Annotated in this window: 48 protein-coding genes, 1 tRNA gene and 1 pseudogene (1 of these 50 only partly in view); 28 read left to right on the top strand and 22 right to left on the bottom strand. The window is 71.6% G+C overall.

The genetic code is table 11. From position 1 onward, the window contains the following. Positions 1 to 351, bottom strand: the 5' portion of a protein-coding gene (locus E1295_RS03855) for an adenylate kinase family protein (protein ID WP_132628254.1). 318 nt of this gene lie to the left of the window's left edge; 351 of the gene's 669 nt are visible here — the first part of the coding sequence; it begins with the start codon at positions 349 to 351; its stop codon lies beyond the left edge, outside the window. Positions 352 to 429: 78 nt separating this feature from the next. Here E1295_RS03855 and E1295_RS03850 point away from each other — a divergent pair, with 78 nt between their 5' ends. The 6 genes from E1295_RS03850 (at position 430) to E1295_RS03825 (ending at position 9717) form a co-directional block, all read left to right on the top strand. Further along, a complete protein-coding gene (locus E1295_RS03850; RefSeq protein WP_246079823.1) occupies positions 430 to 1689 on the top strand; it encodes a peptidase C39 family protein in 1260 nt (419 codons plus the stop codon). A 179-nt stretch (positions 1690 to 1868) separates the two neighbouring features. Beyond that, a complete protein-coding gene (locus E1295_RS03845; protein WP_132628253.1) occupies positions 1869 to 6425 on the top strand; it encodes a caspase, EACC1-associated type in 4557 nt (1518 codons plus the stop codon). An 87-nt stretch (positions 6426 to 6512) separates the two neighbouring features. Next, complete coding sequence (locus tag E1295_RS03840; RefSeq protein WP_132628252.1) at positions 6513 to 7388, top strand: helix-turn-helix transcriptional regulator; 876 nt, start codon at positions 6513 to 6515, stop codon at positions 7386 to 7388. 101 nt (positions 7389 to 7489) lie between these two features. Next, positions 7490 to 8335 carry an oxidoreductase gene (locus E1295_RS03835; protein WP_132628251.1) on the top strand — a complete coding sequence of 282 codons (846 nt, stop codon included), beginning with the start codon at positions 7490 to 7492 and terminating at the stop codon, positions 8333 to 8335. 33 nt (positions 8336 to 8368) lie between these two features. Next, positions 8369 to 9100, top strand: coding sequence for an SDR family oxidoreductase (locus tag E1295_RS03830; protein ID WP_132628250.1), 732 nt, complete (start codon positions 8369 to 8371; stop codon positions 9098 to 9100). Positions 9101 to 9141: 41 nt separating this feature from the next. Beyond that, positions 9142 to 9717 (top strand): hypothetical protein, encoded by a 576-nt coding sequence (locus E1295_RS03825; protein WP_132628249.1) that lies wholly within the window; start codon positions 9142 to 9144, stop codon positions 9715 to 9717. A gap of 159 nt (positions 9718 to 9876) precedes the next feature. On the opposite strand, the pseudogene tnpA reads toward E1295_RS03825, so the two are convergent. Further along, positions 9877 to 10074: pseudogene (gene tnpA, locus E1295_RS03820) on the bottom strand (IS200/IS605 family transposase); the annotation flags it as partial. Positions 10075 to 10202: 128 nt separating this feature from the next. Between tnpA and E1295_RS50640 the strand changes: the two are divergent. Beyond that, positions 10203 to 10850: a zinc ribbon domain-containing protein gene (locus E1295_RS50640; protein WP_342775828.1), complete on the top strand. Its 648-nt coding sequence runs from the start codon at positions 10203 to 10205 to the stop codon at positions 10848 to 10850. Between the two features lie 211 nt (positions 10851 to 11061). Beyond that, positions 11062 to 11808 (top strand): intradiol ring-cleavage dioxygenase, encoded by a 747-nt coding sequence (locus E1295_RS03810; protein ID WP_132628248.1) that lies wholly within the window; start codon positions 11062 to 11064, stop codon positions 11806 to 11808. Here E1295_RS03810 and E1295_RS03805 read toward each other — a convergent pair. The 5 genes from E1295_RS03805 to E1295_RS03790 all read right to left on the bottom strand — a co-directional run bounded on the left by E1295_RS03805 (position 11805) and on the right by E1295_RS03790 (position 22543). Next, a complete protein-coding gene (locus tag E1295_RS03805) occupies positions 11805 to 13787 on the bottom strand; it encodes an elongation factor G (RefSeq protein ID WP_220448524.1) in 1983 nt (660 codons plus the stop codon). The two genes, E1295_RS03810 and E1295_RS03805, sit on opposite strands and share 4 nt — an antisense overlap. A gap of 284 nt (positions 13788 to 14071) precedes the next feature. Then, a complete protein-coding gene (locus E1295_RS48460; RefSeq protein ID WP_166427061.1) occupies positions 14072 to 14215 on the bottom strand; it encodes a hypothetical protein in 144 nt (47 codons plus the stop codon). Positions 14216 to 14229: 14 nt separating this feature from the next. Next, complete coding sequence (locus E1295_RS03800) at positions 14230 to 16761, bottom strand: PEP/pyruvate-binding domain-containing protein (protein WP_132628246.1); 2532 nt, start codon at positions 16759 to 16761, stop codon at positions 14230 to 14232. Beyond that, positions 16758 to 17474, bottom strand: coding sequence for a TetR/AcrR family transcriptional regulator (locus E1295_RS50635; protein WP_246079822.1), 717 nt, complete (start codon positions 17472 to 17474; stop codon positions 16758 to 16760). Before E1295_RS50635 ends, E1295_RS03800 begins: the two co-directional genes overlap by 4 nt. Before the next feature lie 71 nt (positions 17475 to 17545). Beyond that, positions 17546 to 22543, bottom strand: a complete 4998-nt coding sequence (locus E1295_RS03790) for a tetratricopeptide repeat protein (protein ID WP_166427060.1) — start codon at positions 22541 to 22543, stop codon at positions 17546 to 17548. 119 nt (positions 22544 to 22662) lie between these two features. Between E1295_RS03790 and E1295_RS03785 the strand changes: the two genes are divergently transcribed. The 3 genes from E1295_RS03785 (at position 22663) to E1295_RS03775 (ending at position 24401) form a co-directional block, all read left to right on the top strand. Further along, the gene (locus tag E1295_RS03785) at positions 22663 to 23208 is read left to right on the top strand and encodes a hypothetical protein (protein ID WP_246079821.1); all 546 of its coding nucleotides are present in this window, start codon (positions 22663 to 22665) and stop codon (positions 23206 to 23208) included. A gap of 64 nt (positions 23209 to 23272) precedes the next feature. Then, positions 23273 to 23650 carry a hypothetical protein gene (locus tag E1295_RS03780; RefSeq protein ID WP_132628244.1) on the top strand — a complete coding sequence of 126 codons (378 nt, stop codon included), beginning with the start codon at positions 23273 to 23275 and terminating at the stop codon, positions 23648 to 23650. A gap of 79 nt (positions 23651 to 23729) precedes the next feature. Then, complete coding sequence (locus E1295_RS03775; protein ID WP_220448521.1) at positions 23730 to 24401, top strand: DUF6766 family protein; 672 nt, start codon at positions 23730 to 23732, stop codon at positions 24399 to 24401. Here the strand turns inward: E1295_RS03775 and E1295_RS03770 are convergent. Then, on the bottom strand, positions 24326 to 25174 hold the full coding sequence (locus tag E1295_RS03770; protein WP_132628242.1) for a 1-aminocyclopropane-1-carboxylate deaminase/D-cysteine desulfhydrase: 849 nt from the start codon (positions 25172 to 25174) through the stop codon (positions 24326 to 24328). The genes E1295_RS03775 and E1295_RS03770 overlap by 76 nt on opposite strands. Positions 25175 to 25217: 43 nt before the next feature. On the opposite strand from E1295_RS03770, the gene galK reads away from it, so the two are divergent. Continuing rightward, positions 25218 to 26339: a galactokinase gene (gene galK, locus E1295_RS03765; protein WP_132628241.1), complete on the top strand. Its 1122-nt coding sequence runs from the start codon at positions 25218 to 25220 to the stop codon at positions 26337 to 26339. 39 nt (positions 26340 to 26378) lie between these two features. Here the strand turns inward: galK and E1295_RS03760 are convergent, their stop codons facing one another. After that, positions 26379 to 27152 carry an enoyl-CoA hydratase-related protein gene (locus E1295_RS03760; protein ID WP_132628240.1) on the bottom strand — a complete coding sequence of 258 codons (774 nt, stop codon included), beginning with the start codon at positions 27150 to 27152 and terminating at the stop codon, positions 26379 to 26381. A gap of 39 nt (positions 27153 to 27191) precedes the next feature. After that, positions 27192 to 28331, bottom strand: a complete 1140-nt coding sequence (locus tag E1295_RS03755) for a nitric oxide synthase oxygenase (RefSeq protein WP_246079820.1) — start codon at positions 28329 to 28331, stop codon at positions 27192 to 27194. Positions 28332 to 28648: 317 nt separating this feature from the next. Here E1295_RS03755 and E1295_RS03750 point away from each other — a divergent pair, with 317 nt between their 5' ends. From E1295_RS03750 to E1295_RS03740, 3 genes are read left to right on the top strand one after another with little or no spacing between them, the layout of a single operon-like run. Then, the gene (locus tag E1295_RS03750) at positions 28649 to 28957 is read left to right on the top strand and encodes a hypothetical protein (protein WP_132628239.1); all 309 of its coding nucleotides are present in this window, start codon (positions 28649 to 28651) and stop codon (positions 28955 to 28957) included. Further along, the gene (locus E1295_RS03745) at positions 28954 to 30216 is read left to right on the top strand and encodes a YwqJ-related putative deaminase (RefSeq protein WP_132628238.1); all 1263 of its coding nucleotides are present in this window, start codon (positions 28954 to 28956) and stop codon (positions 30214 to 30216) included. Before E1295_RS03750 ends, E1295_RS03745 begins: the two co-directional genes overlap by 4 nt. A 14-nt stretch (positions 30217 to 30230) precedes the next feature. After that, positions 30231 to 30563 carry a toxin-antitoxin system YwqK family antitoxin gene (locus tag E1295_RS03740; RefSeq protein WP_132628237.1) on the top strand — a complete coding sequence of 111 codons (333 nt, stop codon included), beginning with the start codon at positions 30231 to 30233 and terminating at the stop codon, positions 30561 to 30563. A gap of 49 nt (positions 30564 to 30612) precedes the next feature. Here the strand turns inward: E1295_RS03740 and E1295_RS03735 are convergent, their stop codons facing one another. Continuing rightward, positions 30613 to 31836, bottom strand: a complete 1224-nt coding sequence (locus E1295_RS03735) for a serine hydrolase domain-containing protein (protein ID WP_132628236.1) — start codon at positions 31834 to 31836, stop codon at positions 30613 to 30615. Positions 31837 to 31948: 112 nt separating this feature from the next. Between E1295_RS03735 and E1295_RS03730 the strand changes: the two genes are divergently transcribed. Beyond that, positions 31949 to 33103: a sensor histidine kinase gene (locus E1295_RS03730; protein WP_132628312.1), complete on the top strand. Its 1155-nt coding sequence runs from the start codon at positions 31949 to 31951 to the stop codon at positions 33101 to 33103. Continuing rightward, complete coding sequence (locus E1295_RS03725) at positions 33091 to 33735, top strand: LuxR C-terminal-related transcriptional regulator (RefSeq protein ID WP_132628235.1); 645 nt, start codon at positions 33091 to 33093, stop codon at positions 33733 to 33735. The genes E1295_RS03730 and E1295_RS03725 overlap by 13 nt, the downstream gene beginning before the upstream one ends. Here the strand turns inward: E1295_RS03725 and E1295_RS03720 are convergent. The 3 genes from E1295_RS03720 to E1295_RS03710 all read right to left on the bottom strand — a co-directional run bounded on the left by E1295_RS03720 (position 33717) and on the right by E1295_RS03710 (position 35934). Beyond that, complete coding sequence (locus E1295_RS03720) at positions 33717 to 34148, bottom strand: alpha/beta fold hydrolase (RefSeq protein ID WP_132628234.1); 432 nt, start codon at positions 34146 to 34148, stop codon at positions 33717 to 33719. The genes E1295_RS03725 and E1295_RS03720 overlap by 19 nt on opposite strands. Positions 34149 to 34237: 89 nt before the next feature. Then, a complete protein-coding gene (locus E1295_RS03715) occupies positions 34238 to 34738 on the bottom strand; it encodes a DUF3224 domain-containing protein (protein ID WP_246079829.1) in 501 nt (166 codons plus the stop codon). A gap of 581 nt (positions 34739 to 35319) precedes the next feature. Further along, positions 35320 to 35934, bottom strand: a complete 615-nt coding sequence (locus E1295_RS03710) for a TetR/AcrR family transcriptional regulator (RefSeq protein ID WP_132628232.1) — start codon at positions 35932 to 35934, stop codon at positions 35320 to 35322. Between the two features lie 57 nt (positions 35935 to 35991). Between E1295_RS03710 and E1295_RS03705 the strand changes: the two genes are divergently transcribed. After that, entirely contained in the window at positions 35992 to 37005 is a 1014-nt protein-coding gene (locus E1295_RS03705) for a hypothetical protein (protein ID WP_132628231.1), read from the top strand. A 241-nt stretch (positions 37006 to 37246) separates the two neighbouring features. On the opposite strand, the gene E1295_RS03700 is transcribed toward E1295_RS03705, so the two are convergent. Beyond that, positions 37247 to 37318 (bottom strand) — tRNA-Asn (locus tag E1295_RS03700). Positions 37319 to 37444: 126 nt separating this feature from the next. Between E1295_RS03700 and E1295_RS03695 the strand changes: the two genes are divergently transcribed. Next, positions 37445 to 37759, top strand: a complete 315-nt coding sequence (locus tag E1295_RS03695) for a YtxH domain-containing protein (protein WP_132628230.1) — start codon at positions 37445 to 37447, stop codon at positions 37757 to 37759. A gap of 41 nt (positions 37760 to 37800) precedes the next feature. Here the strand turns inward: E1295_RS03695 and E1295_RS03690 are convergent, their stop codons facing one another. From E1295_RS03690 to E1295_RS48455, 3 genes are read right to left on the bottom strand one after another with little or no spacing between them, the layout of a single operon-like run. Next, entirely contained in the window at positions 37801 to 38274 is a 474-nt protein-coding gene (locus E1295_RS03690; RefSeq protein ID WP_132628229.1) for a hypothetical protein, read from the bottom strand. Next, positions 38271 to 39545, bottom strand: a complete 1275-nt coding sequence (locus E1295_RS03685) for an amylo-alpha-1,6-glucosidase (protein ID WP_166427059.1) — start codon at positions 39543 to 39545, stop codon at positions 38271 to 38273. The genes E1295_RS03690 and E1295_RS03685 overlap by 4 nt, the downstream gene beginning before the upstream one ends. 57 nt (positions 39546 to 39602) lie before the next feature. Further along, positions 39603 to 39761, bottom strand: coding sequence for a hypothetical protein (locus E1295_RS48455; RefSeq protein ID WP_166427058.1), 159 nt, complete (start codon positions 39759 to 39761; stop codon positions 39603 to 39605). Positions 39762 to 39941: 180 nt separating this feature from the next. Between E1295_RS48455 and E1295_RS03680 the strand changes: the two genes are divergently transcribed. Genes E1295_RS03680 through E1295_RS03650 form a run of 7 tightly spaced genes read left to right on the top strand, consistent with a single transcriptional unit; the run spans position 39942 to position 48211 of the window. Next, positions 39942 to 41108 carry a hypothetical protein gene (locus tag E1295_RS03680; protein ID WP_132628227.1) on the top strand — a complete coding sequence of 389 codons (1167 nt, stop codon included), beginning with the start codon at positions 39942 to 39944 and terminating at the stop codon, positions 41106 to 41108. Beyond that, entirely contained in the window at positions 41105 to 43279 is a 2175-nt protein-coding gene (locus tag E1295_RS03675) for a serine/threonine-protein kinase (RefSeq protein ID WP_132628226.1), read from the top strand. The genes E1295_RS03680 and E1295_RS03675 overlap by 4 nt, the downstream gene beginning before the upstream one ends. Further along, complete coding sequence (locus tag E1295_RS03670; RefSeq protein WP_246079819.1) at positions 43276 to 44130, top strand: PP2C family protein-serine/threonine phosphatase; 855 nt, start codon at positions 43276 to 43278, stop codon at positions 44128 to 44130. The genes E1295_RS03675 and E1295_RS03670 overlap by 4 nt, the downstream gene beginning before the upstream one ends. After that, entirely contained in the window at positions 44123 to 45412 is a 1290-nt protein-coding gene (locus E1295_RS03665; RefSeq protein WP_132628225.1) for a vWA domain-containing protein, read from the top strand. The genes E1295_RS03670 and E1295_RS03665 overlap by 8 nt, the downstream gene beginning before the upstream one ends. After that, on the top strand, positions 45412 to 46050 hold the full coding sequence (locus E1295_RS03660) for an FHA domain-containing protein (protein WP_132628224.1): 639 nt from the start codon (positions 45412 to 45414) through the stop codon (positions 46048 to 46050). The genes E1295_RS03665 and E1295_RS03660 overlap by 1 nt, the downstream gene beginning before the upstream one ends. Next, complete coding sequence (locus tag E1295_RS03655; RefSeq protein ID WP_132628223.1) at positions 46047 to 47408, top strand: hypothetical protein; 1362 nt, start codon at positions 46047 to 46049, stop codon at positions 47406 to 47408. Before E1295_RS03660 ends, E1295_RS03655 begins: the two co-directional genes overlap by 4 nt. Continuing rightward, positions 47405 to 48211, top strand: a complete 807-nt coding sequence (locus E1295_RS03650; protein WP_132628222.1) for a glutamate ABC transporter substrate-binding protein — start codon at positions 47405 to 47407, stop codon at positions 48209 to 48211. Before E1295_RS03655 ends, E1295_RS03650 begins: the two co-directional genes overlap by 4 nt. 83 nt (positions 48212 to 48294) lie before the next feature. On the opposite strand, the gene rpoD is transcribed toward E1295_RS03650, so the two are convergent. Together rpoD and dnaG are read right to left on the bottom strand one after the other, a co-directional pair. After that, complete coding sequence (gene rpoD, locus E1295_RS03645) at positions 48295 to 49398, bottom strand: RNA polymerase sigma factor RpoD (RefSeq protein ID WP_425465331.1); 1104 nt, start codon at positions 49396 to 49398, stop codon at positions 48295 to 48297. A gap of 412 nt (positions 49399 to 49810) precedes the next feature. Then, positions 49811 to 52180 carry a DNA primase gene (dnaG, locus tag E1295_RS03640; RefSeq protein WP_132628220.1) on the bottom strand — a complete coding sequence of 790 codons (2370 nt, stop codon included), beginning with the start codon at positions 52178 to 52180 and terminating at the stop codon, positions 49811 to 49813. A gap of 181 nt (positions 52181 to 52361) precedes the next feature. Between dnaG and E1295_RS03635 the strand changes: the two genes are divergently transcribed. Further along, complete coding sequence (locus E1295_RS03635) at positions 52362 to 53276, top strand: M23 family metallopeptidase (RefSeq protein ID WP_166427057.1); 915 nt, start codon at positions 52362 to 52364, stop codon at positions 53274 to 53276. Here the strand turns inward: E1295_RS03635 and E1295_RS03630 are convergent. Both E1295_RS03630 and E1295_RS03625 read right to left on the bottom strand, forming a co-directional pair. Continuing rightward, on the bottom strand, positions 53266 to 54423 hold the full coding sequence (locus E1295_RS03630; RefSeq protein WP_132628218.1) for an NAD(P)/FAD-dependent oxidoreductase: 1158 nt from the start codon (positions 54421 to 54423) through the stop codon (positions 53266 to 53268). The two genes, E1295_RS03635 and E1295_RS03630, sit on opposite strands and share 11 nt — an antisense overlap. 60 nt (positions 54424 to 54483) lie before the next feature. Further along, complete coding sequence (locus E1295_RS03625) at positions 54484 to 55704, bottom strand: deoxyguanosinetriphosphate triphosphohydrolase (protein WP_132628217.1); 1221 nt, start codon at positions 55702 to 55704, stop codon at positions 54484 to 54486. An 80-nt stretch (positions 55705 to 55784) separates the two neighbouring features. Here E1295_RS03625 and E1295_RS03620 point away from each other — a divergent pair. Then, positions 55785 to 57306 (top strand): M48 family metallopeptidase (locus E1295_RS03620; protein ID WP_132628216.1); only part of this gene is annotated, 1522 nt, incomplete at its 3' end.

Here is a 57306-nt window from a genome sequence, read left to right as displayed (position 1 = left end):
GCGTACCTCGTCGTCGGGCAGGTCGAGGTGGATCACCCCGTCGAGGTCGTAGCTCTCCAGGAAGAACTCCGCCTGGCGGCGGTTGCGGGGGAAGCCGTCGATGATGAACCCGTAGTTCCAGTCGTGCAGCTGGAGCCGGTCGCTGACGACGTCCTCCACCAGGTCGTCGCCCACCAGCTCGCCCGCCGCGACGAGGCGGCGCACCTGGGCGCCGAGCTTGGTGTGGTTCTTGACGTGCCAGCGGAAGATGTCGCCGACGCTGATGTGCACGAGATCGAGGTCGGCGGCGAGCAGCGCGCTCTGGGTGCCCTTGCCGCTCCCCTGCACGCCCATGATCACATATTTCCGCATACGTAGATTTCCCGATGCTTGACGGACCGGTTGCATCTATTGTCAGCCGGATCGAGCGCCTTCGGAGAAGGTGGGTCCATGCGTACGCTACCCAGGTTCCTGTCGCTGTTGTCAGGATTGCTCATGGCCACGACGTCCGCCGTTCCGGCGGGCGCGGCGGCGAGGCCGGCGGAGGTCACCCCCGACGTCGTCTTCCAGCGGGCCGACTTCGCCACCGGCACGCCCGAGGGCACGACGGCGGGGGACGGACTGGTGTTCGGCACGGCCGCCGGCACCGTCCCCTACACCGACGCGCTCGGCACCAAGACCTGGGAGTACGCCCGCTGGACGGGCCCCGAGCGGGCCGTCGGCTTCCCCGCCACCGAACTGATCACCTCCTGGACTGCGGACGTCCCGCCGGGCTCGTGGATGCAGGTCGAGACCCGCGCCAGGAACGCCGAGGGCCTCACGAAGTGGTATTCGCTGGGCAGGTGGGCGTACGCGGAGGGCGACATCCGCCGCACGTCGGTGCCCGGCCAGGGCGACGGCGACGCGTCGGTGGCGGTGGACACCCTGGTCGCGGCGTCCGGCAGACCCATCACCGCCTACCAGCTGCGGCTGACCCTCTACCGTGCGCCCGGCTCCTCGGTGACGCCTCGGGTGCGCACGTCCGGCGTCATGGCCTCCAACGTGCCGAGGCGCGCGACCGTCCCGGTCAGCCCCGGCGGCGCCGCGTGGGGCACCGACCTGGACGTGCCGCGCCGCTCCCAGAACGTGCACCAGGGCCACTACCCCGAGTGGAACGGCGGCGGCGAGGCCTGGTGCAGCCCGACCTCGACCACCATGGTCCTCGGCTACTGGGACAGATGGCCGAGCGCCCAGGACACGTCCTGGGTCGCCCCCTCCGATCCCGATCCTGAGGTCGACTACGCCGCCCGCTACACCTACGACCACGCGTACGGGGGCGCGGGCAACTGGCCGTTCAACACCGCCTACGCGGGGCGGTTCGGGATGGACGGGTTCGTCACCCGGCTGCGCTCGCTGACCGAGCTCGAACTGCTGATCAGGGCGGGCATCCCGGTCGTCACCTCGCAGTCGTTCAAGGCGAGCGAGCTGCCCGGCGCCGGATACGGCACCGACGGGCACCTCATGGTGGTCGTCGGCTTCACCTCCGCCGGCGACGTGATCGCCAACGACCCGGCCTCCTCCGGCAACTCCGCCGTACGCAGGGTCTATCCGCGGGCGAACTTCGAGAACGTGTGGCTGCGCAGTTCGAGCAGCGGCGGTGTGGCGTACGTCATCCACCCGCCCGGCCACGCGCTGCCCGCCACGACTCCCGGGCTGCCCGCCAACTGGTGACGGCCGACTCGACGACGGGCGGAGACCTGCGTACCCTAACCACCGGGACCGGCGGGCCAGCCCGTCCGTTTCCCCGCGTTACAACGCCGATCGGGGGTCGTCCGGTGAGCTGATGTCGCTGCGCACGGCGCCCTTCGCGACCGTGCCCGACCCATCTCCCCAATGCCGTGGAGCGCCGGATGACCGAGGACAATGCTGCGACGCTCGAGAAGCTCCGGCTGGTGTGGCCTCCACGGCGAAGCGGTCCGTCCCTGCTGCTGTCGGACGAAGGCGCCCGCGTGCTGGTCGCGGGCACGGGCGCGCACCACGCGCCGTCGCGGCTGCCGCAGGCGCCCGCCGTGCCGCCGACCGTCAACGACGTCGCCCAGTGCCTCGTGGAGCGGGCGGGGCTGGCGTCCTCCGGCCTGAACGTCCTGCTGGACCCGGCCAACCCGGCCACCCTGGGCGAGGCGCTGGAGCGGGCGGCGCGCGAGGCCACGTCCGTGCTGATGTTCCACTTCGTCGGGCACGCCGTCCTCGGGCCCGACGACGAACTGCACCTGGCGACCCGCGCCACCGTCGACCTCGGCGAGGGGGTGCCCGGCTACCAGGCGCTGCCCTTCTCCGCGGTGCGCGACATCCTGTCGTCCTCGCGGGCCGGGCTCACCGTCGTGGTCCTCGACTGCTGCTTCACCGGCGCGGGCCGGCCGGTGCCGGCGAAGGCGCTGGAGGGGGCGCTGGAGGGGGCGCTGGAGAAGGCCGTCGACGGGGCCTGGCCGGGCGCCTACGTGCTCGCGTCGTCCGCCGTGGACGAGCATTCGTGGGCGCTGCCCGGCGTCCGGCACACGGCGCTCAGCGGCGCGCTGCTGCGGCTGCTGAACGAAGGCGATCCCACGGGGCCGCACGACTTAACCCTCGACCACGCCCACCACTACCTGGCCCGCGTGCTGCCCGAGGGCGGGTTCCCCCGGCCGCGCTGCCAGACCGCCCCGCTGGGCGAACGTCCGCCGTTCGCGCGCAACCCCGCCGAGACGGCCCACCGCCCCTCTTCCGGCCCGCCGATCGCCTCGCCCGGCGACCTGTCCAGCCCCTACCGCGGCCTGGTCCCCTACGCGGCCGAGCAGGCCGAGCTGTTCTTCGGCCGGGAGAGCGCGACGAGGTCGCTGGCCACGCGGGTGCGGCAGGCCCTGAAGGAGGACCCTCCGCCCGTCGTCGTCGGCTCGCAGGCGTTCGAGGCCGGCGGGCCGCTCATCGTCACCGGCGCGTCGGGCTGCGGGAAGTCGTCGTTGTTGCGGGCCGGGCTGATCCCGGCCATGCGGGGCGACCTCGGCGACGAGCTGTCGTGCGTCGTGCTGACGCCCGGCGCGCAGCCGATCGCGGCGCTGGCGCGCGAGCTGGCGGCGTTCGGCGGCGGCCCGCCCGAGCGGCTGCGCGAGATCGTCGAGTCCGATCCCAGCGCGGCGCGGCGGGCGCTCACCGGCGCCAAGGGGCGCACGCTGGTGGTGGTCGACCAGTTCGAGGAGCTGTTCATCGCCTGCGCCGATGAGCGGACCCGGCGCCGGTTCGTCGCGGCGCTCGCCGAGATGGCCAGGAACGCGGCCGTCGTCATCGCCGTGCGCGCCGACTTCTTCGGGCGTTGCTCGGCCTATCCGGGCCTGCTGGAGGCCATGAAGCGGCCCGAGGTCGTGGCGCCCATGACGGGGGCGGAGCTGCGCGTGGTGATCGAGGAGCCCGCCCTGAGCTCCGGCCTCTCGCTGGAGTCCGGGCTCACCGACCTCATCCTGGAGGACCTCCAGGCGAACGCCGACGCGCTCGAACGGTCGGGCGGCCCTCTGCCGCTGCTCTCCCACGCCCTGCTGGCCACCTGGCAGCGGCGTTCCGGCGGCGTGCTGACCGTCTCCGGCTACCGCTCGGCCGGCGGCATCACCGGGGCGCTGGCGATGAGTGCCGAGAACACCCTGCGCGGGCTGGGTTCGGAGTTCGAGCCGATGGCGCGCGACCTGCTGATCCGGCTCGTCCAGGTGGACGACCGGATCGGCAGTACGAAACGGCGGGTCGCCCTCGCCGAGTTGCTGCCGGGCGACCCGTCGGTGGCGGCGCAGGTGCTGGCCGAGTTCGTCCGCACCCGGCTGGTCACCGTGCACGACGACGAGGCCGAGATCACCCACGAGGCGCTCATCCGGGCCTGGCCGAGGCTCGGCGGCTGGGTCGACGCCGGCCGCGCCGGGCTGCTCGTGCAGCGCCGGCTCACCGAGGACGCACGGCTCTGGCAGCAGCAGGAGCAGGACCCCGCCTACCTCTACGACGCGGGCCGGCTCGCGGCCGCGCTCGCGGCGGTGGGCGGCCGTCCCGTCAAAGCCGTCCAGGGCCCCACCACCCGAGATCCCGCCGCCCATGGCCCCGCGCCTGGCCCGGCGGGCCCCGCGGGCACCACGCCGCCGGGCGCTCCCGCCCAGGACGCGATCCCGCCGGTGGAGCGGCAGTTCCTCGACGCGTCGGAGCAGCGGCAGAACCGCCGCGCACAGGTCGCCCGCGCGGTGATCGCCGCCCTCTCGGTGCTCCTGCTCGTGGCCGTGAGCGGCGCCGTGGTGGCGCTCGTGCAACGCGGCCAGGCGAGCGACCAGGCCACGACGGCCGCCACGCAGCGCGACCAGGCCCTGTCGCGCCAGGCCGCCGCCACCGCCGCCCGCATGCCCGACACGTCGCTCGCCGCGCAGCTCGCGCTCAGTGCCTTCCAGCTCTCGCCCACGCCTGAAGCCCGCGGTGCGCTGCTCAGCACGCTGACGCGTCCGGCCGGCGCGCGGCTCGTCGGGCACACCGCGCCCGTCTCGGGTGTGGTCTACCGCGCCGACGGCCGCGTGGCCGCCACGGCGTCCAGCGACCTCACGGCCCGGCTGTGGAACATCGCCGACCCCCTCCGCCCGAAGGCCCTGGGCGTCGTGAAGGGACACACGGGCAGCGTCGAAACGGTGGCGTTCAACACCAGCGGGAAGGTCCTCGCCACCGGCTCCGCCGACGAGACCGCCCGGCTGTGGGACGTCTCCGACCCCGCCAAGCCCGCGAGCCTGGCCACGCTCAAGGGACACAAGGACCGCGTGTCGTCCGTGGCGTTCAGCCCCAAGGGCACCATCGTGGCCACCGCGTCCGCCGACCGCACGGTCCTGCTGTGGGACCTCGCCGACCCGCGCAAGCCCAAGCGCGTGGCCGTGCTCCAGCAGAGCTCCGGCATCTCCGAGGTGGCCTTCAGTCCCGACGGCAACTACATCGCCGTGACCTCGGCCACCGGCGGCGTCGCGCTGCTCGACGTACGCACTCCCGCCAAGCCGACCAGCCTCGCGGTGCTGCCCTCGCAGGACGGCGCGGTCACCAGCGTGGCGTTCTCCTCCGACGGCGTCTACCTCGCCGCCGGCTCCGACACCGGCAAGGTGCACCTGTGGAACGTCACCGCCACCAAGCTCGTCGGCACCGCGAGCGGGCACGGCTCCACGGTCGGCGACGTGGCGTTCAGCCCCGACGGCACGATCCTGGCCGGTTCCTCCACCGACGGCACCGCCCGCGTGTGGGACCTGTCCAGCCCGAGCTCGCCGCAGTCCGTCGCCACGCTGGAGGGGGCGGGCGGCGCGGTCACCGGCGTGGCGTTCAGCCCGAACGGCCAGAACCTCGCGACCTCCGCCGTGGACGGCACGGCCCGCCTGTGGAACGTCGCCAACGCCGCCCGCGTCGCGCCCCGTGCCAGGCTCGCCGGTCACACGTCCACCGTCGGCGGGCTGGCCCTGTCGAAGGACGGCGACACCCTCGCCACCGCCTCCGACGACGAGAGCGTGAAATTGTGGGACATCTCCGACCCCGCGGTGTCCACGCCGCTGTCGACGCTGTCGGGCCACACCGCCGCCGTCGTCGCGGCCTCGTTCGCTCCTGACGGCAAGCACCTGGTCACGGCCTCGCTCGACAGGACCGCCCGGTTGTGGGACGTCTCCGAGCCCGCCACGCCGAAGCTCGTGACGACGCTCAAGGGGCACACGGACGGCGTGCGGTCGGCGGCGTACAGCCCTGACGGCAAGAAGGTCGTCACGGCGGGCAAGGACGGCAAGCTCTACCTGTGGGACGTGTCCACGCCCGCCGCCCCCAAGCGGGTGGCGGCGCCGAGCATGTCCGACGAGACGCTCGACACGGTGGCGTTCCGGCCCGACAGCCGCGTCATCGCGACCAGCTCGCGCTCCTCCCAGGTGCGGCTTTGGGACGTGTCCAAGCCCGCGGAGCCGCGCCGGCTGGCCGCGTTCCCCGCCCACACGGGCGGCGTGCTCGACGTACGGTTCAGCCCGGACGGCAAGACGCTCGCCACGACCGCCACCGACGGCACCACCCGGCTCTGGGACGTCGCCCGTCCCGGGCAACCGCGACGGCTGTCGGTCCTGCCCGGTCACTCCGCCGACGTGACCGGCTCGGCGTTCGACGCGGGCGGCAAGATGCTCGCCACGGCGTCGCGCGACGACACCATCCGTGTGTGGAACGTCGCCGACCGCGCCCGGCCGGTGTTGTGGGCGGTGCTCACCGGGTCGGGCTCGGTGAACGACGTCGAGTTCGGCCCCGACGGCACGGTCCTGGCGGGCACCTCCGGCGTCGCGACCCAGTTGTGGGGGCTGGACGTGGAGCAGGCGCGGGCGAACGTCTGCGAGGCCTCGGGGATGACGATCACCAGGGCCGAGTGGGCGCAGTACCTTCCCGGTGTCCCGTACAAAGCGCCCTGCGCGACCTGATCCGGCCGCCGGCCGGAGGGAGCGTGGGAGCAGCCCACCCACCCTCCGGGCTCCTGCTCGGGCGTCCGCTGTTTTAGCCTCGAAGGTATGAACAGGGACAACCTGCTCGGCCAGTTCCTGCGTGCCCGCCGCGAGCTGCTCCGGCCTGATGATCTGGGTCTGCCGTCCGGCACGCGCCGCCGCGTGGCGGGACTGCGCCGGGAAGAGGTGGCGCAGCTGGCAGGCGTGAGCACCGACTACTACGTACGCCTGGAGCAGGGCCGCGAACGCCACCCGTCCGCGCAGGTGGTCGACGCGCTGGCCCGCGCCCTCGCCCTGGAGGAGGACGCAACCGCCCACCTGCACCGGCTGGCCGGCCCGGCGGCCGGGCGGCGGCGGCCGGCGCTCCGGCGCGAACAGGTCAGCCTCCACCTGCTGCGCATGATGCAGGCCTGGCCGCACACGCCGGCGGTGGTGCTGGGCCGCTGCCTGACCGTGCTGGCGGGCAACGCCCTCGGCAGGGCCCTGTTCGCCGGACACACCCACAGCGACGACCTGGTGCGGCTGGTGTTCCTCGACGCGGACGCCCGGGAGTTCTACCCCGACTGGGACCGGGTGGCGGTCAACACCGTCGCCGGGCTGCGCGCCTGCGCCGGTGCCGACCCCGACGACCCGCAACTGGTCGAGGTGGTGGGCGAGCTGTCGCTCAAGAGCGAGACGTTCCGCACGTTGTGGGCCCGCCACGACATCCGCCAGAAGACCCACGAGACCAAACGGTTCCGCCACCCGCTGGTGGGCGCGCTGACGCTGCACTACGAGTCGCTGACCGTCAACAGCGCACCCGGCCAGCAGCTGGTCGTCTACCAGGCCGATCCCGGCAGCCCCTCTGAGGAGGCGCTGACCCTGCTGGGCAGCCTGACGGCCGAGGACGCGGTACGCCGCCCGGCACACCCCGCCGGACGACCGCCCGTCACCGAGGACTGATCCCCCGCCGAACCACGCGCCCGCCCGACCGGCCGGCGCGCGAGTTCGCCATGCCCGAGAACCGACCACATGAACACCACCGCATTGGAGTGACCTCACGCATGACCACCGATGACACCCCTGTCTGGTTCATCACCGGCTGTTCCACCGGTCTCGGCCGGGCGCTGGCCACCGCCGTCCTGGAGGACGGCGGACGCGCCGCCGTCACCGCCCGTGACCCCGGGCAGGTCAAGGACCTGGCCGCCCGCCACGGTGACCGGGCGCTGCCCCTGCGGCTCGACGTCACCGACCAGGACCACGTCAAGGAGGCCGTCGCGCGGGCCGAGTCCACGTTCGGCCGCATCGACGTCCTGGTCAACAACGCCGGGTACGGCTACCTGGCCGCCATCGAGGAGGGCGAGGACCACGAGGTCCGCGCGCTGTTCGAGACGAACGTGCTCGGCCTGGTGGACGTCACCAAGGCCGTGCTCCCCGGCATGCGCGCCCGCCGCTCCGGCCACATCGTGAACGTCTCGTCGCTCGGCGGCCTGGCCGCCTTCGGCGCGACCGGTTATTACCACGCCACCAAGTTCGCCGTGGAGGGGCTGTCGGAGTCGCTGGCGGCCGAGGTGGCTCCGCTGGGCGTCAAGGTCACCATCGTGGAGCCGAGCGGGTTCCGTACCAACTGGTCCGGGCCCTCCATGCGCGAGTCTTCCCTACGGATCGACGACTACGCGCAGACGGCGGGCGTGCGCCGCGCCGCCACGCTGGCCACCTACGGCAACCAGCCGGGCGACCCGGAACGGGCCGCCCAGGCGATCATCACCGTCGTCGGAGCCGACGAGCCGCCGCTCCGCCTGCTGCTGGGCAGGGCGGCGTACGACGTCGCGTCGGCCCGGCTGGACACCCTCAGGACCGGGTTCGACGCCTGGCGTGACCTCACGCTCAGCGCCGACTTCCCGGAATAAGCCCATGTCCTGAAAGAGGAGGGGAAACACGACATGACCACCAACGAGAAGATCATTCTGATCACCGGCGCCAGCAGCGGCATCGGCCAGGCCACCGCGCTGCGGCTGGCCGGTGACGGGCACCACGTCGTCATCGGCGCCCGCCGTACCGACCGCCTCGACGACCTCGCCGCCCGGATCAAGGAGGGCGGCGGCACGGCCGACGTGCACCGCCTCGACGTGACCGACCGCGAGGACGTCGCCGCGTTCGCCGACACCGCCGCGAAACAGCACGGCCGGATCGACGTGATCGTGAACAACGCGGGCGTGATGCCGCTGTCCCGGCTCGACTCCCTGCTGGTCGAGCAGTGGGATCGGATGATCGACGTGAACGTGCGCGGCCTGCTGTACGGCATCGCCGCCGCGCTCCCGCACTTCCAGCGGCAGGGCAGCGGCCACTTCGTCACCGTCGCCTCCGTCGGCGCCCACGAGGTCGTGCCGACGGGCGCGGTCTACTGCGCCACGAAGCACGCCGCGTGGGCCATCACCGAGGGCCTGCGCCAGGAGCTCGACCCGAGCATCCGCGTCACCACCGTCTCGCCGGGCGTCGTGGAGTCGGAGCTGGCGGACACCATCACCGAGCCCGGCGCCCAGGAGGCCATGCGCACCTACCGGGCCGACACGATCCCGCCGTCGGCGATCGCCGACGCCATCGCGTACGCGGTCGGCCGGCCGCCGGAGGTGGATGTGAACGAGCTCATCATCCGCCCGGCGCGGCAACGCTGACCCCTGCCCGGCGGCGGGACCGTGTGGCAGGCTGATGCATCGTGTCCGCATTCGATGAGATCTTGTTATCGCACAGGCCCGCCGCCCGCCACCTGATCCTCGTCTCGGGGCGGGAAGGCGCGGGCAAGAGCACGATCATTCGTGCGCTGCTGCCGCTCACGCCGCACGGGGCGAGGGTCGACGGCGAGGACCTGGGCCAGGTCAACCCGTGCCGCTACGACGAGGCGTTCTGGCACCTGCTCCGGTCCAACGTCGCGGCCCTCGTCCGCAACTACTGGGCCGCCGGCTACCCGAACGTCATCGCGGGCAGCTTCTTCCTGACCCGCGACGACTACCTGCGTTTCCGCGAGCTCGTGCCCGAGGTGGACGAGGTCTACCTGGTCGAGTTGCTGGTGGAGGGGGATGAACGGCGGCGCCGCAGGCTCACCCGCGCCAAGCGGACCACGCAGGAGTGGCGGGACCTGGTGGACCTGGCCGACACCCGCGACACGGCCATCGCCGACGACCCGGACGGCTACCGTTACCTGGGGGTCGACAGCACGGCGATGACGCCCGAGGAGACGGTGACGGCGATCAGGCGCGGCATCCCGGAGATTTACGGCCCGCCGGCCCCCTGAACCCGCCCTTCACATGCCGTCGTGGAGCACACCGGTTCAGCAGGATCTGGTGTGGAACCCCGGGCGTTCACGCCTGGGAGGAAACGACAGCGCGGGAGGGGCCCCCAGGCCGCCCCTAGGCCGGAGCGGTGCCGTGACGGCTGGTTTCGCGTGAGCGGCTCAGCCTGGTCGCTTCTGATTGTCGATGTACTCCTTGATGATCGACAGGGGTGCGCCTCCGCAGGAGGCGGCGAAGTAGCCGGGTGACCAGAAGTGGCCGCCGCAGAGGTAGCGGCGGACATGAGCGCCGTACTCCTTGCGCAGCAGCCGGGCCGAGACGCCTTTGAGAGAGTTGACCAAGGTGGAGAGCGCGACCTCGCCTACGCCGTCCTGCACGCCAACCTGCGGGCCGGGAACCTGGGCAAGGCGGGCTCAGCGCGACGCCTCAAAGCCGAGTCCAAGCCGATCGCCTTCCGTCCCGACGCCGCTCAGCCCTTCGATGACCGATGTTTGTCCTGGCAGATCGACGCGCGGACGGTGTCGATCTGGACGGTTGCCGGGAGGCTGAAAGACCTGACGTTCACTGCCTCCGCCGAGCAGGTCAAGACCCTGTCGGCCTACCGGAAGGGCGAGTCCGACCTGGTCTGCCGGGACGGCATGTGGTTCCTGATCGCGACCTGCGACCTTCCCGACCGGCCGGTGAGTCTGCCGGACGGCTTCCTGGGCGTGGACCTGGGCATCCCCAACATCGCCACCACCAGCACCGGCACCCGGCATTGCGGCAAGAAACTGAACGCGGTCCGCCACCGGCGGCGCGAGCTGCGACGCCGGTTGCAGGCCAAGGCCACCAAATCGGCCAAGCGGCTGCTGAAAAAGCGGCGCCGGGCCGAGGCGCGCTTCGGCGCCAACACCAATCATGTCATCGCCAAGCAGATCGTGACCGAGGCAGAACGCACCGGACCGTCATCCACGTCGACCCGTCCTACACCAGCCAGCAGTGCTCGGCCTGCGGGCACGTGGACAGAAACAACCGGCCCGACCAGGAAACCTTCTCATGCACGTCGTGCGGCTTCGCTGAGCACGCCGACGTCAACGCAGCCCGCAACATCGCCTCACGCGGTGAGACGGGCTGGGCAGTGAGTCACGCTGCCTGACGTGGACTTCGCCGTCGAAGCCATCGACGGCGAAGAACTGCAAGCTCGGTTGTTCAGTTCACGGCCGAGTAGCTGACGGACAGCTCCATGGCGTCGTACGGTCCGCGCGACTCGTACACGAAAACGCCTGGTCACCGCCGCGCCTTCGGGGTATTTGCGTCGTTCCGTGAGAAGTTCGTACGGAGGGACGGAACGCCCAGAAGGAACTCCAGTGCGACACGATCATGAGGGCCGGCGCGTCAGCCGGCGGCGGCTGATCGCCGGTGTCAGCTCGCTCGGGCTCGGCGGCCTGTTGTCGGCCTCCGGCGCCAGGGCCGGCACGGTGACCACGGATCTCTCCTCGCTGCTCGCCGGCGCCGGCACGTGCACGCTGACGCCCAGCGCGACGCAAGGACCCTTCTACTTCGACGCCGGCAAGATCCGCAGCGACATCCGCGAGGGCAAGCCGGGCGTGCGGCTGCGGCTGGGCATCAGGGTCCAGGACAGCGGTACGTGCCGGCCGCTGCGCGACGCCGTGGTGGAGATCTGGCACTGCGACGCGGCCGGGTTGTACTCGGGTGCCGAGAAGGAGTCGAAGGGCGGCAGCCTCGACAAGCCGCTCATGACCGACATGACTCCTTCGGACGACAAGCGTTACCTGCGGGGCGCGCAGGTGACGAACTCCGACGGTATCGTGCAGTTCACCACCATCTGGCCGGGCTGGTACCCGGGCCGCACCGTGCACATCCACGCCATGGTCCACGTCAGCGACAGACGTGTGCTGTGCACGCAGCTGATGTTCGACGAGTCGGTCAACGCCGCGGTCCTGGCCAGGCCGCCGTACTCCGCGCACCCGGGGCGCGACACGTCCAACGACGAGGACGAGGACTTCCGCGACGGCATGCTGATGACGGTCGTGCAGGACGGCGACGGCTACCTCGGCGCGATCGTGTTGTCCGCCGCCCCCGACGGCCGCTAAACCCGCCGGACCACGCGCAGGAGGTATTCCTTCCTGTTGAGCGGGTTGTGGTCCGTACGCGGCCGGTCGGGGGCCGGACCGCGTACGGGCCGGTATCCGATGAAGTCGCACTCCAGCACGCCCTCACCCCGCGTCAGCCCCGGCAGCTGCTGCTCCAGCGCGTGCACCCCCGCCGAGGGGATGTCACCTCCCAGCATGCCGGGGAACTGGGCGCGCGGCATTCCGCCCAGCCGGGCCAGCACGGGCAGGACCTGACCGGCGGTGTCCGGGGGCAGGTCGATGCGGAAGCCGTGGATCGGCTCCTCCACCCTGGTGCCGGCCCGCGCCAGCGCGCTCATCAGGACCAGCGGCGTCAGGTTGCGGAAGTCGCCGGCGGTGCTCGACATGCTCTTGTCGAACCCGCCTCCCATGTGGCTCTGCCTGGCGTAGTAGCCGGTGTGGGTCAGGGTGACCACGCAGTCGACGACCTGCCAGCCGTGCACGCCCTCCCGGAGCGTCTCGTGCACGGTCTCCTCGATCGTCCTCATGAACGCGTACGGCAGCGACCCCAGCTCCACCTCCAGCCGGAACTCCACCCCGCTGTCGCGCGGGCCCGGCTCGACGCGCAGCCCCACGGTGGCGAGGAACGGGTTGGGTTCCTTGCCGATCAGCTCCATCGCGGCCGCCGTGCCGACCGGCCGCTCGACGCAGATGGTGGTCGTCTCGCGGAAGGTGACGTCGATGCCGTAGTCGTCGAGCAGCGTGGCCTGGATGACCTCCTTCTGCACCTCGCCGTAGAGGGAGACCGACACCTCCTGGCGTACGTCGTCCTGGCGCAGGGCGATCAGCGGGTCCTGCTCGGCGAGCTGGGCGAGGGCCAGGTGCAGCGCGCCCTTGTCTCCCGGCCTGACCGGGGAGACGACCGTCTCCAGCGTCGGCGGCGCGAAGTGGCCCTGCACCTCGGCCTTGCGCGGCAGGCCGATCGTGTCGCCGATGCGCACGTCGGCCAGGCCCCACAGCCGGGCGATGCGGCCCGCGCCCACCTCTGGGCGCTGTTCCGAGGTGCCGCCGTCGAAGACGCCGATCGCGGTGACCTTGCCCTCGCGGGCCTGGCCGTACTCCCCTTCGCGGGCGAAGCTCAGCCGGTCGCGGGTGCGGATCGTGCCGGAGAACATGCGCACGTAGGCGATCTTCTCTCCCGCGGGGCCGCGCTCGACCTTGAAGACCGTGCCGGACAGCGGGCCCTCGGGGTCGCCGCCGGCCGGCGGGAGCAGCTCCTGGATGCCGGCGATCAGCGTGTCCACGCCGGCGCCGGTGATCGCCGAGCCGCAGAACACGGGGTGCGTCAGCGCCTGCCCGGTCTGGGCGGCGAGCTCGGCGCGGAGCCCGGCGTACGAGACGGAGCCCTCGTCGTGCACGTACGCGGCCAGCAGCGCCTCGTTGTGCTCCACGAGCACGTCGAGCAGGCGGGCCGCGAAGGCGGGTTCGTCCCCGAACGCCGTGAAGGACGCGCCGGCCGCGCCCTCCCCCGCGGTGGAGCCCATGGGGACGACGGCCGGGGAGAGCTTGTCGGCCAGCTCGCCCAGCACACGCTCGGGGTCGGCGCCCCGGCGGTCGATCTTGTTGACGAAGACGAGCGTGGGGATGCCGAGCCGGCGCAGCGTGCGCATGAGCACGCGGGTCTGCGGCTGCACGCCCTCGACGGCCGAGACGACCAGGACCGCGCCGTCGAGCACGCTCAGCACGCGCTCCACCTCGGCGATGAAGTCGGGGTGGCCGGGCGTGTCGATGAGGTTGACCGTGGTGCCGCCGACGGCGAACGACACGACCGCGGACTTGATCGTGATGCCGCGCTGCCGTTCCAGAGCCAGGGAGTCGGTCTGGGTGTTGCCCTGATCGACGCGGCCGGGCTCGTCGATGACACCGGCGGCGTGCAGCAGCCGCTCGGTCAGGCTGGTCTTACCGGCGTCTACATGCGCGAGGATTCCGAGATTGAGCATACGCACCGAACGTCATGTCCTTTGTCGAGATGAAACTTCCTTCCTGGGCGGACATGGCCGGCGCTCGCATGCTGGTGCTCCTCTGTTCGTTCGGGTCGGGTCAGCACACCAGAACCGCGGCCGTACGGCAATCGGTTTTTCTTGTACGTCGAGATTCCCGACCCGGGGCCGCCGGAGGACCCCGTGGCGGCGCTGCGCCGCGGTTTCGCGCAGCGCTCGCACGTCCTCGAGAAGCTGCGCGAGGACGGGTGCGAGGACTGACCACCGCGCCAGGACTCCTCACCTCACGCCGCCGAGCCGGCTTCGTCCTCCTTCTCCGTCTCTCCCTGCCGCCGTACGGCCCGGTCGAGCTCCTGCTTGGCGATCCTGAAGCGGGCGCAGCGCGCTTCCAGCTCGCGTTCGTCGTCTGGGTTCGGTTGGTCGATCATGTCGAACGACGTGATCACACCTCGTCCGCGGACGCGACCGCCTTGGCGGAGACTTGTGGCTCCAGCGACTCGACCGTGCCCCGCTCGCCGTCGACCCTGATGCGGTCGCCGTCGCGCAGCCGCATGGTGGCGTTGCCGGTGCCGACCACGGCCGGGATGCCCAGCTCGCGGGCGACGATCGAGGCGTGCGACAGCGGCGCCCCCAGGTCGGTCACCACGGCCGCGGCCCGCGGGAACATCGGTGTCCAGCCCACGTTCGTCAGCGTCGTGACCAGGATCTCGCCCGGCCTGAGCCGCTGTCCCTCCTCGGGACCCGAGAGCACGCGGGCGATCCCCTCGACCACGCCGGGAGCGCCGGGGAAGCCGGTCACGGTGTCGCTCACGGAGACGGAGGCCCCGCGCGCGTCGTGGAGGTCGGCCCGGCGGCCGGGGTCGGCGGCCCAGCGCACCGGGTCGAAGCGGCCGACGATCAGCGCCGGATAGGGCGGCAGCGCGGCGTACCGCTCGTAGGTGGCCCGCCGCACCGGCACCCGCTCCAGCGCCGACGGGTCGCCGCGCAGCAGGGCGAGCAGTTCCTCCAGGGACAGGAAGAACACGTCGTCGCCCCTGCCGGTCAGCTCCCCCGCGCGCAGGGCGAACGCCCGCAGCACCCAGAAGGCCCTGATGTTCTCCGAACGGGTCGCCTCGCGGTCGCGCACCACGGCGGCCCACCGCTGGACCCGGGCGCGCATCCTGGCCTCCTTGCGGGGGTGACGTCCGGCGAAGCGCCGCCACGCCGCCTCCCTGGCCTCGGCCTGCCGGGCGAGCAGCGCCTCCGTGCCGTCCCGCAGGTCGCGCAGGCCCGCGAGCTGGGCGTCGATCCAGGCGGGGTCCTCGCCGGGGCGCGGCTTCGACACCTCGAACTCGTGGGCGCCGCGGTGCCCGTACGTGCGGGCGAACTCATCCCGGGTGATCTCTCCCCTGGCCAGCCTGGACAGGCCCGTCACCGGGCCCAGGCTGGCCAGCTCGCCTCCGGTGGTGACGCCGGTCAGCATGGCCTCGGCGTCGACCTCGCCCATCAGCCTGCGCAGGCGGTCGCGGGTGAAGACCAGCGTCGTGCCGCCCTGACGGCCGGCCGCCTCCAGCATGCTGCAGGCGGTGACCGTGTGCGGCCGGATCTCCGTCTCCCACAGCGTGGCCAGCGCGGCGGCCGAGCCGGTGGCGGCGATCCGCTCCCGCAGTTCCTCGCAGCGCTGCTGGGACGTGGCCAGGAAGGCGTGCATGCCCTTGAGGTTCGTACGCACGCGGCGGCGGATGCGCACGGCCATGGGCAGCACGCGCCGGAGGATCTCCCACCGGGAGGTGTTCACCAGCGGCACGTCGAGGCCGGGCGGGACCTTGCCGAAGACCTGCTCGATCGCGCCGAGCCGGCCTTTCATGCCCAGGGCCGTGGCGATGGAGTGCACGACGCTCAGGTTCATGTAGAAGCGGCCGCCGATGTTGCCCACCAGGTCGAAGCCGGGCAGGGTCGAGGCGGACATCGCCTCGGCGATGAACAGCCGCACGAACGACCAGGTCAGCGGCGTCATCACGTCGGGGATGGCCTCGCCCAGGTTGCCGCCGGTCCACAAGTAGTCGCCCTTGAGGCTGTCGTTCCACTCCTCGACCTCGGGGGCGAGGCCGGTGATCGGGCGGGCCTGCACGACGGCGAACGCGCCGTCACGCAGGGCCCATTCGACGTCCATGGGCGTGCCGTAAAGCTCCTGGATCCGCGCGCCGATCCCGGCCAGCTCGACGGCCTGCGCGGCGTCGAGCACGGCTTCGCCGCGCAGGCCGGCGGGCACGGGCTGCTCCTGCGTGCCCGTGGGGGTGCGGACGGTCATGACCGTCTTGTCGCCGGTGCGCGACCGGACGACGGCGCCGCCGGACACGACCACCGTGTCGGGGGTGACCTGCCCGCCGACGACCGCCTCGCCCAGCCCCCACGAGGCGTTGATCACGGTCTCGTCGCGGGCGCCGGTGACCGGGTCGGCGGTGAACATCACGCCGGCCGCCTCCGCGTCGACCAGTTCCTGCACCACCACGGCCAGCGCCACCTCGTCGTGGGGGACGCCGTTCCGGTCGCGGTAGGCGATGGCGCGCGGGTTCCACAGCGAGGCCCAGCAGCGCCTGACCGCGTCGAGCACGGCGTCGCCCCTGATGTTGAGGTAGGTGTCCTGCTGCCCGGCGAACGACATGCCGGGCAGGTCCTCGGCCGTGGCTGAGGACCTGACGGCGACGGGCACGTCGTCGCCGAGCGCCGCGTACGCGCGGCGGATCTCCTCGGCGATCCCGGCGGGCATGTCGTGCTCGGCGAACATCCGCGCGATCGCGGCGGGGTCGGCGGAAGAAGCCCTGAGGATCTCGTCGCGGAACCCGGCCACGAACGCGCGGTAGGCGCCGGTGGTGACGTGGAACCCGCCGGGGACGGGCAGCCCGGCCCTGGCCAGCCTCGCCAGCGAGGCGCCCTTGCCGCCCGCTGTCGCGAGGTCGGCGGCGGCGTCATCGAGGGGGATCACGGCCCTCATCGGATGCTCCCGTCCATCGAGGTCTCCAGCTTGGTCTGCGCGATCTCCGTGACGGCGTCGAGGAAGCCGAGCGTGGCCCGCGCCACGGCGTCGGCGTCGTCGCCGGAGAGCGGGCGGCCGGTGCTCATAGTGCGCTCGATGGTGTCGGCCACGAGGTCGGCGACCCGGTCGTCGGAGGGGCGGGCGATGCCCTGCATGCCCTCGGGAAGGAACAGGAACCCGTACAGGACGGAGCCGGCCACCATGGCGTGCTCGCCCAGTTCTTCGCGCACGGCGCCGCGCTTGATCAGCTCGGTCATGTAGGAGCCAAGGGCGGGCAGCAGGTCGGGCGAGCCGGCGCCGCGCCGCTTCTGGCGGGTCAGCTTGCCGAGCACCTCGGAGTCCTCGCCCAGCAGCGCGTGGAGCAGGGGCCGGCGCAGCAGCTCGCGGGCGAACGCGCCGTAGAGCGCGCTGAGCGTGGCGGGCTCACTGCGGCGCACGTCGTCCAGCATGAGGACCCGCTCGCGGCGCAGCAGCGCGGTGAACAGCGCGTCGCGGGTCTTCCAGTGCAGGTAGATGGTGCCCTTGGCGACGCCGGCGCGCTTGGCGACGTCGTCGATCGTGGTCTTGTCGTAGCCCCACCGCAGGACCAGCTCGGTGGCGGCGTCGAGGATCCGGTGCGCCCGCTCCCGCTGACGCGCCGGATCCTGCGGAGGTCGTCCAGGCCTGACCATTCATCTCACCCCGTTTGTTTGACTGAATGAGATTATGCGGTCATTAAATTATGCGCAAGCGCGGGTGACGGTCAGCCGAGCTTGGCGAGCAGCGTCTCCGCCTCCGCGGCGAACGACGCGTCGCCGGTGTCCAGCGCCCTGCGCAACAGCTGCCCGGCCTGCTCCAGGTCGCCGCGCTCGTACCGGATCTCGCCCAGCCGGAAGGCCGCCTCCGCGACCAGGTCGGGCTGCTCGGTCAGGCTCAGCGTCTGCTCGTAGTACCGCAGCGCGCCGTCGCGGTCCCCCAGCCAGTAGCAGAGCTCGCCGAGGTGCGCGGCGGCCAGCCCCGACTCGGAGTCGCCCGCGTCGATGACCCGCTGGTACCAGGTGAGCGCCTCGCCGAAGTCCCGTTCGCGCTTGGCCAGCGCGCCGAGGTACATGGCCGCCAGCGCGCCGTTGTGCCCGTCCCCCTCACCGGCGGCCCTGTCGGCGGCCCTGTCGGCGGCCCTGTCGGCGGCCCTGTCGGCGGCCCTGTCGGCGGCCCTGAGGTACCACTCGCGCGCCCGCTCCACGTCCTCGTCGTGGTAGGTCTGCCCGAGCGCGATCATCGCTCGTACGGCCCGTTCCGCGTCACCGGCGTCGAGCACCCGGCGGTAGACCTCGCGGCCCTCGTCGACCTCGCCCGCCTCGACCAGCGCCTGGGCCAGCGCGGTGAGCACGGTCGGATCGCCGCCCTCCGCCGCCTCCCGCAGCGTGTGCAGCGACTGCTCGGTGTCACCCTGGCCGCTCTGGAGCAGGCCCAGCATGCCGGCGAACACGCCCCTCGCGGGACTGTCGGCGTCGCCCGCCTGGCGCTCGGTCAGGTCGTAGAAGGCCTCGGAGTCGTCCTCCGGGTCGAGCAGCTGGAGCAGCCTGCCGCCGGCCGCGAAGCGGACGTCGGGGTCGTCGTGCTCGTTCAGCCTCTCGTAGATCGCGCGGGCCTCGTCCGTACGCCCGAGCTCGGTCAGCCGCTCGGCCACCGCCAGGTCGGCGGCGGCTCCGGTCCACCTCAGCTCGTAGTAGCCGCGTACGGCCTCCGGGTCCTCGCACAGGTCGCCCAGCGTGCCGGCCGCCTCGGCCGCGCTCTCGCCCATGAGCGCGAGCACCTGCATGGCCGCCGCGTGGTCGCCGCGCCGGCAGGCCAGGTGGGCGAGGACCTCGATGTTGTTCAGCGCGGTGCCCGCCAGGTCCGTGCCGGTGCCGGCGGCCACCTCGAACGCCCTGGCGGCGCCGAGATCGTCGCCCTCCTCGTGCAGCCACATGCCGAACTGCATGCCGGCCCTGCCCATCGCGCCCGGGTCGCCGGATTCCATGGCCAGCCGGACCTCGCGGGCCGCCCCCTCCGTGTCGCCCAGCTCGCGCAAGGCCTTGGCCAGGTCCACCCGCATGCTGGACGTGGTGCCGGGGAAGCCGACGTCGATGCCCTGGACGTACGCGCGCGCCGCGGCCTCCATGTCGCCCCTGGCCTTGCGGGCATCGCCGCGCGTCCAGTACGCCATGGCCACGGTCTCGGGGTCGCCGGTGGCCAGGGCCGCCTCGGCCTCTTGCTCCAGCGCGTCGTGGTCCTCCTCCTGGAGCAGATGGGCGAGCAGGTGGCGGCGGCATTCGAGGTCGCCGGCCGCGGCCCCCTCGGCCAGCGCTGCGCGCGCACCGGCGGTGTCGCCGCGCTCGCGCAGCAGGTCGGCGAGGGACAGCGCGGTGGCGGGCAGCGCCGCCCTGGCCGCCTCGACGGCTCCGTCGAGGTCGCCGCGGCGCCGGCGTACGATCGCGATGTTGCGCCAGGCCGTCCCGGCCGTCTCCGCCCGCTCGGTGGCGGGCAGGAAGGTGAGCTCGGCCCGGCAGGGGTGACCCTTGGCGGCCAGGGCCGCGCCGAGATCGAGGCGGGCCTGCGCCGCGAGCACGGGCCCGCCCAGCCCGGCGACCAGCTCGAAGAACGGGCTCGCCACGGCGGCGTCCATGTCCTGGGCCCAGGACAGGACCTCGGGCAGGGCCTGGTCCAGGTCGGCGGGGGCCGCGCCGGTCAGCAGGTCGCGGACCCGGGGCAGGTCCTCGGCGTCGAGCGCGAGCAGCACCCCGGCCACGACCTCGGAGCCGGTCTGCTCCGTCAGAGCCGCCAGGGCGCCCTGCCGGTCGCCCTCGGCCGCCAGCACCCAGGGCAGTTCCTCGGGGGTGGCCCGGCCGAGCAGGTGGCGGGAGACGGCGGCGGCGTACGTGTCGTCCTCCTGCGCGGCGGCCCGCTCCAGGGCGAAGTGCGCGGACTCCGTGTCACCGGCCGCCATGAGGCAGCGGCCGGCCTCCAGCATGGTCAGCGGCTCGGAGTCCGGGTCGATGGCCGCCGCCCGCTCGAACGCCGCCCGCGCGGGCTCCAGGTCGCCGGTCCTGGCCAGCAGGGTGCCGCGCAGCCGTTCCGACTCCCCGGTCGGCTCGGGCGGCGCGGCCGTGACGGCCGCCAGCGCGCCCTCGGCGTCGCCGCGGTCGAGCAGGAACCGGGCCAGGTGCAGCGACGCGTTCTCGCCCAGCGCCGCGGCCAGCCGCTCGCCGGCCTCGTCCACGCGGCCGCAGGCCACCAGCGCCTCGCCGAGCCCCAGGGCGACCGGGACCCGCAGGCTCTCGTCCCCCGCCTCCGGCACCGCGGCGAACGCCTCGGCGGCCTCGGCGTGCTCACCGAGCTCCATCAGCGCCCGTCCCGCGGAGCGCAGCGCCACCGCGGTCAGGCGTTCGTCGCCTCCGGTGGCGGCCTGCCGCCACGCGTCGACGGCGCCGCGCCGGTCACCGGCGTCGTCGCGCAGGGCGCCCAGGTAGCAGCCGGCCCGCTGGCGCAGGTCCGCATCCCCCGCCGCGACCAGCAGGGAGAGCGCCCGGTCGGCGGCGCCGGTCTGGCGGGTGCGCTGCCAGGCGTGCGCGCACTCCATCGCGAGCACGCCGGCCATCCCCTGCGTGTCCCCCTCGGGGAACGCCGCCGCGGCGACCTCGAAGTCCTGGCCGAGCAGCGCGTGCCCGAACGTGCTGACCTCGTCGGAGCCCAGCGCGAAGGCCGCGCGGGCGGCGTCCGGATCGTCGAGCCTGACCCTGGTGTAGCCCAGCGGAAGCGCGCTGCGCTCCCCCTCCCCCTGGGCGATCAGCCGCTCGTGCAGGCGGCAGACGGCCAGCAGGTCGCCCTGCTGCTCGTACAGGCCCGCGAGGTCGGCGGCGGCCTCCATCCGCAGGCCCCGGTGCGCGGCCCCCGCCGCCCGCTCGTACGCGGCCCGCGCCAGCAGCGGGTCCTCCTCGGCGACGAGCCCGCCCAGCGCGTACGCCACCCAGGCCGCCAGCGCGGGATGGCCGTCCTCCCAGGCCCGGCGCAGCAGCGCGGTCGCCTCGTCGGTGTCCGGCAGCACGTCCTTGCGGATCAGCGCGGCGTACGACAACGCCAGCGGATCGCCGGAGCCGGCCGCCCGGTCGAACAGTTCGGCCGTGTCGGACAGGTCGATCCCGATCGACACCAGCACCTGCGCGAACACGGCGGTCCCGATCGCGGCCACGGCGGGGTCAGGGTGATCCAGGGTCTCGCGGTAGCGGGCCAGCCCCTCCTCCCTGCCCAGCCGCTGGTGACCGAGCATCGCCACGAGCACCGGGTGCAGTTCGTCGCCCGACTCGCCCAGCAGGTGCAGCAGGAAGGTCGCGCTGAACCCCTGGAGCAGGTCGTCGCTCTCGGCCACGTACGTCAGCAGTTCGTCGGCCTGTTCCCGGTCGCCTTCGCCCAGCTCCAGCTCGGCGAGCGCCACCATGGCGCGCAGCGACTGCGCCGGCGCCTCCGAGTCGGCGGCCCTGCGCAGCAGCCGCCTGGCCTCGGCGAGGTCGCCGTCGCGCAGGCGGGCCAGGCCCTCGTCGGTGTCCTGGAGCGCCTGCTCCTCGACGGGATCGGGCAGCGGCTGCCGCATGGCGTCGTGGTCGAGCAGCAGGCCGGCCTTGAACGCGGCGTCGGCGTCGGCGTGCCCGGCCGCGTACGCCGTCAGCTCCATGATCTCGTCGTGGGCGCCGGGATGCTGCTCCAGCAGGATGCCGAGCAGCGTGACGCCGACCGAGGCCCACTCGCTCTCGCCGGCCTCCAGCACCGCGCGCAGCGCGGCCAGCGCCTCGGCCACCTCGCCCGCCTCGGTGTGCATCTGGGCCAGGCACGCCTGGGCCTCCACGGCGTGCTCGCGCTGCCCGCTGGCGATCACCCTGCGGAAGATCGCCTTGGTCTCGTCCACGTCGCCGAGCCGTGCGGTCACCTTGGCCAGCTCGATCAGCGCCGGCAGCCGGAGGTCGGGCCTCGGGTCCTCGGCGGCCACGCGGTAGGCGGCCGCGGACTCGGCGTACTCGCCGAGGTCCACCAGGACGGCTCCGAGCAGCTTGTACGCCATGGCCCGGTGATCGGGGTGCCCGACGGCGATGGCGTGCTCGCACACCTCGCGGGCGGCGTCGAACTCCTCCTCCTCGGCGTACATCTGGTAGAGCTGGAAGGCCGACAGTGACACCACCTCGGGGTCGCCGCAGGTCAGCAGCGCCTGGTAGTCGTTCTCGGTCTCGGCGGCCTCGTACAGGTCGCGGGCAGAGGCGGGGTCCTGCTCGAACTCCGGCAGTTCGAGCCGCGCGGCCAGCTCGGCCACGGCGGGGCTGTCACACTTGCGGGCGCGTTCGAGCGCCTCCTGGGCGCCCTGCGCGTCGCCGAGGTGGGTGCACACCAGCACCATGGCCGTCTCGGCGAGCGCGGCCACCTCGAAGTCGGCGCCGTCGGAGGCGATCGTCAGCACCCTGTGGGCCGCCGGCCATTCCTTGGCGTCGACCAGCATCATGCCCATGGCCATGGCCGAGCGTTGCCCGAACACGGGGTCGCCCGACTGGATCACCGAGCGGTGGGCCGCCTCGGCGCCGTCCAGGTCTCCTTGTTCCTGCAACACGCCCGCCAGCAGGTGGGACGCCTCCGGGTCACCCGTGGCCGCGATCTGCCTGAACAGCGCGGCGGCCTCGTCGAGTTCTCCCGCTCTCCAGTGGTTCATGGCCGCGTCGAGCTGTTCTGACGCCATCATCTCTCCAAGGTCATCCAATAATGTGAAAAAGCTACACATGCACCACCCATGGTCACAGCCATTCCGGGATCTCGGAGCCCGTGCGCGGAGAAGTGGGGCAGCGCCGTAGCGTGGTGCCCATGGGCAAGGCGTTCTGGATCGACCAGGAGTTCGACAGGGACCGTGACGGGCGCTATGCCGTACACGTGCGCAAGAACCTCGAGGAGTTCGAGTGGGGTGACATCGCGCCCGTCAGGTTCGCCTGCGCGGCCTGGCGGCTGGCCACGCCGCCGTCACTGACCCCCGGCTACGTACGCTGGGACCGCCGCGTCCTCGAGGCGACCTGCCACCGCAACACCTGGGACGGCACCCTCTACGCCCGCGTCAGGGTCGTCTCGCCGCTGCCGGAGGAACTGACCCGGTCGCGGGCCTGGTGGCGCGACCGCGGATGGCTGGGCTGGCAGGAGACCTTCGGCCAGTACGTCGAGCCGACCCAGCAGGACCTCGCCAGGATCCCGTTCCTGCGGGCCACGCTGCTCGTCGAGGCGCCGGTGCCCCTCGACGACCTGCCGCCGGAGCCGGAGGGCCCCCACGACGAGGTCGAGCAGAGCGCCCACCGCGCGGTGGCGGTGCTGGCCCGCGAGCTGAACGCCCTGGTGTCGCCGGTGCTCGACCAGCTGGGCTGACCAGGCGATCAGCCACTCCAGCCACTCCAGCATGCCCGGCGCACGCCTGGGTAGCAGGAGGCGCATGAGGATGCCGTTCGCCGTACTGGCCGTACTCACCGTCGCCGGCTGCGCCGTGGACACCGCGTCGCCCGCGCGCGCCGCGGAGCGTTTCCACGCCGCGATCGCCGGGCGGCAGGAGGACAGCGCGTGCGCCATGCTCGCCCGCAGGACGGCCGAGAAGCTGCCGGGGCCGGGCCAGACGTGCGCCGACGCGCTGCGCGAGGTGAAGCTGGGCCCCGGTGGCCGGCCCACCGCGGTGAGCGTGTGGGGCGAGGAGGCCCAGGTGCGCCTGACCGGTGACACGCTCTTCCTGCACCGCTTCAGCGACGGGTGGCGGATCAGGGCGGCGGGCTGCCGGCCGGTTCCCGACCTCCCCTACCAGTGCGAGGTGGAGGACTGATGCGGGTGATGTTCGCGCTGACGACGCTCATCATCGTCGTGGGGCTCGCGTGGTTCTTCGCGATCGGATGGTCGCGGTTGTGAGACGGCTCAAGGACAACGCACTCTCCCTGGTGTTCCTCATCCTGTTCGTGGCGTCGGTGTGCGGGCAGGCCGTGGCGGGGCTGCTCGACTACAACGACCGGCAGGCGGCCGCGGGCTCGGAGCCGGTCTCGCTGCTCGACTACGTGGCCTCGTCGTCCTTCGCGGTCGACGTGGCCGAGAACTGGCAGTCGGAGTATCTGCAGTTCTTCCTGTTCATCATGGTGACCGTCTGGCTCGTGCAGCGTGGCTCGCCCGAGTCGAAGGAGCCGGGGAACGAGGGCGCCGAGTCCGACGAGCAGCAGCTGATCGGCCGGTACGCCCCGGACGGCTCGCCCGCCTGGGCGCGGACCAAAGGGCTGCGGCTCTGGTTGTTCAGCAACTCGCTGGGGCTGGTGATGGGCGTCGTCTTCGTGCTGTCGTGGCTGGCCCAGTCGGTGGCGGGGCAGGCGGCCTACAACGCCGGGCGGCTGACCGACCTGCGCGACCCGGTCTCGTGGGGCGCGTACGTCACCTCGCCGGAGTTCTGGAACCGCAGCCTGCAGAACTGGCAGTCGGAGCTGCTCGCCGTGTTGTCGATGGTGGTGCTCTCGATCTATCTGAGGCAGCGCGGCTCGCCCGAGTCGAAGCCGGTCGGGGCGCCGCACGCGGCCACGGACGTGGAGGGCTGACCTGTGACGACGGCGACGATGCGGGTGCCGGGGGCGAAGGCGCCCTGTCGGACGAGGTCGAGGATGCCGTACAGCATTTTCGCCACGTAGGTCCGTTCGACCTGATATTTCGCGATGAATCGCTCAAGGTCCGGCGTTGACTTGGCGTATCCGCCGAAGTGGTAGTCCAGGTTGATCTCCCAGTTCGACCACGTACGGCGGTAGGCCTCCCGTTGCAACCTGGCCACCTCACCGGCAAGGAACCCGGCGCCCTTCAGCACCGCGAACCCGATCGCCCGCCTCCCCTCGGGCAGCCCGGCCGAGATCCCGGCCAGCGTGCCCCCGGTGCCCACCGGGCAGCAGATGACGTCGTAGTCGCCGGTGATCTCCCCCGGCAGCTCGGCGCACCCGCGCACGGCCGCGGCGTTGCTCCCGCCCTCCGGCAGGATCGCCACGTCACCGCCCCACCGCTCCCGCAGCCAGTCCTGCACCTCGCGGGTGTGCTTGCGCCGGTAGGCCGCCCGGTCGAGGTAGGTGAGCGTCATGCCGCAGGCGGCCGCGTACGACAACACCGGGTTGAGCGGCAGGTGCTCCTCGCCTCTGATGACGCCGATCGTCTCAATGCCGTGCCGCCGGCCGGCCTCGGCGACGGCCCTGATGTGGTTGGAGTAGGCGCCCCCGAACGTCAGCAGCCGGCGATGGCCCAGGTTGTGCTTGAGCTTGCGCGGTTTGTTGTCGTCGTGCACCAGGAACACCCGGACCTCGCCGAGCTCCGGGTCCAGGAGTTCCTCCATGGCGCTAGTCTACGGTCGGGCCTATGTTGAGGAGTGTTCGGTTATGCGCGTTGTTGAAGCTTTTCGTGCCGCCTATGGCGCGTCCCCCGAGACCGTCTGGCACGCGCCCGGCCGGGTCAACCTGATCGGCGAGCACACCGACTACAACGACGGCTTCGTCCTCCCCTTCGCGGTGCCGTGGGGCGTCACCGCGGCGGTCACCCCGCGTTCCGACGGGACCGTCCGCCTGCTGTCCCTCCAGTCCACGGACGGCCCCGTCACCCTGGCGAACCACGACGAGTCGACGGGCTGGACCCGCTACGTCGTGGGCGTGCTCGCCATGCTCGGCGACCGCGTCCCCGGATCGGCGGCAGGCGCCGACATCGCCATCGACGGCGACGTCCCCCAGGGGGCTGGCCTCAGCTCCAGCGCCGCCCTGGAGGTGGCCGTCGCCTCCGCGCTCAACGACCTGCACGGCCTCGGCATGACGCCCATGGAGATCGCCCTGCTCGCGCAGAAGGCCGAGAACGACTTCGTCGGCATGCCCTGCGGCATCATGGACCAGGCGGCCTCGGCGCTGTGCGCGGAGGGGCAGGCGCTGTTCCTCGACTGCCGCTCGCTCGCCTCCAGGAACATCCCGCTCGACCTGGCCTCCCACGGCCTCAGCATGCTCATCATCGACACCCAGGTGCACCACGAGCACGCGGGCGGCGAATACGCCAAGCGCCGCGCCGAGTGCGAGTCGGCGGCCCGCATGCTCGGCGTCCCCGCGCTGCGCGACGTCACCGACCTGCCCGCGGCGCTGGAACGCCTCCAGGGCGACGAGCGCAAGCGCACCATGCACGTCGTCACGGAGAACCATCGCGTGGAAGCCCTCATCGGGCTGCTGCGCGCGGGCGCGGTCGCGGAGATCGGCGCGCTGCTGAACGCCTCGCACCTGTCGCTCAGGGACCAGTACGAGGTGTCGTCGCCCGAGCTGGACGTCGCCGTGGAGGCGGCGGTCAAGGGCGGCGCCAGGGGAGCGCGCATGACGGGCGGGGGCTTCGGCGGCTCGGCCATCGCCCTGGTGCCGGCGGACCGGCTCGACCGCGTCCAGGAGTCGGTGGCCGGCGCGTACGCCGAACGCGGGTTCCAGGCGCCCCGCTTCCTCCCCGCCACCCCGGCCCGCGGCGCCCACCGCCTCTGACCGGCGCCGTGCCGTACGGCGGCGGACGGACCCGCCGCGTCAGAGGGCCGGGAAGTCCGGCGGGCGGCGTTCGAGGAAGCCGGCGACGCCCTCGGCGAAGTCCGGCCGCTCGAAGGAGGCGAGCATCTCGTGGGTGGCCGCCCGCGCGGACTCCTCCAGGGTCGTCTCCCAGTCGTGCCAGACCTGCCGCTTGATCACCGCCATCGACGCGGGCGAGCTGTGCGCCGCCAGTTCCAGCGCGTACGCCCGCGCCTCCGCCGCCAGCCGCTCCCCCGGCACCGCCCGGTTGACCAGCCCCAGCTCGTACGCCTCCCGCCCGGTGAACACCCGCCCCGACAGGAGGAGGTCCATGGCCCGCTGCTGCCCGACGAGGCGCGGCAGCACCCAGGACAGCCCGTACTCGGCGATGAGCCCGCGCCGCGCGAAGGCCGTCGTCCACTTGGCCTCCTCGGCCGTCATGACGAGGTCGCAGACGAGCGCGTGGACCATGCCCAGCCCCGCGCACGCCCCGTTGACCGCGGCGATGACCGGCTTGCCGATGGTCGTCGGGAAGGTGGCGGGCCTGGGGTCGGGCCGCTCGTCGTAGGTTCCGGACCGTAGGGCGTCGAGCGTCTTGAAGTCGGCGCCCGAGCAGAATCCCCTGCCGGCGCCCGTGACCACGACGGCCCGGACCTCGGGGTCCTTCTCCGCCTCCGCCAGCAGGTCGAAGTAGCGCCGGCCCATGGCGGCCGTCCACGCGTTGAGGGTGTCGGGACGGTTGAAGGTCAGCGTGAGCACGCCCTGATCGACCGTTGAGAGCACGAGTTCCGCCATGACCCCAACCGAACCATGTTCTAGCCGTGGGTGGCAAGGCTATCGGTGGTGCACGAAGGCCGGGGTGAGAACGCGGGTGTCGTAGTAGCGATGGAAGACGGGGGTGGCGCCGCCCGACAGCGGTGGCACGATCCACGACCAGTCCGCGGGGCAGACGCGCCCGGCCTTCTCCTCCTTCGACAGGTGCGTGAGGAAGCGGCGTGACTCCGTGTGGTGGTCGGTCATCGTGACCCCGGCCCGCTCGAACGAGTGCAGCACCGCCACGTTCAGCTCCACCAGCGCGTGGTCGCGCCACAGGGTACGTTCCGTGGAGGTGTCCAGGCCGAGCCGCTCTGCGGTCACGCCGAGGAGGTCGTACCTGTCCTCGTCGGCGAGGTTGCGGGCGCCGATCTCGGTGCCCATGTACCAGCCGTTGAAGGGTGCGCACGGGTAGCAGATGCCGCCGATCTCCAGGCACATATCCGAAATAGCCGGAACAGCGTGCCAGCGCAGCCCAAGGTCGGCGAACCACGGATACTCGGGATGCGTCAGCGGCACCTCCAGAACGGCGTCCCCGGGCAGGTTGCACAGCAGCGCCTCGCCCAGCCCCGGCTGGACGATCAGCGGGAGCACATCGAACCGGCCGGAGCCGCCGCGCCACCCCATGCTCTGAGCCAGCTCGGTCAGCCCGGCGTTGCGCGGGTCGCCGACGACGCCGCCGGGCGTGCGGTAGCCGGCGTACCGGATGAGCTGCTCGTTGAGCACCCGAGGCCCGCACATGGCCGGGGTGTCGGGGGGCAGCACGGTGATCGTGGGCCTGATCTTGCCGTTGCCGGTCGCCTCGCGCAGGTGGGCGACGCATTCGAGGGCCACCCCCTCGGCCGTGCTCACCTGCCTGCGGTCGCGTACGCGAAGGGACCGCCAGTAGAGCCGGCCGATGCACCGGTTGCTGTTGCGCCAGGCCACCCGGGCGCCGAACGCGAGCTCCTCGTACGTGTGCGTGTAGGTCCCGGTGCGGGCCACCTCCCTGGTGACGTCCCGCAGCCGTGCGTGGAGCCCTCCCACAGCGGGGTTCTCGGCGTGGAAGAGCCTGAGGAAACGCTCCGCCTCGCGCAGGTCGGCGGTACGCCCGAGCACGGCGTTCATGGCCTGCACGGCGGGCGTGTCGAAAGGACGCAGTGACTTGATCCAGGTGGGCACGCGGCAACCAGTTCCTCCGTCGTCGGATCGCCCCGCCGATTCCGGGTCGGCGGTTCGTCCTGGTGGCGGCGCCCTCTCCTCGCCCCCGACATGATGTCCCGCGGCTCCGGTCCACCGGACCGGTCGCCCCATCTTTCCGCGACGAGCGGCGCTTTGTCCGGCCAACTTGAAAATACGTGTTGATCCCGCTACAAAGCGTGAAACGGTCTCTATGCGCGGCGAGCGGCTCCTACTAGTGGATCTTGGCTAGTACAGTGTCTTCCCGATTCGGGAGGTGATGGGTGACTCCCCGGGACGAACCGGACGACCCGCGAGGCGTGAGCGCGAACGCCCTCGGCGTGGTCATCGACGCCGACGGCCGGCGCGCCTCGGGGCAGGACTTCCAGGCGCTGGCCGACCAGCACGAGCGGCTGACGGCCGCGCTGCGCAGCAGCCTGCGGTCCGGCAGCGGCCTGCCCTTCTGGGAGGTCGACACCCCGTTCGGCGAACTGGCCGAACACCTGCTGCAGCGCCACGTGCGCACCGGTGACGGCCTGCGCGCCGCCGGGGACGGGCAGGTCGTCATGGCCCGGCGCAACGTCGCCGTCGAGCAGCTCAACAGCACGACCGTCCAGGACCACACGTGACGGCCGTCACCGACGATCCCGCCATCGCCGCCGACTTCGGCCTCCTGGGCCTCCCGTCCATCCCCGACCCGTCTCCGGCCTACCGGCAGGCCGAAACCCTGCAGGCCGTCGCCGACCACTACACCCGGCTCGCCGGCGACGGCGCCGCGGCCTCCTGCCGCGCCGCCCTCAACCAGGGCCCGGCCGCGGACGCCGCGGACCGGCACGTCAACGGCCCCGGCGGCGCCCTCCCCCAGACCAGCGGCCTGGCGGGCCACTTCGGCCTCGTCGCCGGCCTGCACAACAGCGCCGCACAGTTCGTCCAGCACGGGAAGACCCGCCTCGCGGCCTACGCGGCCGCGGCCGCCGCGCTCGCCCTGGCCGTCCCCCAGGTCCGCGCCTGGGTCAGGGCCAGAGCCCTCCGCCTGTACCAGCAGTTCCGCGCCGTCCTGGCCAAGTTCGGCGACCTCTACCGCAAGCTCCTCGCCAGAGTGGCCTCGGGGACGGCCCGGACGGGCGGCGGCGTGCCGGCGGTCCGCGCCGGCGCGGAACGTGCCACGGCGCTCTCGGCCCGGGAACGTCAGGCCGGCCGCCTGCAGCCGCCCGGCCCGCTCGAACGCGACATGCCGCTGCCCAGGCCCGCGGACCTGCGTTTCGAACGCGACCAGCAGGGCCTCATCGTCGCCGTGAACGGCCGGCCGGTGCGCGAGTTCGTCGGGGACCTGACGCTGACCAGGTCGTCGGAGTATCTGGCCCGCCGGGAGGCGGCACGCGACCTCGCCTTCTCCAGGGCGAAGGCCGGTCCGGTCTACACGCTGCTCATGGACCGGCGCACGGGAAGACTGTACGAAGGTCTCAATGACATGCTGCGGCGGGTGCCCGACGACCTGCACCCCCTCCTGCGGGAACGCTATGACAAGTTCTCCCACTGGGCTCGCCGCAACGGGCCCTTCCAGCACGACGAGGGCTGGCCGCCGGGAGGCTTCCCGCACTGGAGCGAACCGGGCACCCATTCGGAGGTCACCGCGACCAGCAAGGCCCTGTGGGACCGTACGCGCGACGGCGAGACGGTGACCGCCGGGACGTTGCGGGAATTCCATTTCGACAACCGCTTGCTGTCGGAGCATTATCAGGGCATCACCGCCCGGCAGCGCATACCGTGCTGCGCCAACTGCACTAATTTCTTGTACGACACACCGAACTCCGTCGGCTACTTCACCCGATATCCCTCCGCGGGGCAGAGCCCGCTGACCGAGTTCACGCCGCCATGGGCCACCTGAGGTCGGGAACCAGCATGCGCATCACGATGAACGACCTGGAATACGACCAGGACCAGCGAGTCCGCTATCAGGGCGCCCCCTACAGCGGCACCGCGTGCGAGCTCTATGCCGACGGCGCGGTCATGACCGAGCAGACGTTCGACCAGGGGGTCCCGCACGGACTCGCGCGGGCCTTCTACCCTGACGGCCGCGTCGAGTCGGAGTGGCGGCACGACCGCGGCCGCCGGCACGGCTCGTTTCTGCGCTGGCATCCGAACGGCCGGCTCGCCGAGGACCGGATCTACGAGCACGGGGAGCTCGTGTCGTGCCAGGCCTGGCACGAGGACGGGACACCCGACGACGGATAGCGCGGTGTGGCGCTATCCGTGGATGAGGTCGAAGTCCGCGAGGAGCCATTCAACGCCGCTGACGACCGATGTCCGGGGTCGTGCACAGGGCGTTGTCGATCAACGTGCTTTGGGCCTGTACCACGCGCAGGACGTCGTCCGCGGAATCGGCGAGGACGCCCGACAACGAGACCGTGACGCTGCGCCGGCCGTCGGCGGAGACGCCGACGGTGCTGATCCAGCCGGAGTCGCCGCCCTCGTGACCCCAGTACGTCCCACCACAGGACAACGGGCGTGAGAAGAGCCCCAGCCCATCGCGGCCCCCGGGCATGAGCTGCTCGAACTCCTTGCCGACCGGGATGGTCTGTTTCATCTGTGCCAGCTGCGCCGGCGGCAGGAGCCGGCCGCCGAGCAAGGCGCGGAAGAACCGGTTGAGATCGGCGGTAGTGGAGACGAGTCCGGCCTCTCCATTGGTGCCCGAACCGACCTGCTCGGTGACGTCTACGAGCGGTTCGCCGGGCTTGAACCTCTGGTAGGTCTTGGCGTGTGGCCGGGGCAGCGTGGGCGAGGTGCCCGGCCAGAAGGTGTGATGGAGGCCGAGCGGCCGGACGATCCGATTTCGTACCTCCTCATGCCAGGGGTTCCCGGTGACCCTTTTGATGATCATGCCGAGCAGGACGTAGCCGGTGTTGGAGTACTTCCACTCCTTACCGGGCTGGAAGTCCGGCCGGTGGCGCATCGCCCGGGCGACGATCTGCTCGGGGGTGTAGGTGTCGTATCGGTTCCGGTAGAAGTCCTTCGCTGAGGTGTAGTCCGGATAATCGTCGTGGATGCCGCTGGTGTGCTGGAGCAATTGGCGGATCGTGATCGTGCGGCCGTCGTTGCCCTTGCCGGCCACCGCTCCGGGCAACCACCGCTCGACCGTGTCATCCAGCGAAAGCTTGCCGTCGCCGGCCAGTTGCAGGATCACGGTGGCCACGAACGTCTTGGTGACGCTGGCGATCCGGAAGTAGCCGTTCCGCGGGACCGGTCGCCGGCCCTTCAGGTCGGCGACACCGCTGATGGCCGTGAGGTTCCGGCCGTCACGGGTGGTCACACGGGCCTGGACGCCCGTCACGCCGAGCGCGGTGATCGCGGCGGCGTCACGTCGAAGCTGGACCTGGTCGTCGTGCCGGCCGGCGGCGCTCGCGCCGGGCACGCTGGTGAAGAGGGTGCCGGCCACGACGGTGGCCAGAGCCAGGTTTCGCCGGATGAATCGGCCGCGCCGCGGTGACAGAATCGGGGATCTGGTCATGGGCAAGACGCTAGGTCTGGCGGGGGGAAGCGGACGATACAGCTCACCAGTGAGAAAGAACGGTAGGTGGCTGTAGTGCCAGGCTCGGCTGCCACGGTCCAGACTGGTGCGGATGAACCACCATGGGACAAGTCGGCTTGCGGCGATGTGGCGCGGTCTGGGCTACCTGCTGGGAAGCCTGTTCTTCGCCGCGGTCGCCCTGTTCGCGCTGCCCGTACTCATACTCCCGATGATGGCTCGTGCCTGGGCGTCCTGGCATCGTCCCCGCGCCGACCGGTTGCTGTTATCTCCGCGTTCTGGCCCCGTCCGTGTCGGTACGTGGCGTGTTCTCGGATGGCTGTTCACGTCCATCGTGACGGGTCTGGCGTTCGGGCTCGTCGTGGTGGTGTGCGCAGGCAACGCGTTGGCCACTGCGGTCACGGTGCCTTTGTGGTGGGCCCTGCCCGTCGGCACCCGCGCGGGTGGCTTCGCCCTCGGTGTTCCACTGACCGGGTGGGGCACGGCGTTGACCCTGGGAACCGTACAGATCGTCATCTTCGCCGCCCTGACCTACTGGCTGGTTCCCTTGCTGGCGCGGCTGCACGCCCGGATCTGTGTTGCGTTGCTGACCCCCTCGGCTGCGGAGCGGCTGACGCAGCGTGTGGAGACGCTGACCGAGACGCGGGCCGGCGCCATGGACGCGCATGGCGCGGAACTCCGCCGGATCGAACGTGACCTGCACGACGGCACCCAGGCTCGGCTGGTGGCCATCGCCATGCGGCTGGGCGCGGCCCGTGAGTCGCTGAGCGAGGACCCCCAGACGGCGGCCGGCCTCCTACAGGCAGCGCATGAGGGTACCGAAGAGGCTATGGCGGAGCTTCGAGGCGTGATCCGCACGATTTACCCACCGATCCTCGCCGATCGCGGCCTCGCCGGGGCGCTGACCGCCCTGGGGACCCGATCGGCGATCAACACCACCCTCGACATCGGCGACCTCGGCACGATCCCCGCCGCGGTCGAGGCCGTGGCCTACTTCACGATCGCCGAGTCGCTCACCAACGCTGCAAAGCACAGCCAGGCCACCCGGACCACCGTCCGTGTCGCACGCGTCGGTGACCAGCTGTCCATCGAGGTCACCGACGACGGGATCGGCGGCGCCGACGAGACGCTGGGCACCGGCATCGCCGGAATCCGCCACCGCGTCCTGGCACTCGACGGCACGGTCCACGTACACAGCCCTGTCGGCGGCCCGACCACGATCACCGTGAGCCTGCCATGCGGGTCGTGATCGCCGAGGACAACGTCCTGCTGTCCAGCGGGCTGGAACTCTTGCTGACCGCCAAGAACTTCGACGTCGCCGCGATCACTCAGGACGCCCCCGGCTTCATCGCCGCCGTCACCGAACACCGGCCGGACGTCACCATCGTCGACGTACGGCTCCCGCCGACCTTCCGCGACGAGGGTATCCACGCCGCCCTCCACGCTCGCCGCCAGTATCCCGGCCTGCCGGTGCTCGTACTCTCCCAGTACGTCGAGCAGCAGTACGCCGGCGAGCTGATCTCCGATGGAAGCGGCGGCGTCGGCTACCTCCTCAAGGACCGGGTGAGCCGGGTGAGCGAGTTCGTTGACGCCCTGCGGCGTGTCGCCGCCGGCGGCACCGTCATGGACCCCGAGGTGATCGCGCAACTTCTCACCCGTCACGCGCACGATCCGATCGCCGGCCTCACACCGCGCGAACGCCAAGTGCTCGCCCTGATGGCCGAGGGGAAGGACAATGCCACAATCGCGGCCCGCCTCGTCATCACCGAGAACGCCGTGCACAAGCACATCGGCAACATCTTCGCCAAGCTCGGCCTCTCACCGGACGACAGCGGCCACCGCCGCGTCCTCGCCGTCCTCACCTACCTCAGCAGCCAGTGAGCGAGCTGTGTCAGAGAAAAAGCACCAGATAGGGCCGAAGCTGCGCGCGCATGGGACAGGTCGCGGGGGAGGGGCGGCGGTCCGACTCCCTCCAGCACGGACAGCAGCGGCGGCTCGTGGACGAGCGCCGTGGTGAGCAGTTCGGGGCGGTGTGAGAGCAGGTCCATCGCGATGAACGCGCCCAGGCTGCCGCCCCATACGGCCGCTGGGCCCGCGCCGAGGGATTCGATGGGCGCGGCGAGGTCGTTGGTGTGCCGGCTGATCGTGCTCGGCGAACGGTCATCGGAGGACAGGCTGCTGCGGAAGTATCCGTGGCGGTCGTAGGTCACGGTGGTGTACGTGTCGGCCGGCAGAGACGCGATCGTCTCGAAGTGAGTGGCGTCCACCCCGCCGCCGGGCACGAAGATCAGCACGGAACCGCTCCCGCGTCCCTCGTGATAGATCCGTGCACCGCCGGTCTGGAGGTGTCCGGTACGGAAGTGGTCCGCTGCCATTCGCGGGCTCATGGGTCGAACCAGTGCGTGAAGGTGTCCTCGGCCCGCCAGGTGCCATCCGGCTCCAGCCGGACGGTGAAGGCGCCGCGTCCGCGCAGCCCGGCCAGCTCGCCGGTGCCGGAGCCCGGCAGCACCGTCCTGTAACCCTGTGCCGACCCGGGCCGTTGCCCGAAGCCGTAACAGGTCAGTACGAAACTGCCTGAGCGGCCATCGACCGAGCCGACGATGCGCTCGACCCCGGTGACGATCTGTGAGCCGTCGGGCTGGACGACGCGGACGTGGTCGGCGTGCCCAACGCCGACGATTCCCCCGCTGAAGTGCTCCGTACAGGAGCCGGTCGACTCCGTACTCCTCGACCTGGGCCAGGGTGGCCTTGTCGATGCCCGGTGCGCCGTTGTTGGTGCGCACCGCCACCCACGCGCGCTGCAGCACGTCTCTGCGGCAGACCTTGTCGAACAGCGCGTGGAATCTCCGTCCGGGATCGGCCTTGGCCGCCCGGTAAAGCGCATGCTGCAGGGCACGGACCGGATCACGCGGAACCCGTGGTTCCCGCGATCCCGAAGCGGCGGGACTAGCCTGACCGGTCCAGTTCCCGTCGTCACTATCGATGCGTTCCGCGCCCCATACGCCGGGGAGTCCTTGATGGCTGCGCTTCCAGGATCTTCACCGCGTCCATGGCCTTCGCCCCGGTTCGAGGCTCGGCACTCTCTTGTCCCACCCCGAAGGGCGGGCTGAGTAACGACGCCGCAGGCTTCGCTTCATGCTACGGACCGCATCGTCGCTCCCCCATTGACAGGGCCTTTGACGCGGGCTTCGACCCCGCCCGTTTCCAGACGAAGCCGCCAGCCTGCTACCGGGCCTCCTGGCAGCTACCCGGGCCGGACTTACACCGGCAAGCGACGACGAGCTTACGAACAGCAAGATCAGCCGCTACGTCACGGCTTCACCTCCTGCTCTGCTGGGCGCACGGAATCGCCTCAGTCAGCGACCAAGCCCATCGCGCTGACCTCCAGCTCGCCAAGGTTGGATCCGGACGCGTTGCACACAGTCGTCCGGAGTGACCCTGCATTTTGCCCCATGGACAGACCTGTCATGGCGTCAGGTCAGGCGCTGGTGGGCCGTCGAGCAGCAGTTCGACCTGCTCGCGAAGCAGCGGGGCCTCCGCGCCGGCGTCGAAGTCGCCGCCCGCCACCCGGGAGGCGAAGCCGTCGATCAGCAGCATGATCCAGACGGTGAGGCGGTCGGGCGTCATGTCGGCCCGGATCTGACGTTGGCGCTGGGCAGCCGTCACGACGTCGCGTACCCGGCTCCGGGTGGTGCCTTCGTCGGCCTGCAAGGCGGCCCTGATGTCCGCGTTCGAGGTGAGTCCGCCGACCATCGTGATGAAGCTGGCCGCCCGTGGGTCGGTGAGGTCAGCGACGGCGTGATCGACGTAACCGAGGAGGACCTCCCTCGGCGGGGTCGCCTGATCTTGGGAAGCGAAGAAGTCACGGGTCTCCTCGGCGCCGAGCTCCAGGATCGCGACCAGGAGTGCATTCTTCGTGGGGAAGTGGTGGAAAAACGTGCCTGAGCCGACCCCGGCGATCCGGCAGATCTGCGCGGTGGTGGCGCCGGCGTAGCCGTGCCGGGCGAAAGCGGTCAGCCCGGCGTCGATGATCTGGAGCCGGCGGGCCCGGCGGAGCGTGGGATCGATGGGGCGAGGCATAGGCACTATCCTAGTTAATGGAGTAGCTACTCCATTAACTCTGTTACCGTGGCGGGCATGCAACCTTTACGTGTTCGGGTCGTCTCGGTACTCGGCATTGCGCTCGGGGCGCCTGTGACGGCGGAGTTCTTGCAGGCATATCTATCCTCGACCGGCGACGCGCTCGCCATCCTGGGCGGGTTGCTGTTCTTCGCACCCCTGTATGGTGGTGCGGCGCTGCTGATCAGAGAAGTCGCCGTCCGTACCGGACGTGGCTGGACCGGAATCCTGCTGCTGGCCGCGGCGTTCGGGGTGGCGATGCCCGGGGTGATCGATCTCGCCCTGTTCGGCACGCAGCGAGCCGACATCCCCTACTGGGCCGCGCTGCGCGAACCAACATTGATCGAGCCGCTGCAGATCAGCGCGTTCGCGACGCTGAGCTGGGTCATCGGCCACGTCATGATGAGCGTCGGCGCCCCTCTGGCGGTGCATCAGGCGCTGGCACCGTCGACGCGGGGCCGTCCCATCCTCGGCAGGTGGGGCATCGGAATCCTGATCGTGCTGTGGGCGATCATTGCGCTGCTCGTCCACACCGACGGACGCCAGACCTACGGCTACGTCCCGTCCGGCTGGCAGGTGACAGGAGTGCTACTCGTTGTAGCCGGATTGGTGGCGCTGGCGATGTCACGAGTGGGTCGGCCGGTTGCGAGCCGCCCGGACGCAGGCCCGGTGCCGGTAGCAGCGATCCTGGCCGCGGGCGCCGTGGCGAAGGTGAGCTTCGACCTACTCCCACCTACGTGGACAGGCTTCGCCGTCGGAACGGCTCTGCTGCTCTGTGTCGGCGTCCTACTGCGCTGGCTTTCTGCGCGCTGTCGCTGGCATTCCCGTGAGATCGGCTTGCTCGGTGCGGCCGTCATCGTCGGTGGAGCCGTGATCGGATTCGCCAGCCCGGTGCCGGACGGTGTGCCGGTCCTGGCGAAGTTTGCGCAGAATGCCGTTATGCTCCTGCTCGCCTTCGCTCTGGCCGCAGTCGTCTACCGACGTTCGGCAAGACAAGTGCCGTTGGCCAGCCAGCAACCGGGCGATGTTTGAATCGCGCCAATGCTGATCCGAAAATCGGGGGGTCCATTGCCCCCACAACAGTTTCTCGGGTGAGGCGGCGTGCGCGTAGCGGATCACGGTGCGGTCGCCCATCCAGAGTTAACGGCCCGGCGCCGGGCCGGTCATCGGCCACGCGCGAGGCCATGGACACCGTCCGTGGGAGGGCGACCAGCCTCCAGGAACGGCTCGGGCCTCCTCCTTGATCAAGGAGGAGGCCCGAGCCGATGCGAAGCTCCCGCGATTGGACTCGAACCAATAACCTGCCGGTTAACAGCCGGCTGCTCTGCCGTTGAGCTACGCGGGATCGAGCTTCTGCCCACGTCATCGGGGCTTTGCGGCCCCTCCGCCGTGCGCACGACTAGATTAGCGCACTCTGGGAGTGCGTGTCGCATCATAAGCAGGGTAGGCCCGGAGGCAGCGGAGGTGCGAAATGCGTTATCGGATGACATTCGCTGTTGGACTGGCGGTCGGCTACGTGCTGGGCAGCCGGGCAGGACGCGAGCGGTACGAGCAGATCAAGCGGACGGCGCAGCGCGTGGCGGACAACCCCAGGGTGCAGGAGGCGGCCGGGGTGGTCGGCGCGCAGGCGTCGAGGTTCGCGGGGATGGCCAGGACGAGGGTGGGTGACACCCTGCAGCACCGGATCCCGTTCCTGCACGACGACCACAAGCCCGACACGGGCACCGGCTGGCCGGACGACGGCGTCGAGGGCCACAACGCCAGGGAGAGCGGCATCCCCTACTGACGTGGCGCGTGGGCGTGGGAGCCCGGAGCACGTACGGTGGCTCACACGCCCATGCTGCGCCGCATCCCCTCCAGGGCCTGCTCGGCCTGCGCGCGCAGGCCGGGGTCCCCGGGGTCGAGGCCGTCGTCGAAGACGAAGGTCCAGCCCAGCACCTCGCCGCCTGGCCGGCGCCGGGCCACCAGTCGCACGCCGCCCCTGCCCGGCAGGTCGACGTGCTTGTTCACCACGATCGTCGCGTTGACGCGCTCGCGCAGCGTCTCGGGCACCATGCGCGGCTCGGCGATCCGCTCGGCGTGCCACCTGCCGTCGGTGGTGAGCACCCGCAGGCCCTCCTCGTCCCACGACGCCCTGTCGATCTTCTCGTACGGCAGGCGCGTGCCGTCGGCCAGATGGAGGGCGAGGTTGGTGGCCACCACGTGGCCGTCCGAGGCGTGGGTGAACGTCAGCACCCGCTCTCCCCGCTCCATCGTCAGGGATTTGCGCACGTCGGCGGGCAGCCGGCGGAAAAGGCTCATTCCTCAACGGTATCGGCGAGCAGATCCAGGGTGAGCGCCGCACTCCACGAGAAATCCCGGCATCCGCGTCCGCTGCCGTCGAAGGGGTCGAAGCACTCGCGGAAGCCGGCCTGCCGCACCAGGCGCAGGGTTCCGTGGGTGAGCTGCCGGGCGAGCGGGTCGAGGGAGTGCACGGCGGCGGCCCTGCGCAGCAGCCAGTTGGTGTTCACCCAGGAGGGGCCGCGCCAGTAGCGGGTGCGGTCGAACTGGGCGGCGCGGATCTCGCAGCTCGGCACCGGGTAGCCGGTGGCGCCCATGAACCGGGCCGACTCCAGCACCTCGACGGCCGCGCGCACGTGCTCGCCGGGCAGCCACGGGTCCAGCAGCGGCCCGAACCCGCCCACCGTGCACACTTTGATCAGCCGGTCGGTACGCAGGTCCCTGGCGTAGAAGCCGCCGTCCCACAGGCGTTCGATCATCGCCAGCCGGATGCGCTCTGCCTGCTCGGCGTGGGGCACGGGATCGGCGCGGGCCAGCGGCGCCAGTTCGGCCAGCGCCTGGCAGGAGGCCAGCCAGATGCCGTTGAACATCGGGTCCTCGATCGCGAACGGATGCTCGTCGCGCAGGTATCCGGCGCTGTATCCGGCGTCGCGGTAACGCATGGCCAGCCAGACGTAGCGGTCGTGGGCGCTGTCGGGGTGGCGCTCCTCCATGTCGACGTTGCGGTAGCCGTACCTGATGACGGGGAGTGCGGAGAGTGCGTCGTCCCAGGCGGGACTGTCGTCCATGCCCGATTCCCACGGATGCACGACCGCGGCCAGCCCGGCGCCGCCGAGGTCGCGGGCGGAGGCGAGGTAGTCGTGCTGGGCCACCAGCGCCGGGAACGCCTTCCTGACGAACGCGACGTCGCCGGTGTGCCGGTAGAGCCACCACAGGGCGAGGCCCTGCAGCGGCGGTGAGATGAGTCCCGAGGTGAGCACGCGGGGCGCGGCGGCGTGCTCCTGGGAGCGCCACACGGACGGCCCGGGGAAGTAGGCCTCCCGCGTGTGGAAGACGATGTGCGGCACCATCCCGGTCGCCCACTGCCCGCGCAGCAGGCTGAGCAGCTCGTCGCGGGCCCGGTCCGGCCGGTGCCTGGCCAGGCCGATGACGACGAACGCGGAGTCCCAGCTCCACTGGTGCGGGTAGAGGCCCGGCGCGGGCACGGTGCCCGTGCCCGTCCAGTTCGCCTCGAGCACGGCCAGCGCCTCGCGCCCGAGCGCGGCGTCGTCGACCGCCGGCCGCGCCTCCATCACCCAACTATGCCTGCGGATCCCGCGGGAAGCTACTGCGCGGCTACACGCCCCCCGTCAGGCCCTTTTCACCCACTTCGACAGGAACATGACGCCCAGCGCCACGCCGCCGATGATCAGACCCCACTTGAGCAGCGTGAGGGCGAAGCCCACGAGGGGGCCGAGGAGCATGAGTGCCGCGATGACGGCCACGATGATCAGAAGAATACGTCCCATGTTCGACACGGTACGAGGCCTTTTAAGCGATTTGCAGGTGACACAGGGTTGAATCAGGGACAAGTCAGGGGTTCCCCCCACCTCGGAACCAACCAGTACGACCTTCACGTTGTGTCGGTAAGGAGCACCGGGGCATCGGGGGCCCGCTTCACGGGGAGCGTGATGAGCCTGGGACCGCCCATGAGCAGGGAAGCAGCGGACTACGCACTGCGTGCCCGCGCGGACGAACGCGACCGGATCTCCGGCGACCTGCTCGATCTCGAAGCCCATACCACCTACCAGGTACTCAAAGGGGCCTCCTTACGCGGGACCACCGAACGGCGCTGGGAGAGCGCACAGGAGGACCTGGACGTCCTGTGGCGGCTCAACGACGCCTACCGCGCGGTGCTGCGCCGCGCCGAGCAGATCAGGGCGTCGCGCGCCCGGCCCGGCGCCGAGCAGCTCACGGCGCTCACCGAACTGCTGGCCGGATCCTCCGTCGTGCTGCGGGTCGCCGCCAGGCCGGTCGAGCAGCGTTCCCTGCTCCCCCAGCCGGACCTGCGGCTGACCCTCGACGAGGCCGTCACCCGGATGGACGCCGCCTTCCGCGAGGTCACCTCCGCGCTCAACGACATCGACGCGGTGTGGAACGCCGTACTGCCGCGCCTCGACGGCGCCGAGGCAGACCTGCGCCAGATCTGCGATCTCGAACGCGAGCTGGGCGAGAGCGCCGGCCTGACCGCCGAGGCGAGCGAGCTGGCGCGCCTGCGGACCGCGACGCTGGAGGACCCGCTCGGCGCCGGCGTCGAGCCGGACCTCGACCGGCTGACGCGCCTGCTGGCCTCCTCACGCGCCGAGCTCGACCTGGCGATCACCGTGAAGCGGGAGTTCGCCGAGCGGCGCGAGAACCTGGTGGCCGCCCTCGACCTGGTACGCGCGTCCGAGAGCGAGGCGCGGCTGGCCCACGGCGCGGTCGTCGCCAAGATCGCCCTGCCGCCGCAGGCCCAGCCGCGCAGCCGGGTCGGCGCGCTGGCCGCCGAGCTGAACGCGCTCGACGTCTCGGCCGACCCCTGGGTGCTGCGGGCCAAGCGCCTGGCCCGCCTCGAGGACGACGCCCGTCAGGCCGCCGAGCAGGCGCGGACCACGGCGAAGGCGCTCTACGGCCTGATCGGCAGGCGCGACGAGCTGCGCGGGCGGCTCGGAGCCTGCGAGGCGATGGCGGCCCGTAAAGGGCTGGCCGAGGACCCGGCGGTGTCCGAGTCGTTCGTACGGGCCCGCGCGCTGTTGTGGAGCGCTCCCTGCAACCTGACGAAGGCGGCGGCGGCCGTCGAGACCTACCAGCGCGCGATCCACGGAGGTAAGCGATGACCCGCTGCGCGCAACCCGGCTGCACGGGAACGATCGACGAGGGCTACTGCGACTGGTGCGGCGCCGCCGCGAGCCCACCGCAGCCCGTGCCGGCGCAGGCCGTCCCACCGCAGGCCGTGCCGCCGCAGGCCGTGCCGGCGTCGGGCACCGTGTCCGCTCCGGTCGTCACCCAGCCGGTGAGCAGGGCGATGAGCGGGCCCACGGGCAGCAGCGGCAGGTCGCGGGCCGGCGTGCTGGCCACCATCGCGGACCTGCCGTCCGTGCCCTACCGCGACCCGGCCGGGGCGGTGATGTCCGACCCCCAGGTGCCGGAGAACAAGCGGCACTGCGCCAACCCGGCGTGCGGGAAAGCCGTGGGCCGCTCCAGGGACGGCCGTCCCGGCCTGACGGACGGGTTCTGCCCGCACTGCCGTACGGCGTTCTCGTTCACCCCCAAACTGGGCAAGGACGACCTCGTGGCGGGCCAGTACCGCGTGCTCGGCTGCCTGGCGCACGGCGGGCTCGGCTGGATCTACCTCGCCTCCGACGAGAACCTCGACGGCCGGTGGGTCGTGCTCAAGGGCCTGCTCAACACCAACGACCCCGAGGCGCTGGCGGCGGCCGAGGCCGAACGGAAGTTCCTCACCACGGTCGACCACCCCAACATCGTCAAGATCTTCAACTTCCAGCGCTCGGCCGGTCTCGGCTACATCGTCATGGAGTACGTGGGCGGCCAGTCCCTGCACGAGCTGCGCCGCCAGGGCCCGCTTCCGCTGCGCGAGACCCTCCTGTACGGCAGGGAGATCCTGCACGCGTTCGGCTACCTGCACGAGCACGGCCTGGCCTACTGCGATCTCAAGCCGGCCAACGTGATCAGGGTCGGCAAGCGGCTCAAGCTCATCGACCTCGGCGCGGTGCAGCCCATCGGCTCGCCGCCCGGCTCGTCGTGGGCCACGGTCGGCTACCACGCCCCCGAGCTGGACACCCGGCCCACGTCGGTCACCTCCGACCTGTACACCGTGGCGAGGACGCTGGCGGTGCTGGCGGTGCCCGGGTTCAGCCCCGCGCAGGGCGGCGCGGCGGCCCCGCTGCCGGTGGACTGCGGGCACCCTTCGTTCACCCGGCTGCTGCGCAAGGCGACCGCCGCCGATCCCGCCCGGCGTTTCCAGAGCGCGTGGGAGATGGAGGAGCAGCTCGTCGGGGTGCTGCGGGAGATCAGCGCCGTGGAGGAGGGGGTGCCGTACCCGGCGCTCTCGACCCTGTTCGGGCCGGAGCGGACGGCGGTGGGAACGGCGCTGTCGGACGCCCCCGGCGAGCTGTTCGAGCCGCTCGATCCGGCGGCGGTCGCGGCGGCCCTACCCGTGCCGCTGGCCGATCCCGCCGACCCGGCCGCGGGATCGCTGGCCGGGCTGCTCGGCCGCGACAGCGGGACGCTGGTCGACCAGCTCGCCACGATGCCGCAGACGCCCGAGACGAAGCTGATGCGCGCGAGACTGCTGGCCGAGCGCGGGGCGGCCGGGGCGGGCGACGTGCTCGACGAGCTGTCCGCGGAACTGCCCGGCGACTGGCGGCTCACGTGGTACCGCGGGGTGCTGGCGCTGGCCCTGCGCCAGGAGCAGGAGGCCGTGAGCCGGTTCGACGCCTGCGTGTCGGAACTGCCGGGAGAGCTCGCGCCGAAACTGGCCCTGGCCTTCGCTCTTGAGCACGCCGGCAAGCCGGCCGCCACCTGGTACGAGTGCGTCTGGCGGACCGACCACTCCTACGTGAGCGCGGCGTTCGGGCTGGCGAGGACGGGCCGGACGGACGTGCTCGACGAGGTGCCCGCCACGTCGTTCTACCGCGTCGCGGCGCAGGTGGCGCTGGCCGCGTCGGTGGTGCGGCGGCCCGACCTGAGCGGGCTCACCGTCGCCGACCTGACGGGCGCGGTCGAGCGGGTCGCCGCCCAGGCCGGCCTCGACCCGCGCCGCCGCGACCTGCTCACCGCCGAACTGCTCGGCGCGGCGCTGACCTGGCTGCGGACCGGCAAGCCGCCGAAGAAGGCGACGCTCGCGGGAGCGCCGTTCACCGAGACCGGGTTACGCAGGTCCATCGAGTCGATCTACCGCAGGCTCGCCGTGGCCGCCGGCACCCGCCAGGAGCGCCACGCGCTCATCGACCAGGCCAACGCCGTACGACCGAGGACGTGGGTGTGACAGATCCCCAGCCCATCCAGCGCGACGCACCGGCAGCCTGCCCGCTGTGCCAGGCCCCGGTGCTCGCAGGCGACGTCTACTGCGAGGCGTGCGGCCACGCGCTGGGCTCACCCGTGTGCGCGTTCTGCGACGCCGCGGCCGTCGACGCCGAGGGCTACTGCGAGCGGTGCGGCCTGCGCCAGCCCACCGAACGGGACCACGCCGAGATCGTGCTCGTGGGCGGCGCCGCGGGCGTCACCGACAGAGGGCTGCGCCGCAGCCGCAACGAGGACGCCATGGCCCTGCTGACCGCCGGCGGCACGACCGTGACCGTGGTCTGCGACGGCGTGGGCAGCTCGCCCAGGGCCGACGAGGCGTCCGCGGTCGCCGTCGAGACCGCGTCGGCCGCGCTGTCCAGGGGGCTGTCGCCGGAGGAGGCCTTCGACCTGGCCGGGCGGGCCGTGAGCAAGCTCGCCACCTCCGTGCACGACGCCCCCGCCTGCACGTACGTCTCCGCCGTGGTCGAGCCGGGCCGCGTCACGCTCGGCTGGGCGGGCGACAGCCGGGCGTACTGGCTGCCCGAGGGCACCCTGCTGACCACGGACGACGCCGTCCCGACCGGCGAGATCACCGCCTGGCTCGGCGCCGACGCCGTCGGCGTCACGCCCCACGTGCGTACGCTCACCCCGCGCGGCCCCGGCCACCTGCTCGTCTGCAGCGACGGCCTCTGGCGCTATCTGGACGGCTACGCCTTCCCCCGCGCGGGGACCCCGCTCGAACTGGCCCGCGAACTGCTGCGCCACGCGCTGGAGTCCGGCGGCCAGGACAACGTGACCATCGTCGTGATCCCCCTAGGAGAAGCGCATGAGTGACCGGCCCGCTTTCACGTTGACCATCGACCAGAACAAGTACCTTCCGATTGACGGGCGCGAGGTCCACGCCATTCTCACGGTGAGCTCGACCGGCGGCGTCACCACGCAGGCCGTCCCGGCGGAGGCCGCCGAAGTGATCATCGTGGACACGTCGGGCTCGATGAGCGGCGCCAAGATCCGCGAGGCCCGGCAGGCCGCCGCCACGGCCGTGCAGACGTTGCGCGACGGCGTGCACTTCGCGGTGGTCGCCGGCACGGGAAGCGCCAAGGTCATCTATCCGAGTGGCGGAACGCCGAGCCTGGTCCAGGCGAACCCGGCCACCAGGGCCGAGGCGGCCAAGGCCGTCGAGCGGTTGTTGTCGTACGGCGGGACCGCCATGGGCGAGTGGCTGAAGCTGGCCGGGCACCTGCTGTCCACCCACCCCGACGCGATCAAGCACGCGCTGCTCATGACCGACGGCCAGAACAACGAGCGCGCCGACGTGTTCGACTCGGTGTTGTCGGCGTGGAGCGGAAAGTTCGTGTGCGACTGCCTGGGGATCGGCGCGGACTGGCAGCCCGCCGAGCTGCGCAAGGTGGCCGAGGCGATGCTCGGCACCTTCGACTACGTACGCGACCAGGCAGACCTGCCGGAGTATTTCCGCCGGCTCACGCAGGCGTCGATGAGCAAGACCATGGCCGACCTGTCGATGCGCGTGTGGGTGCCGCAGGCCGCGCGGCTCATGTTCGTCAAGCAGGTCGATCCGGTGCTGCTCGACCTGACCGGCAAACGCGCCGACGTCAACCCGCTGACCGGCGACTACCCGACGGGCTCATGGGGCGCCGAGGAGCGCAAATACCATATCTGCGTCGAGGTGCCACCCGGGCAGGTCGGGCAGGAGATCAGGGCGGGCTGGGTCAAGCTCGTGCACCCCGACACCCAGGACGTCCTGGCCAGCGGCAACGTGCTCGCCCAGTGGACCGACGACCTGGCGCTGTCCACCCAGATCAACGGCAACGTCGCCCACTACACCGGCCAGGCCGAGCTGCACGACCTCATCCAGGACGGGCTCAGCGCCAGGGCGATGGGCGACATCGAAACGGCGACGGCCCGTCTGGCCAAGGCGAGGGACCTGGCCGGCGCGTCCGGGCGCGAGGACACCGCCAAGCTGCTCGACCGGGTGGTCGAGGTCGATGTGGCCACCGGCACGGCCCGGCTGCGCAAGAACGTGGACAAGGAGGACACGATCGAGCTGGACACCGGCTCCGTCCGCACCAGCCGGCTGCGCAGGGAAGGAAGCTGATGGCGACCTGTCCGCAGGGCCACCCCTCGGGCGCCGACGACTACTGCGACGTGTGCGGCACGCAGATGGCGGGAGCCGCCGCGCTGCCCGCCGCGCCCCGGCCGCCTGCCCAGGAATTTTCCGCCGCCGAGAACTGCCCCATCTGCCGGACGCCGCGGGCCGGGCAGTTCTGCGAGGTGTGCGGCCACGACTACAGCGGCGCCGCCGGGGCCGTCCCGCTCCCCGTGACCGGGGCCCGGTGGGAGGCCGTCACCGCTGCCGACCGCGCGTACTACGAGAAGGTCGTCGCCGAGGGCGGCCCCGACGCCGACGCGGTCGCGTTCCCGCCGTACTGTCCTGAACGCTCGTTCGGGCTGCACGGCGAGCAGGTACGCATCGGGCGGCGCAGCAAGGCCAGGAACCTGGCACCCGAGATCGACCTGACCGGCCCGCCGGAGGACCCGGGCGTCTCGCACCTGCACGCCGTGCTGCTGGCCCAGCCGGACGGCTCCTGGCAGCTGGTCGACCCCGGCTCCTCCAACGGCACCCAGGTGAACGGCAGGCCGCTCCAGACCAACGTGCCGGTCAGGGTCGGCCCCGGCGACCGCATCCACCTGGGCGCCTGGACCGTGATCACGCTCAGGGAGGGCACGCCGTGACCCTGGTGCAGACCCGGCCGGGCACGTCGTTACCCGCCGAGCGCGGCGTCCCCCGCCGCATCCGGGTCATCTCCGGCATCACCGTCGCCTCGCTGGCGCTGCTGTTCGTGGCGCTGGCCGCCGGCAGCTCGACGGCCCGCGACGGGCTGCGGGTCATCGGCCGCGACGCGGGCCCGCAGGTCGTCGCCACCGCCGGCCTCTACCTGGCGCTGAGCGACATGGACGCGCAGGTGGCCAACGTCCTGGTGATGGGCGACGGCTACCCGCGCGAGCGCGAGGCCGCGACCGCCCGCTACGAGCAGCAACGATCCGTCGCCAACCAGGCTCTGCTGAAGGCGTTCGAGCTGTCCGGCGACAACCCGGCGGAACGGCGGACCGTACAGTCGGTGCTCGACGGGCTCGGCCGCTATGAGCGGCTCGCCGGGCAGGCGCTGCTGCTCGACGAACGGTCCGGGCATGCGCCGGGACCGCCGCCGGCGGAGGTGGTGCGGGCCTACCGCGACGCCACCGACCTCATGCGCCAGGTGCTGCTGCCGCAGGCCTACAACCTGACCCTGGAGAACGGCACGATCGTCCGCCGCACCTACGACGAGAAGGCGTTCACCGTGCCCCTCCTGCGCGACGCGGTCGTGGTCGCGGGAGTGGTCGCGATCGGCTGCCTGCTCTGGCTGCAGATCTTCCTCGCGCGGCGCTTCCGCCGCGTCTTCGGGCCCGCGCTGATCGCCGCCACGCTGGTCACGGCGCTCGCGCTGATCTCCGGGGTGGCCGTGCTCGGCCGGGACATGCAGGCGCTGCGCACCGCCAAGTCGGACGGCTTCGACTCCGTGCTCACGCTCGCCAAGGCACGCGCGATCAGCAACAGCATGCAGGGCGACCAGAGCCGCTACCTGCTCGACAAGGACCGGGCCGACACCTACGAGCACACGTACCTGGACAAGTCGATGTCCGTCGTCTACTTCGAGGCGGGCAACCTCGACGCCTACCACCGCAAGGTGACCACCGGCTCGAAGGACTTCCTCGGCCTGCTCGGCCCGGAGCTCGTCGGCCGGCAGGGCCTGGCGGCGCTGGCGGCGTACCGCGAGTTCCAGGCCTCCGACGTGGAGTTCCGCCGGCTCGTGCTCGGCGGCCGGGCCAACGAGGCGGTCGCCGAACGGCTCGGGCCGGTCACCACCGCGTTCACCGCCTACGACGAGGCGCTGCTCAAGCTGGCGGAGACGCATCAGGGCGTCTTCAAGCGCGCGATCGACAGGGGCGAGGGCGCGCTGACCACCCTGTGGCTGCTGCTTCCCTTCGCCATCGGCGCGATCGGCCTGCTGGTGATCGCCGGAGTATGGCCCCGACTCAAGGAGTACCGGTGAAACGGGTGCTGGCAGTGCTGCTGGCCGTGGTCGCGGTCCTGGTGACCGGCTGCGGCATTCGTGACGGGGAGTCGATCCTGGACCAGGACGAGATCGTCATCGGCGTACGCCCCGACCTGCCGCTGGTCGGGTTCCGCACACCCGGCGGCGACTTCGAGGGCTTCGACGTGGACGTGGCCCGCTACGTCGCCGGCAAGCTGGACAAGGAGTTCACGTTCCTGCCCACGCTGGCGGCCGACCGTGACGACGTGCTGGTCGACGGGCGGGCCGACATGGTGGTGGCGACGTACACGATCAGCGAGGACCGCAAGGCGAAGGTGTCGTTCGCGGGGCCGTACCACATCTCGTACCAGGACATCCTGGTCCGGGCCGACGAGACGATCAAGAACGTGCGCGACCTGGAGGGGCGCCGGATCTGCGAGGTCACGGGCTCGAACGCGGCCGAGCGCGTCGTCGAGGAGCGGAAGGTGGCGGCGCGGGTCGTGCCGTTCCCCGACTACCGGCGCTGCCTGGCGGCGCTGAAGAGCGACCAGGTGGACGCGGTCACCACCAACGACGTCATCCTGGCGGGCCTCGCCGCGCAGGACGGCTCGGGGCTACGGCTGGCCAATGCGCAGTTCAACGAGCAGCGCTCGGGCATCGGCCTGCCCAAGGGCGACGTACCGGCCTGCGAGGCGATCAACCGGGCGATCACCGACATGTACCAGGACGGCACCGCCGAGAAGCTGCTGAAGAGGTGGTTCGGCACGTCGGGACTGGACCTCGACACGATCGCGGTGCCGCAGTTCGAGGGCTGCTCCTGAGCACGGGGACGGCCCGGCCCGGCGCGCCCGGCCCTGAACAGGGGACGGGCCCGGACGGATTCGCCCGGGCCCGTTCCCCTCGATCAGTCCAGGTAGTCCCGCAACATCTGGGCGCGCGTCGGGTGGCGGAGCTTGGCCAGGGTCTTCGACTCGATCTGCCGGATGCGCTCCCGCGTGACGCCGAACTCCCTGCCCACCTCCTCCAGCGTGCGCGGATGCCCGTCGGCCAGGCCGAACCGGAGCTGGATGATGCGCTGCTCGCGGTCGGACAGCGTGGCCAGGATGTCGTCGAGCTGGTCCTGCAGCATGATGAAGGCCGCGGCCTCCATCGGCACGACCGCGTCGGAGTCCTCGATGAAGTCACCGAGGTCGGAGTCCTCCTCACCGATCGGCGACTGCAGCGACACGGGTTCCTGGGCGATGCGCTGGATCTCCACCACCCGATCGACAGGGAGGTCCATCTCCTTGGCGATCTCCTCGGGGATCGGCTCCCGGCCGAGGTCCTGGTGGAGCTGGCGCTGCACTCTGACGAGCTTGTTGATCGTCTCCACCATGTGCACCGGAATGCGGATGGTGCGCGCCTGGTCGGCGATGGCCCGGGTGATCGCCTGCCGGATCCACCAGGTCGCGTAGGTGGAGAACTTGTAACCCTTGGTGTAGTCGAACTTCTCGACCGCCCGGATGAGCCCGAGGTTGCCCTCCTGGATCAGGTCCAGGAACAACATGCCGCGGCCCACGTACCGCTTGGCGATCGACACCACGAGCCTGAGGTTGGCTTCGATCAGCCGCTGTTTGGCCCGGGTGCCCTGCCAGACGAGCTCCCTGAGCTCCGGGAAGGCCAGACGCGAGACCCCGTTGGCCAGCCTGTCCTCGGCGAACAGACCCGCTTCGATCGACTTGGCGAGCTCCACCTCCTCCTCGGCGGTCAGCAACGGCACGCGGCCGATCTCCCGTAGATAGATACGGACGAGATCGCTGGTCGGCGCCCGCTTGCCTACGTCTTCCTCATCGGCGCGGGCAGGTTCCTCGTCGCCCTGGGGCTCGAGGACCTCCACGCCATTCTCGGCGAGCATCCGCACGACGCGTTCCAGCGCGTCGGACGGCAACTCGGATCGGTCAAGCGCGGCTGCGACGTCATCGACGGTTACGCTCCCGCGCTCCCTTCCTTTCGCGACGAGGTCCGCCACCTGATCTACCGATGGCGGTCCGCTTGGCAGCACCGATGCACCCACGGGAGACAGTCTGCAGTATTGGTTCCATCAAATGGCAGACCCATTTTTGTCACCGAAGGTAAGGCGGTCGTCCTTACCGAATTGAGATCGACTAAAGGTTTAGGCCGAGTTTGATCAGGAAAGTAAAGTCAATTACGCGGTCTGGATTCACGCGCCCGGCGACGCCGCCTGCCGGACGCACCTTTCCCGCTGCCTCGGCAACGCCTCCCCGGCCCTTCCCGGCCGGTTGGACGGCGCCGCATTCCCCACCCGACCGCCTGGTATCCCAGCCGGCGATCGCAGCCGAACTGTTACCGACCTCGCTCCGCCACCCAGGTCCTCACGCCGGACGAGCGCCCTCGGATCGGGTCAGGCGCGGGCGTGTCGGTCAGCTGCCCGCGAGCCGGTCGCGCAGCACCCTGCGCTGCTGCTCCAGCGCCACCAGCTCACCGAACAGCTTGTTGTACTCCTGCTGTTCCTCCACCGGGTTGAGCCGCTGGATGCGCGACTTCACCTGTGCGATGGCCCGGTCGACCGGCATGGCCTCGACCGCCGCCATGATGTCGCGGGCATAGCGCTCCTCGGTGTGGGCGTCCGTCTGGATCGCCTCCACCGCGAACCGGGTCACCAGCGCCCTGGCGCCCTCCTCGTGAGCGTGCTCCAGCAGCCGGTCGACCCACTCCCGCCCGCCGTGACCCGCCGCGGCGACGCCCCCGGCGGCGGTGATGACCTTGTGCAGGGCCGCGTGCTCGGGAGTGGTGAAGGCCTGTGCGTCGAGCGCGTCGAAACGCGGGCCCAGCAGGGCCGGCCGCTGCACGGCCAGCTTGAGCAACTCGCCCTCGACCCGCACGCTGGGATCGACGGGCGCCGCCCTGGCGACCCGCCGGCCACGGCCCTGCTGCGCGCCCGACACCTCGGAGATGCGCTGCATGACGAACCGCTCGTCCATGAAACCGAGCCAGCGGTCGAGGTCGATGGCGTAGCGCTTGCGCAGGCCCACGTCCTTGATGCCGGCCACGATCGGGGCGGCGGCGTCGAGCGCGGCGATCTTGCCTTCGTTGCTGCGCAGGTCGTAGCGGGAGATCGTGCTCCTGATCGCGAACTGGAACAGCGGCTCCCTGCTCGCGATCAGGTCGCGCACGGCCGCGTCGCCCTGCTTGACGCGCAGGTCGCACGGGTCGAGCCCGTCGCCCTGCACCGCGACATAGGTCTGGGTGACGAACTTCTGCTCGTCGGCGAACGCGCGCAGCGCCGCCTTCTGCCCCGCCGCGTCGCCGTCGAAGGTGAAGATCACCTCGCCCCGGAACTCGGCCTGGTCGAGCAGGAACCGACGCAGGATCTTGATGTGCTCCTCGCCGAACGAGGTGCCGCAGGTGGCCACGGCGGTCGGTACGCCGGACAGGTGGCAGGCCATCACGTCGGTGTAGCCCTCGACGATCACCGCCTGGGAGCGCTTGGAGATCTCCCGTTTCGCCAGATCGATGCCGTAAAGCACCTGGCTCTTCTTGTAAAGCGGCGAGTCAGGCGTATTCAGATATTTCGGGCCATCGTCGGAATCGAGCAACTTCCGGGCGCCGAATCCGATCACATCGCCCGTGGCGTCCCTGATGGGCCAGATCAGCCGGCCGCGGAACCGGTCGATCGGACCGCGCCGCCCCTCCTTGGCCAGCCCGCCCTTGACCAGCTCGTCGGCGGAGAACCCGCGGCCCATGAGATGGCGCACCAGCGACTCCCACTCGGCCGGCGCGTATCCCACCCCGAACGTCTCGGCGTCGGCCCGCTCGAACCCCCGCTCCGACAGGAACCGCCGCCCGGCCGCCGCGTCGGGGCCCAGCAGCTTGTCGGCGTAGAACTCGGCCGCCGCCCGGTGCGCCTCGACCAGCCTGGCCCGCTCACCATGGTCGCGCTTCGGGACGTAGCCGCCCTGTTCGTACTGCAACTGGATGCCGGCCCGCTGCGCCAGCCGCTCGACGGCCTCGCCGAAGGACAGGTGCTCGATCTTCTCGACGAACGTGATCACGTCGCCGCCTTCGGTGCAACCGAAACAGTTGCCCGTCAGGATGTTGTCTTCCAGGGCGAAGGCATGCCCATGGTCGACAGTGGCGCAGAAGACCTCCTCGACCCGGCCGCTTCCCTCGACGGACTCCACCACCCAGTGCGGCTGGGCGTCCTCGACGGCGGCGAGCGTCGCCGTGCTTCCCGAGGCGGCCCGGGTGCCGTCGGCGTGGGTGATCCCGTGCGCGACGCCGACGAACGACGGGCTCGCGCCCTCGGCGCGGGCGCCGGGGAACACCGAGACCAGCCGATGACCGCGCTCCAGGTCTTGGGTGACGACCTCGGCGCGCTCGTCCCGCCCCGAGCGCACGAACCAACGGTGCTCGGGCGTGGCGAAGATCTCCTTACGCCGCCCGTCGCGGCGCAGGACGATCCGCATCAGCGGCTGGACGCCGAAGGACCTGAAGGGCGCGTCGACCCACGTGCCGTCGGCGGCGAGCACCCGATGCGTCCCGCCCGCGAGCTCGGCGATCGGGCGCACGCCCTCCCAGGTCATGACCCTGGTCTCCGCCGCCAGGCAGTAGTACATCCCCCGCTCGGGGGTGACGTTGAAGGAGGGGCTCTTCTCGTCGTGGAACGGGCACAGCCCCTTGAGGTTGCCGCCTCCGGCGTTGCGCAACTGGATGTGCTCGCCGATCACGTCGGCGATGGGTGAGCGCTCACGAACGAGCGCGATGTCGACATCACGGATCCGGCCAGCCACGCCCGTGAGTCTATTCCGCCCCACCGACGGTTCCCGCCCCCGAGGACGGCCCCCTGCGCGTGCGGCAGGGGGAAGAGGGGCATTACCTGTGGGTTGCTAAAGAGGGAAAGCCGCCGTACGCGGCCCCCTGGTCGGCTACAAAGGTAAAGGTTGTCGGGAAACGGTGACACGGGTGGAGACCATGCATTCGGGGCAAATCGCGCGGTGGGCGTCCGTCTGGGGCGCCGTACTGCTGACCGGCGCCTGCGGCCAGGCGACCGGACCGGCCGGCGTCGGCGTCACCCTCCGATCGAACGCGCACTCCACCGCGCCTCTCACCGGCCCCTCCCCCGAGTACGCGGCAGCGAGGGCGGCGGGCGCGGCGGCCCCGACGCCCACCCCGTCGGGCGGACGGCAGGCCGAGGTGCAACGGCCCCAGGGCGACGACCCGGTCAAGGTGCCGCCGCCGAAGTTGTCGAAGTACACCTACACGTTCCCGGTCAAGGGCTGCGAGGTCACCTACTCCCGCAAGCTGCTCGTGCTGCCCAAGACGACCATCTGGGCGCCGCAGGGATGCGCGTTCGTGGCACCCGTCGCCGGCGTCGTGGACGAGGTGAACACCAAGAACCGGTGGCGCCCGTCCACGGACACGGGCGCCACCCGCGAGGGCAGGTTCGTCACCATCATCGGGGACGACGGGGTGCGCTATCTCGGCGGGCACCTCGACACGGTGGCCGACGGCATCAAGCCCGGAGTCCGCGTCAAGGCCGGCCGGCTGCTCGGCCGGGTGGGCAGGTCGGGCAACGCCCGCGACACCGCGACCAACCTGTACTTCGCCATCTCGTGGAAAACCGGGCCGACGTTCTGGTGGGTCCGCAGGGGCATGGTCGAACCGTGGGACTACCTCGACGCCTGGCGGACGGGCAACCGTACGATCTCCCCGAGGGAGGAGACGCTGAAGCTGCGCGGGAAGGTCGGCGAGACGCCGCGCTGCACCGTGCTGTGCGCGTCGAAGAAGCCGGAGAAGACGCCGCAGGCGGCGAGGAGCGAGCCGCCGCCGTCGCGCGGCGACACCGGTGACGACGACGGCGACGGCGTGGTCAGCGTCACCCCGTAGGCAGCTCCTTCTGGTCGACGACGGCACCCGACCTGATGAGGGCCTGGATCTCGTCCACGACGTCCCAGGTGTTGACGTTCATCCCGGCGACCACGCGCCCGCCGCGCAGCCAGTAGGCGATGAACTCAAGCTTGTCGGGATCGCCGCGGTAGACGATCTCGTCGTAGCCCTCGACGTCGCCGGAGAACTCCATGCCCAGCTCGTACTGGTCGGTGTAGAAGTACGGGATCGGGTCGTAGGTGACGTCCTGGCCGAGCATCGACCGCGCGGCGGCGGGACCGCCGTGCAGGGCGTTGGCCCAGTGCTCGACGCGCACGCGGCGGCCGTACACGGGGTGGAAGTGCTCGGCCACGTCGCCCGCGGCGAACACGTCGGGATGTGAGGTGCGCAGCGCGGCGTCGGTGAGGATGCCGTGGCCGACGTCGAGCCCGGCGTCGCGGGCGAGCCAGATCTCGGGGGCGGCGCCGATGCCGACGATCACGAGGTCGGCCGTGAGGCGTTCGCCCGAGCTGAGCCGCACGCCGGTCCGGGTGATCTCCGCGGCGGCGGTGCCGAAGCGCAGGTGCACCCCCTTGCGGGCGTGCAGGCGGACGAACAGGTCGCCCAGCTCGGGGCCGAGCGCCCGGTTGAGCGCGGTCGGCTCGGGCTCGACGACGGTGACCTCACAGCCGGCGGTACGGGCCGCGGCCGCGGTCTCGAGCCCGATCCAGGACGCGCCCACGATCAGGACCTTGGCCCCGGCGGTGAAGCGTTCCTTCAGCGCGTCGCTGTCCTGGACGGTGCGCAGGTAGTAGCCGGGTCCCGGCAGGCGCCTCGGCACCGCCCCGGTCGCGAGGAGCAGCTTGTCGTACGGCTGCCGCGACCCGTCGCTGAGCCTGACCAGGTGGTGGCCGAGCTCGACGCGGGTGACCCGCCGGCCGAGCCGCAGGTCGACGTCGTTGTCGGCGTACCACTCCGGCGGGTGGACGTAGATCTTGTCGCGTTCGCTCCTGCCCTGCAGGTAGTCCTTGGACAGGGGCGGTCTCTCGTAGGGCCGCTCGGCCTCCGCGCCGATCAGCACGATCTCGCCGTCGAAGCCCTCTTCGCGCAGGGTCTGCGCGGCCTTGGCTCCTGCCAGCCCGGCGCCGGCGATGACAAATGTGGCCATGGGCGCAGTATCCGCCCACCGGGGGCGCCGGGGGAAGCGGGCCGGGTCAGACGGCCTGGCTCACCTGGTGAGCCGCCTGTGCCAGGCCACCGCGGAGGTGTCGGTGAGCGAGGCGATCTGGTCGATCACGACCCTGACGCGGGCCGTGTCGTCCGGGGCCTCCAGGTACGCGGGCCGGAAGGCGGGCTCCAGCGTGCCGGGCGCGCCCTCCGTGATCAGCTCGGCCAGTTCGGTGATGAGGTCGCGCTGCCTGGCCTGGTTGGCGTGGTGGTCCTTCGTCGTCATGACGTAGTGGGCGACGACGCCCTTGAGCAGCGCGCACTCCAGTTGTGTGGCGCACGGCACGACGAGGTCGGCGCGGTGGCGGGAGCCGTACACCTCCTTGGTGGCGGCCTGCGCGGAGCGGCAGAAACGGCCGATGAGGCCGCTGGTGAGGGCCTTGAGCCCGGCCAGGTCGGCGAGCGAGCCGGCGAAGCTGCGGGGCCAGAGCGGGTCGGTGATCAGCCTGGCGAAGACGGCTTCGAGCTCGTCGAGGTCGGCGCCGGGCGCGTACCAGGTGCGGGTGATCTCGCACACCTGCCGGCGTTCCTCGCCCGACAGGAGCGCCTCGGGGGTGACGTGGCCGAGGTGCAGGGCGTCCTCAAGGTCGTGTACGGAGTAGGCGACGTCGTCGGCCCAGTCCATGATCTGCGCCTCGAAGCTCACCCGATCCTCCGGAGCGCCCTCCCTGATCCACTCGAACACGGGGAGATCATCGTCGTACACGCCAAATTTGGGAGACTTGTCACACGTCCACGGATATTTGATCGAGGCGTCCAGGGCCGCCCTGGTCAGGTTCAGCCCGGCGCTCCTGCCGTCCTCGGTGAGCACCTTGGCCTCCAGCCTGGTGAGCAGGCGCAGGCTCTGCGCGTTGCCCTCGAAGCCGCCGCACGTCTCGGCCAGCGCGTTGAGCGCCACCTCCCCGTTGTGCCCGAACGGCGGGTGGCCCAGGTCGTGCGCCAGGCAGGCGGTCTCCACGAGGTCGGGGTCGACGCCGAGGGTGGCACCCATCTCCCTGCCCACCTGGGCGCATTCGAGGGAGTGGGTCAGCCGGGTGCGGGGGATGTGCTGGCCGCCGCCGAACGTCTCGCCGGGGCCGACGACCTGCGTCTTCGCGGCCAGCCTGCGCAGCGCGGCGCTGTGCAGCACCCGGGCCCGGTCACGCTCGAACGCGGAACGTTCCGGATTGCCGGGAGGTTCCGGAACCCAACGGTCTTGGTCGTGTTCGTCGTAGTACGACATTGGTGCAGCGATTTTATCCAGTTTCCCGTCTCCGCTAGTGTCGAGCCTCGCGAGTACCCCTTCCCCGGGAGCCCTCCCCCATGACGACAGCGTTCCGAGCGGTGCTGGCTTTCACCTTGCTGGCCGGCTTCTACGTTCTGGTCGGTCTGATCCTTGCCGCGGCGGTCTTCTTCGACGTCCTCTTGGTGATCGACTTCCACGTCAACCTCATCAAGTTCGCGGTCGTGCTGACCCTGGCCGCGGGCGCGCTGGTGCGGACACTGATCATGGTGAGCCGCCGCCGGGGCGGCGAGCAGCCGGGCGTCCCGGTCACGCGCGAGGACGAGCCGGTGTTGTGGCAGACGGTCGAGGAGCTGGCCCAGCGCGTACGCACCGCGCCGCCGGACGAGATCCGGCTGGTGGCCGAGGTCAACGCGGCCGTCTCCGAGGACACCCGGTTCCTCGGCATGAAGGCGACGCGGCGGCGCATGTTCATCGGGTTGCCCCTGCTGCAGACGCTCACCGTGGACGAGATGCGCGCGGTGCTCGGGCACGAGCTCGGCCACTACAGCGGCGCCCACACGCGGCTCGGCGCGCCGGTCTACCGGGGGCGCGTCTCACTGATCGCCACCGTGCAGGGCCTGCGCAACCATCCCTTCGTGCAACGCCTGTTCACCTGGTACGCCAAGCTCTACCTGCGGGTGTCGCAGGGCGTCTCGCGCAAGCAGGAACTGGAGGCCGACCAGTTCGCCGTCGCGATCGGCGGCCGGCAGGCCATGGCGGGCGCCCTGCACAAGATCCACACGACCGCGATCGGCTGGGAGCAGTACGTCGGCACGTACCTGTCGATGACCGGCGCCGGCGGCACCCGGCCCGCGTCGGTGTTCGGCGGCTTCCACGCCTTCATGAGCGACGCCGAACGGCAGGCCGAGCTCGCCAAGCTGAGCGAGCAGCCCGAGGAGGTCTCCCCGTACGACTCCCACCCGAGCCTGGCCGAGCGCCTGACCGCCATCGAACGGCTGCCCGAACCGCAGCAGGTGCCCGACCCCCGCTCGGCGCTGACGCTGCTGCGCGACCCGAACGTCGCCGTACAGGCGGTCGAGCAGTCCATGTGGTCGTCCCAGGCGCTGCTGACGCTGCGGGCCGTCCCGTGGGAGGAGCTCGTCGCGCACGGCATGTACGCCACCCGCAACGCCGACGCCCTGCGGGACCTGGCGCTGGCCGGGCAGCAGGTGATGGGGGCGCAACGGCCGTACCTGGACGCCGCCTTCGAGGCGATCGCGCGGGGACGGCAGGCGGAGCTCGAGTACAAGCTGCGCGAGCTGGGCTGGAACACCTCGGACACCCTGCTGGCGGGGGTGCTCGGGCAGGCGCTCGAAGCCGTCCTCATCCAGCTCGGCGAGGCCAAGTGGACGCTGTCCTGGTCGGGGCCCGCGCGCCTGCTGTACGACGACGGGGAGGAGGTGGCGTTGTCCGAGTACGCGGCCCGGGTGGCGGCCGACCCGTCGGCGGTGAACGGGCTGCGGCGCTGGCTCGGCGACCACGGCATGCGGCACGACTACGTACCCGTCGAGGAGCCGCCCCCGCCGGGCGCCCTGCCCGCACCGGGCGCCACCGCCGGCC

It is taken from the genome of Nonomuraea mesophila (assembly GCF_004352805.1).
In the GTDB taxonomy this organism is placed as follows: Bacteria; Actinomycetota; Actinomycetes; order Streptosporangiales; family Streptosporangiaceae; genus Nonomuraea; species Nonomuraea longispora.
Note: the sequence above shows the minus strand (reverse complement) of the source record. Positions and strands in the feature narration are given on the sequence as shown.

Coding starts and splice junctions, on each gene's coding strand:
- E1295_RS03850 (WP_246079823.1), top strand. CDS start 430: ATGCGTACGCTACCCAGGTTCCTGTCGCTGTTGTCAGGATTGCTCATG.
- E1295_RS03845 (WP_132628253.1), top strand. CDS start 1,869: ATGACCGAGGACAATGCTGCGACGCTCGAGAAGCTCCGGCTGGTGTGG.
- E1295_RS03840 (WP_132628252.1), top strand. CDS start 6,513: ATGAACAGGGACAACCTGCTCGGCCAGTTCCTGCGTGCCCGCCGCGAG.
- E1295_RS03835 (WP_132628251.1), top strand. CDS start 7,490: ATGACCACCGATGACACCCCTGTCTGGTTCATCACCGGCTGTTCCACC.
- E1295_RS03830 (WP_132628250.1), top strand. CDS start 8,369: ATGACCACCAACGAGAAGATCATTCTGATCACCGGCGCCAGCAGCGGC.
- E1295_RS50640 (WP_342775828.1), top strand. CDS start 10,203: ATGTTTGTCCTGGCAGATCGACGCGCGGACGGTGTCGATCTGGACGGT.
- E1295_RS03805 (WP_220448524.1), bottom strand. CDS start 13,787: ATGCTCAATCTCGGAATCCTCGCGCATGTAGACGCCGGTAAGACCAGC.
- E1295_RS48460 (WP_166427061.1), bottom strand. CDS start 14,215: ATGATCGACCAACCGAACCCAGACGACGAACGCGAGCTGGAAGCGCGC.
- E1295_RS03800 (WP_132628246.1), bottom strand. CDS start 16,761: ATGAGGGCCGTGATCCCCCTCGATGACGCCGCCGCCGACCTCGCGACA.
- E1295_RS50635 (WP_246079822.1), bottom strand. CDS start 17,474: ATGGTCAGGCCTGGACGACCTCCGCAGGATCCGGCGCGTCAGCGGGAG.
- E1295_RS03790 (WP_166427060.1), bottom strand. CDS start 22,543: ATGATGGCGTCAGAACAGCTCGACGCGGCCATGAACCACTGGAGAGCG.
- E1295_RS03785 (WP_246079821.1), top strand. CDS start 22,663: ATGGGCAAGGCGTTCTGGATCGACCAGGAGTTCGACAGGGACCGTGAC.
- E1295_RS03780 (WP_132628244.1), top strand. CDS start 23,273: ATGAGGATGCCGTTCGCCGTACTGGCCGTACTCACCGTCGCCGGCTGC.
- E1295_RS03770 (WP_132628242.1), bottom strand. CDS start 25,174: ATGGAGGAACTCCTGGACCCGGAGCTCGGCGAGGTCCGGGTGTTCCTG.
- galK (WP_132628241.1), top strand. CDS start 25,218: ATGCGCGTTGTTGAAGCTTTTCGTGCCGCCTATGGCGCGTCCCCCGAG.
- E1295_RS03760 (WP_132628240.1), bottom strand. CDS start 27,152: ATGGCGGAACTCGTGCTCTCAACGGTCGATCAGGGCGTGCTCACGCTG.
- E1295_RS03740 (WP_132628237.1), top strand. CDS start 30,231: ATGCGCATCACGATGAACGACCTGGAATACGACCAGGACCAGCGAGTC.
- E1295_RS03735 (WP_132628236.1), bottom strand. CDS start 31,836: ATGACCAGATCCCCGATTCTGTCACCGCGGCGCGGCCGATTCATCCGG.
- E1295_RS03730 (WP_132628312.1), top strand. CDS start 31,949: ATGAACCACCATGGGACAAGTCGGCTTGCGGCGATGTGGCGCGGTCTG.
- E1295_RS03725 (WP_132628235.1), top strand. CDS start 33,091: ATGCGGGTCGTGATCGCCGAGGACAACGTCCTGCTGTCCAGCGGGCTG.
- E1295_RS03715 (WP_246079829.1), bottom strand. CDS start 34,738: ATGCGCTTTACCGGGCGGCCAAGGCCGATCCCGGACGGAGATTCCACG.
- E1295_RS03710 (WP_132628232.1), bottom strand. CDS start 35,934: ATGCCTCGCCCCATCGATCCCACGCTCCGCCGGGCCCGCCGGCTCCAG.
- E1295_RS03705 (WP_132628231.1), top strand. CDS start 35,992: ATGCAACCTTTACGTGTTCGGGTCGTCTCGGTACTCGGCATTGCGCTC.
- E1295_RS03695 (WP_132628230.1), top strand. CDS start 37,445: ATGCGTTATCGGATGACATTCGCTGTTGGACTGGCGGTCGGCTACGTG.
- E1295_RS03690 (WP_132628229.1), bottom strand. CDS start 38,274: ATGAGCCTTTTCCGCCGGCTGCCCGCCGACGTGCGCAAATCCCTGACG.
- E1295_RS03685 (WP_166427059.1), bottom strand. CDS start 39,545: ATGGAGGCGCGGCCGGCGGTCGACGACGCCGCGCTCGGGCGCGAGGCG.
- E1295_RS48455 (WP_166427058.1), bottom strand. CDS start 39,761: ATGGGACGTATTCTTCTGATCATCGTGGCCGTCATCGCGGCACTCATG.
- E1295_RS03680 (WP_132628227.1), top strand. CDS start 39,942: ATGAGCAGGGAAGCAGCGGACTACGCACTGCGTGCCCGCGCGGACGAA.
- E1295_RS03675 (WP_132628226.1), top strand. CDS start 41,105: ATGACCCGCTGCGCGCAACCCGGCTGCACGGGAACGATCGACGAGGGC.
- E1295_RS03665 (WP_132628225.1), top strand. CDS start 44,123: ATGAGTGACCGGCCCGCTTTCACGTTGACCATCGACCAGAACAAGTAC.
- E1295_RS03660 (WP_132628224.1), top strand. CDS start 45,412: ATGGCGACCTGTCCGCAGGGCCACCCCTCGGGCGCCGACGACTACTGC.
- E1295_RS03635 (WP_166427057.1), top strand. CDS start 52,362: ATGCATTCGGGGCAAATCGCGCGGTGGGCGTCCGTCTGGGGCGCCGTA.
- E1295_RS03630 (WP_132628218.1), bottom strand. CDS start 54,423: ATGGCCACATTTGTCATCGCCGGCGCCGGGCTGGCAGGAGCCAAGGCC.
- E1295_RS03625 (WP_132628217.1), bottom strand. CDS start 55,704: ATGTCGTACTACGACGAACACGACCAAGACCGTTGGGTTCCGGAACCT.